Origin of the sequence: Paraprevotella xylaniphila YIT 11841 (assembly GCF_900683745.1) — a bacterium.
GTDB classification, from domain to species: domain Bacteria; phylum Bacteroidota; class Bacteroidia; order Bacteroidales; family Bacteroidaceae; genus Paraprevotella; species Paraprevotella xylaniphila.
This window is the reverse complement of sequence record NZ_LR215980.1, coordinates 2,779,729-2,837,399: the sequence shown is the minus strand read 5'-3', so window position 1 is coordinate 2,837,399 and position 57,671 is coordinate 2,779,729. Positions and strand designations below refer to the sequence as shown.

Here is a 57,671-nt window from a genome sequence, read left to right as displayed (position 1 = left end):
GAAGTGACAGGTGTGAAAACCTATTTCGACGTGACGATTCAGGCACGGTGCGTCATCCTGACGGCCGGCACATTCCTGAACGGCTTGATGCACATCGGACACACGCAATTGCCCGGAGGCCGTGTGGCCGAACCGGCGTCATACCATTTGACCGAATCCATCGCCTGCCATGGTATAAACTACGGGCGGATGAAAACAGGGACACCGGTACGCATCGACGGAAGAAGCGTACATTTCGAGGAAATGGAAATACAGGAGGGAGAACACGACTACCATAAATTTTCATTCATGGGGCGCGACCGCCAACTGAAACAACTTCCGTGTTGGACTTGTTTTACCAATCCGGAAGTCCACGAAGTACTGAGAAGCGGCTTACCGGATTCCCCCCTTTACAACGGACAAATCCAAAGCATAGGACCGCGCTACTGCCCGAGCATCGAGACCAAACTGGTCACCTTTCCCGAACGCGGCCAACACCAACTTTTCTTAGAGCCGGAAGGCGAAAGCACGCAAGAATATTATCTAAACGGATTTTCATCGAGCCTGCCGCTCCACACCCAAATCGAAGCCTTGAAAAAAATCCCGGCTTTCCGCGATTTGGCCATATACCGTCCGGGCTATGCCATAGAATACGATTATTTTGACCCCACCCAACTGTACCATACGTTGGAATCGAAAATACTGCCGGGCTTGTTCATGGCCGGACAAGTCAACGGGACCACAGGTTACGAAGAAGCAGGCGGGCAAGGCATCGTAGCCGGCATCAACGCCGCCTTGAAATGTTCCGGAGGAGAACCTTTCATCATGCATCGCGACGAATCCTATATCGGCGTACTCATCGACGATTTAGTCACTAAAGGAGTAGACGAGCCTTATCGCATGTTCACGTCGCGGGCAGAATATCGTATCTTGCTTCGCCAGGATGATGCAGACGCACGCCTCACGGAACGTTCTTACCAGATAGGACTGGCTACACGTGAACGCTATGACCATTGGCTTTCTAAAAAGGAAGCTGTCGAGCATATCGTAAGTTTCTGCAAAGACTTCTCGTTGAAACCGGCCCTGATCAATCCCGGACTGGAAGCTTTAGGCACGACACCGCTCAAATACGGATGCAAACTTTTCGAATTAATCAACCGTCCGCAAATCACGGTGAAAAACATTGCCGAACATATCACACCGTTAAAGGCCCTGCTCGACACATTGACCGACCGACGGGATGAAATCATCGAAGCCGCCGAAGTATTGATAAAGTATGATGGGTATATTGCCCGCGAAAGAATCATCGCCGACAAGATGCAGCGCTTGGAAAGCATTAAGATAAAAGGCCGCTTCGATTACAAAAGCATGAATTCCCTGTCTACTGAGGCCCGCCAGAAATTAGAGAAAATCAACCCGGAAACATTGGCACAAGCCGGACGCATCCCTGGCGTTTCTCCTAGCGACATCAACGTGCTGCTCGTGCTTTTGGGACGGTAGCCAAAAGCTCTACGTTTCACGTGAAACAAAACTTAAATTATCAACAGATAAAATACTGGTTATGAACAATCCAACATTACTGAAGAATCTGCGAAACATTCCGGACTTCCCTATACCCGGAGTTCAGTTCAAGGACGTAACGACACTCTTCAAAAACGCGAAGTGCATGAAGATCATGCTGAATGAATTGTATGAAATCTATAAGGACAAAGGCATCACAAAGGTGGTCGGCATAGAGTCGCGCGGCTTCGTCCTCGGTGCCGCCCTTGCGGTGAAACTGGGTGCCGGTTTCGTCATGTGCCGGAAACCCGGAAAGCTTCCGGCCGAAACCTTACAGGAAAGTTATATGAAAGAATACGGCAAGGATACGATAGAAATACATAAAGATGCCATTGACGAAAAAGACGTGGTGCTCATTCATGACGATTTGCTTGCCACAGGCGGTTCCATGAAAGCAGCCTACAACTTGGTGAAGAAGTTTAATCCGGCACACGTCTACATCAATTTCATTATCGAACTGACGGGCGAAGGATTGAACGGACGCGAGGTTTTCGACGAAGGCATTGAAATCAGCACCCTCCTACGTGTCTAAAAATTGCTTTTTCAACGGGGACATGCAGCACGCTGTATTGTCCCCTTTCCATATCCAATTCCAAACGCCATGACGACCGAAGAAAAAGAAAAGCTAGACGCTTATTTGAAAGGTATCGTCCTAAACCTGCCGGACAGCCCGGGATGCTACCAATATTTGAACGACGATGGGGAAATCATTTATGTGGGCAAAGCCAAAAACCTGAAACGGCGCGTCTATTCCTATTTCAGCAAAGACCACCAAAGCCGGAAAACAGCCATGTTGGTCAGTAAAATCAGGGATATCAAGTATATAGTAGTAAACAGCGAAGAAGACGCGCTTTTATTGGAAAACAACCTTATCAAACGCTATAAACCGCATTACAACGTGTTGCTGAAGGATGACAAGACCTATCCGTCCATTTGTGTGACCAACGAATACTTTCCCCGCATTTTCAAGACACGGCACATCGTACGCAACGGATCCACATACTTCGGCCCTTACAGCCACATCCCCACGCTGAATGCCTTACTCGAACTCATCAAGAACCTCTATCCGTTGCGCACGTGCCACCTCGCGCTCACACCTGAAAACATCCGTTGCGGAAAGTTCAACGTCTGTCTGGAATACCACATCAAGAACTGCAAAGGCCCCTGCATCGGAGCGCAAAGCCGCGAAGAATACCTCCAATCCATCCAAGAAGCCAAGGAAATCCTGAAAGGAAACACAGCCGAAATCAGCCGGAACATGCTCGCCGAAATGCAAGCGTTGGCGGCAGAAATGCGTTTCGAAGAGGCGCAGACCATCAAAAGGAAGTACAACCTTTTGGAAAGTTACCGGAGCAAGAGCGAAGTGGTGAGCAACGTCCTTCACAACATCGACGTTTTCTCCATTGAGGACGATGAAAACGCAGCTTACATCAACTACTTGCACGTGACGAACGGGAGTATCAACCAGGCCTTCACCTTTGAATATAAAAAACGGATGAACGAATCTCCCGAAGAACTGTTGACACTGGGCATCGCAGAAATGCGGGAACGCTACAAGAGCCGTTCCAAGGAAATCATCACCCCCTTTCCCATCGAAGTGGAAATGGAAGGCGTCACCTTCACTGTCCCGCAAAGGGGAGACAAGAAGAAACTGCTGGAACTCTCCGTACTCAACGTAAAACAATACAAACTGGACAGGCTCAAACAGGCCGAAAAGCTCAATCCGGAACAGAAAAGCGTACGGCTGATGAAAGAAATACAGCAAGCCATGCACCTTGAGAAACTCCCCATGCGCATCGAATGTTTCGACAATTCGAATATCTCGGGGACGGATGCCGTGGCAGCCTGCGTAGTCTTCAAAAAGTGCAAACCCAGCAAACAAGACTACCGCAAATACAACATCAAAACCGTGGTCGGGCCGGACGATTATGCCTCGATGAAAGAGGTGGTACGCCGCCGGTATTCACGCGCCATGGCTGAACAAGGCGAATTGCCCGACCTCATCATCACGGACGGCGGACGGGGACAGATGGAGGTGGTACGCGAAGTGGTAGAAGACGAACTCGGCCTGCGCATACCCATCGCCGGACTGGCTAAAGACGACCGCCACCGCACCAACGAACTGTTGTTCGGCTTCCCGCCGATCGTCATCGGCATGAAGACAGACAGCCCAGTGTTCCGACTCATGACCCAGATACAGGATGAAGTGCACCGCTTTGCCATCACTTTCCATCGCGACAAACGCAGTAAACACCAAACCGTTTCGGCACTGGACACCATCAAAGGCATCGGCGAGAAGACCAAAACCCAGTTGCTCAAACGGTTTAAAAGCGTGAAACGTATCCGGGAAGCTTCGTTCGACGAACTGGCCGCGGAAATCGGGCAGGCCAAAGCGAAAATAATACAAGAAAACCTGCCTGCTGAAGCATGAGATGCAGGCTTTTTCCGTATCTTTGCAAAGAACCAAACGCACGCTAAACACATGAGAACCGTGATACAACGCGTCAGCCATGCGTCGGTGAGCATCGGCTGTCACTGCAAATCGGCCATACAAGGCGGACTTTTAATCCTGTTAGGCATAGAAGAAGCTGACAATGAAGAGGATATAGATTGGTTGTGCCGTAAGATTACAGGACTTCGCATCTTCGACGACGAAAACGGCGTAATGAACCGGAGCATCCTCGAAACAGGAGGTGACATATTGGTTATCAGTCAATTCACCCTGATGGCTTCGTACAAGAAAGGCAACCGTCCCTCGTATATCCGTGCTGCCGGGCATGCCACGGCTATCCCCCTCTACGAAAGCTTCTGCCGGAAATTGGGCGAAGCGCTTGGCAAACCCGTGCAGACGGGAGAATTCGGAGCGGAAATGAAAGTGGACCTGTTGAACCACGGTCCCGTCACCATCTGCATGGACACTAAAAACAAAGAATAAAAAAGGAAAATATGACTATAGACGAAGCACAGAAACAGGTAGACGAATGGATTAAAACGGTCGGTGTACGTTACTTCAGCGAACTGACCAACATGGCTTGCCTGACCGAAGAAGTGGGCGAACTGGCCCGTGTCATGGCCCGCCGCTACGGCGACCAGTCTTTCAAGGAAGGAGAAAGCTGCAACCTGGAAGAAGAGATGGCCGACGTGCTCTGGGTACTGATTTGCCTGGCCAACCAGACGGGCGTGAACCTGACGGAAGCACTCCGCAAAAGCATCGAAAAGAAAACCCGAAGAGACAAAGAACGACATATTAACAATCCCAAATTACATTGAATCATGAGCGAGCACACACATCATCACGAGCCTGAAACCAGCAAGTACGAACAGGCATTGAAGAAGTACGACCTCAACCTCAGCGACGAGGCCGTGAAAGAAGCCGTGGCGAAAATCATCGCCGAAAAAGTGCCGGAAAACGACACTACGGAAGTCAAAAGATTCCTGATGGGCAGTGTGGAACTGACCTCATTGAGCACCACGGACAGCGAAGAAAGCATCCTCCGCTTCACGGAACGCGTGAACGCATTCGAGGACACCTACCCCGACCTGCCGCACGTGGCCACCATCTGTGTCTATCCCTGCTTCGCACAAATCGTCAGCCAATCGCTCGAAGTGGAGGGCGTGGAAGTGGCCTGCGTGTCGGGCAGTTTCCCCTCCTCGCAAGCCCTGATTGAAGTCAAAGTGGCCGAAACGGCCCTGGCCATCAAGGACGGCGCCACGGAGATAGACATCGTCATGCCCGTCGGCAAATTCCTGAGCGGCGACTACGAGACGCTCTGCGACGAAATCAGCGAACTGAAAGCGGCCTGCGGCGACCATAAGATGAAAGTCATCCTCGAAACGGGCTGCCTGAAGACTGCCGCGAACATCAAGAAAGCCTCCCTGTTGGCCATGTATGCCGGAGCGGACTACATCAAAACGTCCACCGGGAAACTCGAACCGGCCGCTACGCCGGAAGCAGCCTATGTCATGTGCCAGGCCATCAAGGAATACTATGACGAAACGGGCATACAGATAGGTTTTAAGCCCGCAGGAGGCATGCACACGGTACATGACGCCCTTGTGTACTACACCATCGTCAAAGAGGTCTTAGGCGAAAAATGGCTTACCAACCAGTGGCTGCGCCTCGGCACAAGCCGGTTGGCCAACCTGCTGTTGGGCGAAGTGACGGGAGAAGAGGTGAAATTCTTCTAACCCTCCCCTTTTGACAGTTTGACAAAACGACAAACATGTCCCCACGAGAACGGCGCATTTGCATACCGGTGAAGCACACGTCGGTTCTACGCGATTCTCGCGCATCGTGAAAATGACATTCTGACACCCATGCGGATGGTTTGCTGACACCCAAAAGGCAGCACAACGCCACCGTCAGTACAAAACCCAATGCCTGCCACAAAAAAGCCGGAAACGGTGACAAATGTGGCAGGTATTTTTGTATGCTTTTCCGTCCCAAATAAAAGAAAAACCTTTCATTTCCGGAGGCCTTATCCCCCACTCCATCCCGTTCTCACGCCATTTTTCGGAGATTCCCATCCCAATCTGCTGAGAAACATTTTCCGCTTTCAGCCAAACGATTTTTCGTTCGGCTGAAAGAAATCCGGATTTTGGCAGAGAAATGCGCGATAAGAGCAATAATCCTATCTTAAATATTAAAACAAGAACATCTTTTTCCTCTATTTTATCTATCCTTTACCATAGCCCAACATGAAAAAAATAGCAAAATGTCATTGTTTCCAACAAGCACAAAGATATTTATTAAAAAAAACAGCTTTTACCATAATGCAGTAAGAACAAGATAAAAAAATACTTTCTCATTGAATCATTTGACGAAAACTATCTTATGACAGTGAACGACAAAACATGCAACGTTTACAACACCTATCCCAACAGATCGGGTAAAGAAACAGAAAAGTATGCTGTCAAACCAACCTACACAGGCAAGAAACTAATGGGCCTGACGAACAAAGGGGACAGTATTTGCTATGCAGTAGCTTATGACGACAACTATTCGCTTCTGAAGATAGAACCGTTCAAATGATTCCACACGCATATCAAGAAGGAGGTTTAAAGCCTCCTTTTTTCTTTTAAAATGATTGCACGGAACCGAAGAAAACACTACCTTTGCTTTATCACCAAACAAGGAAAAACATGGAAAGAGACGAATATACAGACCGTTACGTAAACCCCTATACCGACTTTGGATTCAAAAAGCTTTTCGGCACAGAGATGAACAAGGAGCTGCTCATCAGCTTTATCAACAGTTTGCTGAGCGATAAGGAGCAAATACGCGACCTCACTTACCTCAACACCGAAAACCTCGGCATCAGCGAGGCAGACCGCAAGGCTGTGTTCGACGTCTACTGCGAGACCGACAGCGGGGAAAAGATATTAGTGGAAATGCAACGCGGACAGCAACTGTTCTTCAAGGAAAGGAGCTTGTATTACGCTTCCTTCCCCATACAGCAGCAGGGAAAGCGCGGCGATTGGGATTACCAACTCAAGGCCGTGTACGTCATCGCCATACTGAATTTCGTGTTCGACCACACCCACGACGGGTACTTCCACCACGAAGTGCAGTTGACCGACAGCAAGACCCGGGAGGTGTTCTACGACAAGCTGACGTTCATCTATTTGGAAATGCCCAAGTTCAACAAGAAAGAAGAAGAACTTGACAGTATGTTCGACAAATGGCTCTTCGTGCTACGCAACCTCACGCGGCTGATGGAAAAGCCCGCTACGCTACAGGAACGCGTCTTTACCCGGTTCTTCGAGGCAGCAGAAATCGCGAAGTTCACCGTAGAGGAATACCACCACTACGAAACGAGCCTGAAAGTATACCGCGACTGGAAAAACACCATTGACTTCGCCGTTCAAAAAGCCACAAAGGAAGGAGAACAAAAAGGGATGCAAATAGGGATGCAAAAAGGTATTGAAAAAGGAATGCAAGAAGAAAAGCTAAACATAGCCAGACAGATGAAAGCCAATGGCATACCAACCCATACGATAGCAGCCTGTACAGGATTGGATACGGAAGAAATCAATCGTCTATAATCGGACTGGAGGAAACAAATCATCCTCCCACCCTATTAAGACACTCGTTTCAATACGAAATCCAAGTACAAACGTAAGGCTTCACCTACGGCCTCGTTCCCGTCAGCACCTATCAAACCGACCGCTTGTTCACGAATTTCATCCATCTTACGACGGGCATACTCTATACCGCCCGACTGCTTGGTAAAGTTCACTAAAGCCGAAATTTCTTCTTCTGTGGCCCTGCCCGCACGTACTTTCAACGCCGTCTCATGCCACGTCTCTGCGCCAGGCTGAAGTACGGCATGCACCACCGGAAGAGTAAGCTTACCTTCTTTCATGTCATTTCCCGTAGGTTTACCTACTTCAGCATCATAATAGTCGAAGACATCGTCACGAATCTGAAAGCAGATACCTACGTAAGTGCCGAACTCACCCAAACGAAGGATTTCATTTTCCGATGCTCCTGACAACAAAGCACCGACTTCGGCACATACGGCAAACAAAGAAGCTGTTTTACGCCGAATCACTTCGAAATACTGATTTTCGCTGATTTCATCGGACTTCACGTTAGACAACTGCTGCAATTCCCCGTCGGAAAGCGTCTGCCCCAAACGAGCGACCAAATCTACTACCCTCAGGTCACCGGCCATGGCCGCATGCTTCAAAGCCGTAGACAAGAGATAATCGCCCACCAAGACGGCTGCCTTATTATCCAAAAGGGCATTCACAGAGGACTGTCCCCTGCGTACGCCACTCTCGTCTACCACATCATCATGCACCAGACTAGCCGTATGCAACATCTCCAAACTCACGGCGGCATGCAATACGGAATCATTGATTTCACCGTACTTTTTTGCAGCCAACAAAGTCAAAATCGGACGCATCAACTTCCCCTTACGGCTCAACACATGCCGCAAGGCTATCATGAGAAGAGGATTCTGGTGCTGCAGAGTAATACCGAAAAGCGACTCGAAATCTTTCATTTCACGCTCCACCGGTTTCCGGATTTGAGTTAATACGTCCATATAATCAGCTGATTTCGGAATACAAAATTACATAAAAATCAAAAGCCACTCATATTTTTTACGTAAATTTACGGAGAAAATCATCATAACGTATGGACAGACTTTTTTTACTCGATGCCTACGCGCTCATTTACAGGGCCTACTACGCATTCATCAAAAGCCCCCGCATCAATTCGAAAGGGCTTAATACATCAGCTATCTTAGGTTTTGTCAACACATTGGAGGAGGTGCTCAACAAAGAGCATCCTTCGCATATCGGTGTGGCTTTTGACCCTGCAGGTCTCACTTTCCGCCACGAAGCCTATCCCGAATATAAGGCACAACGGGAAGAAACACCGGAAGCCATCCGCACCGCCGTACCTATTATAAAAGATATCATACGGGCTTACCGTATCCCCATCCTCGAAGTCGCCGGATTTGAAGCTGACGACGTCATCGGCACTTTGGCCACACAGGCTGCCGCACACGGGAATTTGGAAACTTACATGATGACACCCGACAAAGACTACGGCCAATTAGTCAACGAGAGGGTCAAGATGTACCGTCCGAAATTCGGAGACAAGGATTTTGAAATCATGGGGGTAAAAGAGGTCACCGAAAAATTCGACATCTCTTCTCCGACCCAGGTCATTGATATTCTCGGACTGATGGGAGACTCGTCCGACAATATTCCGGGTTGTCCCGGTGTGGGCGGAAAAACCGCATCCAAACTCGTCAACCAATTCGGCAGCATCGAAAATCTGTTGGAACATACTGACGAACTAAAAGGCAGTATAAAAACCAAAGTGGAAACCCACCGCGACATGATTGCCTTCTCTAAGTTTCTAGCCACCATCAAGACGGACGTGCCCATTACGCTCGACTTGGAAGCACTCACCACAAAAGAGCCGGACGCAGAAGCCTTGCAACGTTTATTCGAAGATTTAGAGTTCCGGACTTTACTGGAACGAAAGTTCTCCAAAAAGCAACCTAGCGCAGAACCGGGCTTTTTCCAAGGCTCTCTCTTTGCAGAATTTGCAGACGAATCCCCGGAAGCAAGCAAATATTCAAATCTCAGCAAGTACAAAAAGGAGGATTTCGACTACCAACTCATTGAAACGAAAGAAGATAGGAGGCGAATCATTGACTTATTCGTTACAAAAGATTTTCTCAGTCTAGACACGGAGACCACCGGAACCGACCCCATCAGTGCCAAATTGGTGGGATTGAGCTTTAGTGTCAAGGAAAATCAGGCTTTTTACGTACCGATTCCGCAAGACCCTGAAGAAGCGCAAAAGATAGTTAATGAATTTAAATCAGTCTATGAAGACGAACGAATACTCAAAATCGGGCAAAACATCAAATATGATTTGATGGTATTACAAAACTACGGCATCACGTTGAAAGGCGAAATCTTCGACACGATGATTGCCCATTATCTTTTGCAACCGGAATTACGTCATGGCATGGACTATCTGGCCGAAGTCTATCTGAACTACCAGACCATCCATATCGAAGAACTTATCGGACCGAAAGGAAAGAACCAGAAGAACATGGCAGACCTTCCTCCGTCGCAAGTATATGAATACGCATGCGAAGATGCCGACATTACCTTGAAACTGAAAAACGTGTTTGAACCGAAGTTAAAGGAGGAAGGATGTTATGACCTGTTCCGCGAAGTAGAAATGCCGCTCATGCCGGTATTGGCTTGGATGGAACGCAACGGAGTGTGCATCGACACCGAAGCGTTGAAGGAAACTTCTACGCTCTACACCAAAGAAATGAACCGTTTGGAAGAAGAGATACACGCCCTGTCCGGTGAACCGTTCAACATAGCCTCTCCCAAACAGGTAGGCGAAGTCTTGTTTGAAAAACTGAAAATAAGCGAAAAGCCCAAGAAAACCAAAACAGGACAATATGTCACCTCGGAAGAAGTATTGGAAACATTACGCACACGCCATCCCATAGTGGAAAAAATCCTGGAACACCGAGGACTGAAAAAACTGTTAGGCACATACATCGATGCCTTGCCTAAGCTTATCAATCCCGAAACCGGACATATCCACACCTCCTTCAATCAAACCATTACCACAACCGGACGGTTGAGCAGCAGTAACCCGAACCTGCAAAACATCCCTGTACGCAACGAGGAAGGCAAAGAAATCCGTAAGGCTTTTATCCCGGAACCAGGTTGTGAATTCTTCTCGGCCGACTACTCCCAAATCGAACTGCGTATCATGGCTCACTTGAGTGGCGACCCACACATGATAGAGGCTTTCCGCGAAGGGCACGACATCCATGCCGCTACCGCCGCAAAGGTTTACAAAAAACCTTTGGAAGAAGTTACCCGCGAAGAACGAAGCAAGGCCAAAACAGCCAATTTCGGCATCATATACGGTATCACCGTATTCGGATTGGCCGAACGGATGAACGTAAGCCGTGCGGAAGCCAAAGAATTGATTGACGGCTATTTCACCACGTATCCCAAAGTGAAGGAATACATGCAGAAGAGCATTGAAACAGCACGTGAAAAGGGATATACCGAAACCATTTACCATCGTAAATGCTATCTGCGCGACATCAACAGCCACAACGCAGTGGTGCGCGGTTATGCCGAACGCAACGCCATCAATGCCCCGATACAGGGCAGCGCGGCAGACATCATCAAAATTGCCATGATAGCCATTTACCGCCGCTTCCAGAAAGAGCACATACGTTCTAAAATGATTTTACAAGTACACGACGAATTGAACTTCAGCGTCTATCCGGAAGAAAAAGAACGCGTGCAGCAAATCGTCATCGAAGAAATGGAACGCGCCTACACCATGCAAGTCCCGCTCGAAGCCGATTACGGTTGGGGAAAGAACTGGTTGGAAGCACATTGATACTCCGGAAAACGTTACCGGAAAGTTCCAAAACCGTCCGCTCCAAAACGGGAAACCACCGCGCAGAGAATGGAAAATCACTTGGCGCAGAACGAAAAAGATTTCCCACATACCGGATTTATTCTTAATTTTGCACCTAATTAAATAAGGTAATTGATAAAAACGAAATAAACTATGGCTTTAAAAGCAGGTATAGTAGGTTTGCCCAACGTGGGCAAGTCTACCCTTTTCAACTGTCTGTCGAGCGCCAAGGCACAGGCTGCAAACTTTCCGTTCTGCACCATCGACGCACAAATGGGACAAATCACCGTACCGGACGAACGTCTGAACAAACTGGCGGAATTGGTCCACCCCGGGCGCATCGTTCCGGCCACCTGTGACATCGTGGACATTGCCGGACTGGTAAAAGGAGCCAGTAAGGGAGAAGGCTTAGGCAACCAGTTCCTCGGTAATATCCGTGAGACCGATGCCATCATCCACGTATTGCGTTGTTTCGACAACGACAACATCGTGCACGTGGACGGGTCGGTAGATCCCGTACGCGACAAGGAAATCATCGACACGGAACTACAGCTCAAAGACTTGGAAACCATCGAAAACCGCATCAAACGCGTGGAAAAAGTGGCCAAAGTGGGCGGTGACAAACAAGCCAAAATAGAGTATGACGTGCTATTGCAATACAAAGAGGCTTTGGAACAAGGCAAATCGGCCCGTACCGTCACCTTTGAAAACGAGGACGAACAGCAGGCAGCCAAAAACCTCTTCCTGCTCACAGCCAAACCGGTGCTCTACGTCTGCAACGTGGACGACACCTCTGCCGCTCACGGTAATCCATACGTGGATGCCGTACGCGAAGCCATCAAGGACGAAAATGCCGAACTGCTCATCATCTCCGCCCAAACGGAGGCCGACATTGCCGAACTGGAAAGCTACGAGGAAAAACAGATGTTCCTGGAAGACATGGGGCTAAAGGAATCGGGATGCGACCGACTCATCAAAGCCATCTACCACTTGCTGAACTTGCAGACGTTCATCACAGCCGGAGAGATGGAAGTGAAAGCCTGGACCTTCCGCAAGGGATGGAAAGCCCCGCAGTGTGCCGGCGTCATCCACACGGACTTTGAAAAAGGCTTTATCCGCGCGGAAGTCATCAAATACGAAGACTACATCCGTTACGGTTCGGAAGCAGCCGTGCGCGAAGCCGGCAAGATGGGAGTGGAAGGAAAAGACTATGTGGTGCAGGACGGTGACATCATGCACTTCCGTTTCAACGTATGACCGCCATGGACAGCCTGTTATTTATCACGTGGAATCCCGACCTGTTCGCTTTCCACCTCGGTTCATTCGGTGTGCGTTGGTATTCGCTGTGTTGGTGCTTTGCCCTGTTGGCAGCCTACGTATTGGTGCAACGCCTGTACCGCAGGCAGCACATCGCCGACAAACTGTTCGACCCGTTGTTTTTCTATTGTTTCGTGGGCATCCTCGTAGGTGCCCGTCTGGGGCACTGCCTGTTCTACGAACCGGACTATTTCCTTGCCCACCCCTTGGAAATGATTCTACCTATGCGACAGACGGCCAACGGTTGGGTGTTCACCGGTTACGCAGGACTAGCCAGCCACGGCGGCACGATAGGACTGATGCTCGCCCTATGGCTTTACGTCAGGAAAACGAAACTGAACATCATGCGCGTGTTGGACAACATCGCCATCGCTACTCCGGCCAGTGCCATGTTTATCCGTTTGGGCAACCTGATGAACTCGGAAATCATCGGCAAGCCAACCGATGTGCCTTGGGCATTCGTTTTCGAGCGCGTCGACATGCTGCCACGCCATCCCGGCCAACTCTATGAAGCCATCTGCTATTTCGTATTTCTCATCGTCGGATACGTACTTTATCATAAATATCCGCAGAAAGTCGGCACGGGATTCTTTTTCGGTTTCTGCCTGACTACCATCTTCACGGCCCGTTTCTTCATCGAATATACCAAAGAAGTGCAGGAAGCCTGGGAAGCCTCCATGCTCATCAATATGGGCCAAATACTGAGTATACCCTTCATTCTTTTGGGAATCTATTGCATGGCGGGCGGCAAATTCTGTAAAAAGCTAGCCGAAAAGCATTAATCCGTCAGAACGAATGCCTACCCTTTCCTCAGGAATAAAAGTCGCTGCATTCTGCATGGCATATGGGCTGACAGCCTCATGTGGTCAGGAAACCAAGTCGTTCACCTACGAATGTAAGGACGGGCAAAAAGGAGTGATACGCATGGAGCGTATCCACGACAGCCTGTACATCCTGCATCACCTCATAGACGGGGTAGGGCAATCTTCATGGGAACTGCCCTACCCCGTCTACCGTTTCGATTGCGGTGACCTGACCGGTGACAGTTGTCCCGAAATAGCTGTAGGGGTCATCAAGGCCACGCGCTATAGCCCTACCCGGGACAAACGCCTGTTTCTTTTCAAACTCTACCGAAGACGGCTGATACGTCCGTTATGGTTAGGCTCCAGAATGCCCCACCCTCTTGAAGACTTCCGCCTCGTAGGCGATTCAGTCCCCATGCGGATATGTACTTCCGAACGCAAACCCGACGGCACGCCGTGCAGGGCGTTATACCGTTTGGGAAACTTCGGGCCAGTATTCGAACGTTACCTCCAAGAATAAAACCTTAAAAACGAAATATCATGAAACGCTTTATTTTCCCCATTATTAGCCTCTTTGGCCTCATGGCCTTCCTGTGCATCGCTTGCAAGTCCCCGGCTAAAAAGCCAACAAAAGAAAAAGATGTGCAATCCGAAGAAAATGTGGGCTTCGACATTCCGCCCGTTCATCTGTTGACGGACAGCCTGCTCCCACAATATGTAGATTACAAGCAAGACATCAGCCATTTGAGTTACGAGGAACTGCGCATCCTCAGAAGTTATCCCTACGCCCTCCATGGCTATTGGTTCATGGAAGCCGACCTGAACAGCTTTTTCATCAACAAGACGGATTGGTATTTCAAACTCTGCGACACCCTATACTATGAATACGAATATGCGGTAAATTCGCGCCCATACGCCGACACGTATGACAAGGTCAAGCTCACCCCTACCGAAAAGGCTTTCATCGAAAGAATAGACCGGCGAATGGAAGAACTCGCCACACAGAAATACGTCACCGTTGATGGCTACAAGTTGCTCAACCCGTCGCTTTGCATCAACCTGTTCCAGATAGACCGTCCGGAACCAAAATTTATGGAAATGTTGAGCCTGTATAATTTCGTCATCGCCCCGACGGATTACGAGCAACTTTTCAATGTCTACGAAAGCAACGATTATCACCAAATGCCCAATTTCATCACTACCGACCTTTACCTGCAAGCCTTCCACATGTACTTCAGTTACGTGCTCAAAAGCCTGGAGAAAAACCATTTTACACCAACCCTTCGACGTGTCCTGCATGCCCTATACACCGAAAGCCTGAACTTGAGCCGCCAAAAAGCCATACAGGACGAAGCGGAATACGCCGCCACGTTCTTCGCCATAGCATATCAACTGCTCACCGGCAGCCATCTGCCCGTACCCCACGCTTACCAAGAAGCCTACAAAGACGAACTGCGGCACATCGCAGCTTGCGAAGACGGCTCTTCGGCCTTCCTTGGTTATACAGACATCATATTCCCGTACAGCCTGTTCAAACCGCGAGGACACTACAACCGTGACGAATCTACCCAAAGGTATTTCTGCACCATGATGTGGTTGCAATCTGCCGCTTTCTGCCGGGAAAAAACAGAAGCTCTGTGGCGCACCATCATCATGGCCGCAGCTTTCAACCGAATGGCCGACAATACACGAAAAGCCTGCCTCGGCATGTACGATGCCCTCACGTTCCTGATGGGAGAACCGGACAACGCCTCCATCATCGAAATAGCCGACTTCTTGGACAAACACAACCTCACAGCATCCGTTGCGGAAAAGGACGAAAACGTGGCCGCCCACGTGAACAGCCTGCTCACGGAAGTTTTCAAGACCCGTAACCGTATCACGCCCAAGATACAACTGAGTTGCAACGAAAAAATCAACTTCATGCCCCAACGTTACATGGCCGACAACGAAATATTAGGAACCATGGCTGATGCCACTCCCGGAAGCAACCGGGCCTATCCCAAGGGACTCGACGTGTTTGCCGCCTTCGGCGTGGAAAGCGCAGCCGCCCTGCTCGATACATGCTACCATGAGGACAAGAACTGGAAAGACTTCCGGAAAACAGCCGATAAAATGAAAGAGAAATTCAACCAAAAGGTAGACTGGAACCGCACGATGTACGATAAATGGATAGAATCTCTCATTGTCCTGCAACGCCCCGGGAAAAACTACCCCGGTTTCATGTGTACACCGGCTTGGAAATGCAAGAACTTACAGACGGCACTGGCCTCTTGGAGCGAGTTGAAACACGATGCCTTGCTCTACGGAGAACACCCTTTGGCTGCTGAATGCGGAGGAGCCGGGCTCCCCAACCCCATCGTTGTAGGATATGTAGAACCTAACTTGCCGTTTTGGAGGAAGCTGAAAGAACTACTCGTTCTGAACCGGAAAATATTGGAGAAAACGGGATTTGCCGACCAAGATCTCATGGAAAAGACAAGCACGCTGGAAGAAAAAGTAGACTTTTGCATCCACACGGCCGAAAAGGAACTGCGTAGAGAAACACTCACAGAAGAAGAATACGAAACCATACGCGTGATGGGCAGTTCGATAGAATGGTTCACACTCAGTGTCATCGAGCCAGGAGAACCCTACGATTCTTGGAACAACTTGAAAGGTACGGAACGTTCCGTGGCACTCGTTTCGGACGTGTACACCCGCAACATATCCGGATGCCCGAAAAACGGTATCCTTTACGAAGCCACGGGAAACGCCAATGCCATCTATGTACTGCTCGACATCGGCGGACAAACTTATATCACCTGCGGAGCCATATTCGGTTACTATGAATTTACCCGCCCCTTGGGTGAGCGGCTCACCGACGAGGCTTGGCAACAGATGTTAAAAGAAGGCAAGACACCGCCTGCTCCAGAATGGATACGTCCTTACTTTCTGGACCGTCAACCCGAAGCCAACGAATGGATTTTTTATAGTACGGGATGTTAAGGTGGCTATCTGGCATATTATGTGTCTTGTGCCTCTTCCCGGCCTGCCGCCGCACACAGGAAGAAGCCTCACTGGCCATTCTGTTCACAGGAGACGTGCTGTTGGACCGCAGCATACGGCCTATGGCCGAACGGCGAGGTACGGCATGGCTTTTCAACAACGTAACCCCGGTTTTCCGCCAAGCCGATGCCGTGGTCATCAACCTGGAATGCCCACTGACCACCCGTACCACTCCTCTCAACAAACGGTTCATCTTCAGGGGAGAACCCGAATGGGCAAAAGACCTCCGGCAAGTCGGCATCACTCACGCCGCCATAGCCAACAACCATACCAATGACCAAGGGCGGCAAGGATTGGCTGACACCTACCAAGCCCTTCATACATCCGGCATTACCCCTTTGGGCTACGGATATTCCATGGAAGAGCAACTCACCCCCACCGTCATCCGGAAAAAGGGAATCAAGGTGGCCGTCTTCAATGCCGTACTCTTCCCTCTTGAAAACTGGCAGTACGCAGAGGGTCAGCCGGATGTATGCCGTCCCTCCATCGACCGACTTACAAGCCGAATCCGACAATACAAGGCAGAGCATCCTTCGTCGTTCATCGTGGCCGTACTGCACTGGGGCACAGAATTCCAACCCCATCCCCACGTACAGCAACGTCATTACGCCCATAAACTGATGCAAGCCGGGACGGATGCCATCATAGGACACCATCCACACGTCGTGCAACCCATGGAATACATCAACTCCCGCCCCGTATTCTACAGCCTCGGCAACTTCGTGTTCGACCAAAGCCACCCCGACTGCCGGAAAGCCGTGATGGCTCTCCTGCGCTTCAAGGCTTCCGGAGTGCAAGCAAAGGCCATTCCTATAGAAATCCGGCAATGCAAGCCTCAAATCATCCGGAAACAGCATGAAAACCGATAAAAAACACTATCTTTGTCCACAAAGAAAACCCATTAACCCTTTTCATCATGAAAAAGCTATTGACTTCTTTAGTGTGCCTGCTTGCCGTATGCAGCGGCATGTGCCAATCCCGTGCCAAAAACCATGTGCCCTTGGACTCCATCGTCCTGAGCGACCCTTGCATCCTGCCCGACCGTGCCACCATGACTTATTACATGACCGGCACAGGCGGTAAATTATGGAAAAGCAAAGACCTGCGGTATTGGGACGGCCCTTATACCGTGGCGGAAACCGACCCGGCTTCCTGGATGGGGCCGGAACCGATGATTTGGGCGGCCGAGCTGCATCCATACAAAGGCAAGTACTATTACTTTGCCACGTTCACCAACCCGGATGTGAAGATAGGCTCTTTCCGAGGCAACGAAATCGAACGCCGTGCCTGCCATGTGTTGGTAAGCGACAAGGCCGAAGGGCCTTACCGCCCCATGGAAGACAAGACTTACCTGCCTGCCGAAAAACCTACGCTCGACGGTACGCTATGGGTGGACACCGACGGTAAACCCTACATGGTCTACTGTTACGAATGGCTGCAAACATGGGACGGCACAATAGAAAAAATAGAACTGAAACCAGACTTAAGCGGCAGCATGGGCGAAGGCCAATTGCTGTTCCGCGCCAGCGACTCCCCCTGGAGCCGCGAAGTCATCGATGGTGATACGGTGGCCAGCAAAGTGACCGACGGTCCTTACCTTTTCCGCACGCAGACCGGACGGTTGGGCATGATATGGACCAGTTGGATTTACGACGTTTATACCCAAGGAGTAGCCTATTCGGAAAGCGGCACATTGGACGGCCCGTGGGTGCAGGAAGAACAGCCCATCACCCCGCCCAACTTCGGCCATGGCATGTTGTTCCGTACGTTCGACGGCCAGTTGCTCATGTCCGTCCACAGCCACAAGGACATCAACAGCCATTTCCATCGCGTGCCACACCTCTTCAAGGTGGACGATTCCGGCGACAAGATTGTCGTGAAGGAAGAATATCGGTAAACCTAAAACTTTCATTTTCTCAGACAAAAATCAATCTCCGCAGAACGGAAAATCAATCTCAGCCGAACGATTTTTCATTCTAAGCCAAATGATTTTTCATTCTGCGGAAGAATTTTTCATGTACACAAAACCTTGTAATACATTCATTTATGTATTATCTGAATAACATACAGCTATCAAAATACGGAAAAGTGACAGATATATCAATACTCAGATAATAAAAAAAACGCCGCATACCCCCAAAAAAGGAAGTATACGGCGATATCTTATATGATTGCGTCCGGAATGTACAAACCGAGAAAGGCTAACGAACGGTACTTTATCACCTTATTTCTTGCGGTAAGCTATCGTGCCCGTGGCCTGGTTGGTGGGCATGACCAACACTTCGGCTATCTGGATATGCTCGGGCAAGGAAGCGGCGAAGTAAACCACCTCGGCCACATCGTCGCCCGTGAGCGGACGAAGCCCTTCATACACGTTGTCGGCCGCAGCCTTATCGCCACGGAAACGCACCACGGAGAAGTTCGTCTCCACCAATCCGGGCTTGACGTTCGTCACACGTACGGGAGTATCCACCAAATCTATACGCAAACCGTCCGACAGGGCCTTCACCGCCGCCTTGCAGGCACAGTACACGCTCCCGCCGGGATAAGCATAGTCTCCGGCAATGGATCCCATGTTGATGACGTGTCCCCTGCCCCGCTCCACCATGCCGGGCACCACGAGGCGCGTCATGGCCAAGAGGGCTTTCACGTTCGTGTCTATCACCACGTCCCATTCGTCGAGGCTTCCTTCGTGCTCTTTGTCCACCCCGATGACCAGACCAGCGTTGTTCACCAACACGTCTATGGCCTTCCACTCTTCGGGAAGAGAATCCAAGGCAGCACGGGCAGCGGCACGGTCGCGCACATCGAACGGCAACAGCCATACTTCGGCCCCATACTTCTCCTCCAATTCCGCCTTCACGGCATTCAGTTTCTCCACGTTACGGCCGTTCAGAACCAACCGATGCCCGTTCATGGCGAACTTGCGGGCGCATCCCTCTCCTATTCCCGAGGAAGCGCCGGTTATCAATACTGTCTTCTTTTCCATTGTCCTATTTTCCTGTTACGATACGTTTAATGTCATTCAATTTGTTCAGAGCCTCCACAGGCGTCAGGTTATTGATGTCGAGATGCAATATCTCGTCCCGGATTTGGCACAGCACTGGGTCGTCCAGTTGGAAGAAGCTAAGCTGCACACCGTTGTCCGCCTGCATGACCTGCTTTGCCCCACGGCTGTTTTTCATCACATCCTTGCTGTTGGCAGATTCCAGTTCCTTCAATATGGTATTCGCCCGCGACACGATGCTCTTCGGCATGCCGGCCAACTTGGCCACGTGGATACCGAAGGAGTGCTCGCTTCCACCCCGTTCCAACTTACGCAGAAAGATGACTTTTTGCTCCACTTCTCGCACCGACACGTTGTAGTTCTTCACGCGGGGATACAGCTTCTCCATCTCGTTCAGCTCGTGGTAATGCGTGGCGAAGAGTGTCCTTGCCTTCCCTTTTTTATTTTCATGGATGTATTCCACGATAGCCCACGCGATGCTGATACCGTCGTACGTGGACGTGCCACGCCCCAATTCGTCGAAAAGCACCAAGCTACGCGAGGATATGTTATTCAGGATATTGGCCGCCTCGTTCATTTCCACCATGAACGTACTCTCGCCCATGGAAATATTGTCGCTTGCCCCCACGCGGGTGAATATCTTGTCCACCAATCCGATATGGGCAGATTCGGCCGGAACGAAGCAACCTATCTGGGCCATAAGCGTAATCAAGGCCGTCTGGCGCAACAGAGCTGACTTACCGGCCATATTCGGACCCGTAATGATAATGATTTGTTGTTTCTCCGTGTCCAGATAGACATCGTTGGCAATATATTGTTCCCCTACCGGCAACTCCTTTTCAATCACCGGATGACGCCCTTGCTTGATGTCCAACACATCGTCATCTTGAATCACCGGACGGATATAACGGTTGTCTTGTGCCACTTGGGCAAAAGACAGCAGGCAGTCCAACCGTGCCAACAAATTGGCATTAATCTGGATGGCCGGCGTGAATTCGGCCAAGGCCAACACCAGTTCATTATACAACTTCGTTTCGAGCACAAGGATTTTATCCTGTGCGCCCATAATCTTTTCTTCGTATTCCTTAAGTTCCTGGGTAATGTAACGCTCGGCATTCACCAGCGTCTGCTTGCGTATCCAGTCGGCAGGCACCTTGTCCTTATGGGTATTCCGCACTTCCAGATAATACCCGAAGACATTGTTATAAGAAATCTTCAGGCTCGGGATTCCGGTGAGTTCCGTTTCTCTTTGCTGTATCTTCAGCAGATAATCCTTACCTTCAAAGGCGATATGGCGAAGCTCGTCCAATTCACGGTCTACTCCTTCGGCTATCACTCCCCCCTTGTTGACCAACAAAGGCGGGTCGTTCTGTATTTCGCGGGCTATGCGGTCGCGGATGGAAGCACAGAGGTTCAACTGTTCCCCTATCCTCTTCAAAGTCTCGTCCGAAGCATGCTCGCAAGCTATCTTAATCGGTTCGATGGCTTGTAAGGCCACTTTCAGTTGCACCACATCGCGTGGCGACACCCGTCCTACGGAAACTTTGGAAATGATGCGTTCCAAATCGCCCATCAGATGCAACTGGTCGCTAACCAGTTCCTTAAACTCCGGTTCGCGGAAAAAGTAATCCACCACATCCAAACGCTCGTTGACCGGCTTCTCGTCTTTCAACGGAAACAATATCCAACGGCGCATCAAGCGGGCACCCATCGGGGTAATCGTACGGTCTATCACGCCCAACAGCGAATTACCACCGTCTACCATGGAATTCAACAATTCCAGATTGCGCACGGTGAATTTATCCAAACGGACGTAACGCTCCTCTTCGATGCGCGAAATGGACGTGATATGCCCGATCTGGCTGTGTTGGGTCATCTCTAAATATTGCAGGATAACACCCGATGCCACGATGCCGCATTTCAAATGGTCGATGCCGAAGCCTTTCAGATTTTTCACTTCGAAATGCTTCAGCAGCTTTTCCGTGGCCGAACGTTCGGAAAAGACCCAGTCATCCAACTCGAACGTAAAAAACTTTGTTCCGAAATTACCCTCAAACAGATTCCGTTTTCCCCGCTCGAAAAGCACTTCTTTCGGCGAAAAATTCCCCAAGAGTTTGTCTACATATTCAGCCGTACCCTCTGCCGTGAGAAACTCTCCCGTGCTGATATCCAAAAAGGCTACGCCACAAACATTCTTATTGAAATGCACAGCGGCAAGGAAATTGTTTTCCTTGTAACTCAATACATTGTCATTCATTGAAACTCCGGGAGTCACCAATTCCGTAATTCCACGCTTCACCAATGTCTTGGTCAGCTTAGGGTCTTCCAACTGGTCGCAAATGGCCACACGCCGCCCTGCCCGGATGAGTTTAGGCAAATACGTATCCAAAGCATGGTAAGGAAATCCGGCCATTTCCACAGGCTCTCCATTCCTTCCGCCATTACTACGTTTTGTCAAGGTAATACCCAATATTTCAGAAGCAACGACGGCATCTTCACAATAAGTTTCATAGAAATCCCCACAGCGGAACAACATAATCGCATCGGGGTGTTTTGCTTTCAAATCATAAAATTGCTTCATCATCGGGGTCAACCCTTCTTTTGCCATAATCGCTAACTTTTTAGAATGAACCACAAAAATACGATTATTTTTTTTGATTTGAAATGGATTATTCTGTTTTTCTACAAGATACGAAAAACGGGACAACCCTCAAATCACAAGAGGAAAGCCCCGACAAACAAATCTTTAATCTCTCAAAATTTTTCTCATAAACACTCAACGAACTATTCGTTTGCTTTTCCTATTAAACCACTGCCTCACGCAGTCCTATGCTCAACATTATACTGTAACAATCTTTTTTACCTCAATCTAATACCTAACCTATCTGCATCTCACGATGCTTTCAATATCGTCTCTTGTTTTAAGACAATGCAAAGTTACGCGATATTCCTGAAAGCCGCATGCTTTCGGACGTAATATTCCCATTATGCCTCTTTTTCTTGATTTACGTCAAGGAATATCCTGAAAAAATTCGCTGCGACATGTAAAATCCGTATATTTGTTTCCACGAAAATAGGAGGCGGCTCGGCAAAGACAAATCAGAAAACTGCGTTTTCATTTGTCTCTGCACTCGCCTTTCACTATCTTTGTACCTTATTATAAAAAGAAAAGAGATGAAAAAGGTAGAAGTCTCTGAACTTACGGAGAATTTTTTCGAAACGATCAGCAAAGAATGGATGTTGGTCTGTGCCGGCGATGCCAACCGATATAACATGATGACCGCATCATGGGGCGGAGTAGGGTGGTTATGGAACAAACCTGTAGCTTTCGTATTCATTCGTCCCGAACGCTATACTTTTGAGTTTACGGAAAACAACGACTTCATGACGCTCTCTTTCTTTGGGAAATCACCCAAGGCGCGTGAAGTATATAACTTGTGCGGTTCAAAATCCGGACGGGATATAGACAAGACACTCGAAAGCGGACTTACGCCATATCCCCTTGAAGAAGGCAAATGCGTAACTTTTGAACAGGCACGGCTTGCTTTGGCCGGCAGGAAGTTGTATGCCGGCAACTTGGCTCCCGAAGCTTTCCTCGACCCATCGCTCAACGGAAGATGGTACGGCAAACAAGGCGGTTACCATAAAATGTATATTGTGGAAATCACCGGCGCGTGGATAAACGACATCATTCTATAAACAGATTAAAATAAAAATATCAATATATAACATGGAATACAATTTTAGGGAAATAGAGCCGAAATGGCAGAAATATTGGGTGGAGCACCAGACTTACAAAGTTGTGGAAAACAATAGCAAAGAGAAGTTCTACGTGCTCAACATGTTTCCTTACCCCAGTGGTGCAGGGCTTCATGTAGGACATCCGTTAGGTTACATCGCTTCGGATATTTACGCACGTTACAAACGTCTGCAAGGATTCAACGTATTGAATCCCATGGGATACGATGCTTACGGACTTCCGGCCGAGCAATATGCCATACAGACCGGGCAACACCCGGCCGTTACCACGGCAGCCAATATCAACCGCTACCGTGAACAGTTGGACAAGATTGGTTTCTGCTTCGACTGGGATAGGGAAGTACGTACTTGTGACCCGGCCTATTACCACTGGACGCAATGGGCTTTCCAAAAGATGTTCGACAGTTATTATTGCAATGACAGGCAGCAAGCACGCCCTATTGAAGAACTGATAAAGGCATTTGATAAAAAGGGTACGGAAAGCTTGAACGTGGCTTGTAGCGAGGAACTGCGGTTCACTGCCGACGAATGGAAAGCCATGGACGAAAAGAAACGGCAGGAGACGCTCATGAATTACCGCATCGCCTATTTGGGCGAAACGATGGTGAACTGGTGTCCGAAACTCGGTACGGTGTTGGCCAACGACGAGGTAGTGGACGGCGTGAGCGAACGCGGAGGTTATCCCGTCGTTCAGAAAAAGATGCGCCAATGGTGCCTACGTGTCAGTGCATACGCCCAACGCTTATTGGATGGGTTGGATACGGTGGATTGGACGGATTCATTGAAAGAGACACAACGCAACTGGATAGGACGCTCTGAAGGCACGGAAGTGCAATTTAAAATAAAAGACAGCGATAAGGAATTCACAATCTTTACCACACGGGCCGACACCATGTTCGGTGTCACGTTTATGGTATTGGCTCCCGAAAGCGAATGGGTACCGGAAGTTACCACCGAAGGGCAGAAGACGGAAGTGGAAGCTTATCTTGATGCCACCAAAAAACGTACGGAACGTGAACGTATCGCCGACCGCCGCGTAACCGGTGTGTTCTCGGGTTCGTACGCCATCAACCCTTTCACGGGCGAAAACATCCCTATCTGGATAAGTGATTATGTGTTGGCCGGATACGGGACGGGAGCCATCATGGCCGTACCGGCGCACGACAGCCGTGACTATGCCTTTGCCAAACATTTCAACTTGCCTATCATCCCGTTGGTGGAAGGCTGTGACGTGAGTGAGGAAAGCTTCGATGCCAAAGAAGGAATCGTAACCAATTCGCCACGCACCGGAGTGACTCCCTATATTGATTTCTCGCTCAACGGATTGACCATCAAGGAAGCCATTGCAGCCACAAAAGAGTATGTCAAAACGCATGGATTGGGCAGGGTAAAGGTAAACTACCGCTTGCGCGATGCCATTTTCAGCCGCCAACGCTACTGGGGCGAACCCTTCCCGGTATATTACAAAGGCAACATGCCTTACATGATTCCCGAAGATTGCCTGCCGTTGGAATTACCGGAAGTCAGCAAATTCCTCCCCACGGAAAGCGGGGAACCGCCATTGGGACATGCCACGAAATGGGCATGGGATACCGTGAACCGTTGCGTGACGGAAAACTCACGCATCGACCACCAAACGGTTTTCCCGTTGGAATTGAACACCATGCCGGGATTTGCAGGCAGTTCTGCCTATTATCTCCGATACATGGACCCGAAAAACGACCATGCACTGGTAGACAAGGACGTGGATGCTTACTGGCAAAACGTAGACCTATACGTAGGCGGTACGGAACACGCTACCGGCCATCTGATTTACAGTCGTTTTTGGAACAAATTCCTGCATGACTTGGGTTACAGTTGCAAAGAAGAACCGTTCCAAAAGCTCATTAACCAAGGAATGATACAGGGACGGAGTAACTTTGTGTATCGTATCAAGGATACCAACACGTTCGTTTCGCTAAACCTGAAAGACCAATACGATACTACGCCCCTGCATGTGGATGTCAATATCGTATCGGGCGACGTGCTAGACATCGAAGCTTTCCGTAACTGGCGGCCGGAGTATCACGATGCGGAATTTATCCTGGAAGACGACAAATACATCTGCGGATGGGCCATTGAAAAAATGAGCAAGAGTATGTTCAATGTGGTCAATCCGGATATGATAGTAGAGAAGTTCGGAGCCGACACGCTCCGCCTGTATGAAATGTTCCTCGGGCCAGTGGAACAAAGCAAACCTTGGGATACCAACGGCATCGACGGTTGCCATCGTTTCCTGAAAAAGTTCTGGGCCTTGTTCTACGACCGGACAGGTAATTTCCTGCCCACGGAAGGAGAAGCCGACAAGGAGTCATTGAAATCGCTGCATAAGCTTATCAAAAAAGTCACGGCGGACATCGAAGCCTTCTCTTATAACACTTCTATCAGTGCATTCATGATTTGCGTGAATGAACTTTCCCAACAAAAATGCCATAACCTGGGCATTCTTCGCACGTTGGTCACCCTTATGGCTCCCTTTGCTCCGCATATCGCAGAAGAATTGTGGCACGCCTTGGGAGAGGCAAAGAGCGTATGCGATGCCCTATGGCCTGAATGGAAGGAAGAGTACCTGACAGAAGACAGCATGAAACTGAGCATTTCCTTCAACGGAAAAACTCGTTTCACATTGGATTTCCCTGCAGATGCAGACAATGCTTCCATTGAAAAGACGGTACTGAACGACGAACAAACCCAAAAATATACAGAAGGTAAGCAAATAGTCAAGGTCATTATCGTACCGAAACGTATCGTAAATATAGTATTAAAATAGTGTCAAACCTTTTAGGAGACTACTTGTTTGTCAAGTAGTCTCCTATATAAAAATCTTTGTATTCAATAAATATGAAATACTCAAAAGAAGATATTTGGCAAGAAACCAAAGATTACATTAGTCTTTTTATAGGACTTACTATTTACGCGTTAGGATTCACCGCTTTTATCTTACCTTACCAAATTACAACCGGTGGATTATCCGGTGTATCCGCTATCATATATTACGCCACAGGTTTTCCTGTACAATATACTTATTTCTTGGTTAACGCAGCCTTACTTATCGCTGCCATCAAAATATTAGGCTTCCGTTTCTGTTTAAAAACGATTGTAGGTACATTAGCCCTGACATTTGAATTTGACCTTTTCCAAAAACTTTTGTCTGACGAAAGCGGACAACTTCCTACGATTTTAGGCGACCAGACTTTTATGGCCTGTGTGCTTGGAGCATGCTGCGAAGGAGTAGGGCTTGCCATTGTCTTTTTAAGTAACGGTAGTACAGGAGGAACTGATATCATAGCTGCCATTGTCAACAAATACCGCGACATCAGTTTAGGACGCGCATTAATGTTTTGCGATATTGCCATCGTATCTTCCAGCTACTTTGTGTTTCACGAATCGCAAAAAGTCGTATTCGGATTTTGCGTACTCATCATTTCCATGATTATGTTGGATTATTATATGAACAGTGCACGGCAATCCGTACAGTTCCTTATTTTTTCCAATAAACATGAAGAAATAGCCGAAGCCATTTGTAAACAACTTGACCGAGGAGTCACCATTCTTAACGGCGAAGGATGGTACAGCAAAGAGCCGAGGAAGGTACTGGTCGTTATGGCCAAACGAAGGGAAGGCATAGAAATATTCCGTCTCATTCACCGTATCGACCCCAGAGCCTTCGTTTCGCAAAGCAATGTGGTAGGCGTTTATGGTGAAGGATTCGATAAAATAAAAGTAAGATAAAATGAAAAAGAAACTAGTTTTTGCTACAAACAACGCCCATAAATTGAAAGAAATAAGGGCCATCTTAGGTAATAGCATCGAAATATTAAGTCTCGCCGACATTCACTGCCATGCCGACATCCCTGAAACAGCTGACACTCTTGAAGGCAATGCCCGACAAAAGTCACGGTACGTATACGAACATTACGGGTTAGATTGTTTTGCCGACGATACCGGACTGGAAGTAGAAAGCCTTGGAGGAGCACCGGGTGTGTATTCCGCACGTTATGCCGACGGACAAGGACATGATTCGCAAGCCAACATGAACAAACTCCTGAAAGAAATGGAAGAAAAAAATAATAGAAAAGCACAATTTCGCACCATTATCTCGTTAATAGAAAAAGGAGAAGAAAGGCAGTTCGAGGGAATCGTGAAAGGACAAATTACCAAAGAGAAACGCGGAGAATCCGGATTCGGCTACGATCCTATCTTTCAACCCGACGGTTATGATACCACATTCGCCGAACTGGGTAGCGACATCAAGAACCGCATCAGCCACCGCGCACGTGCAGTAGCTGCCCTCTGTGATTATCTTACAAAAGAATCTTAAACTTAAAAATCGGATTTTATGAAGAAATATATTTTATGGCTTATCGTCTTTATAGGTTGTACGGCCATTTCGTTCGGACAGGCTATCGGTTCGTGGAAAGCTTATCCGGCATTGCAAATATCTACTTATAATATACCGGTAGGCCATAAAATATATTCTCTTTGTAATGGAAATCTTTTCAGTTACAACACCGAAGATACGGAAGTCTACGTGTTCGACAGACTTAACGGGTTGCACGACACCAAAATACAATTCATAAGATATAGCAGTGCAAGCCAAAAGCTTATTCTTGTATATGAAAACGGAAACATTGACCTAATCTATCCGGACAACGAGGTGGTCAACATGAAACAGTTAAAAGACAAAAACTATCCCAACCTCGTCATCAACAATGTTTCCGTAGTAAACGAAAAAGCATATATATGCACGAACTTCGGAATAGTCGTGGTGAATATGGATAAAGAAGAGTTCGAAGCTACATACGATTTAAAATTGAACGTACATAGTTGTACGGCAGATGCACATTACATCTACCTTTGTTGTTCAGAAAACGGTTTCCACATTGGCAATCTGAAACTCAATTTGTTGGACAAGAACAATTGGAAACATATCAGCGGTAATTTTTTCCACGAACTAACATTCTTCAAAGATGAGCTAATCGGATTCAACAAGACTACAGGGTTGTTCATCGTTGACCAACAACACTATACAACCACAGCTCTGACAAAAGGAGCAAACTCTTTTTTTTCTTGCTCTGAAGACGTCATGCTCACCGGAAACTCTTCCAGTATCTATCTGTTCAACAACATCACAGACAAACAGGAAGTCAGACAAGACAATTTATTCAATTATTTAGTTTATAGCAACGGTACATATTGGGCAAGCCAAGGCATAAAAGGCTTGCAGCCTTATGTCCTTTCAGGCAAGGCACTCTCTGCCACACAATCTGCCATCCAACCTAACAGCCCCATACGCGACTATTTTTGCAACATGCACTATAATGGCAATCGTTTGCTCATCGCAGGAGGGGACTTGAATTATAACGGCATAGACAGAGAAGGCACGGTTATGTATTACGAAAACGGAACATGGTATAACTTTAATGAAGACGGTATAATCAAACAAACCAATGTGAAATACACCAATACAAGCAGTATTGCACAAGATCCTTCCGACCCCACGCACCACTATGTAAGCTCGGCGGGACACGGATTGTATGAGTTCAAGGATTTCAAATTCATCAAGAGATATGATTATACCAACAGTCCACTGCAAACTATTTTGCCTGACAGCCCCCGCCCACAAGATTACGTACGCTGCGATGCCCTGCAATACGATACAGAAGGTAACCTTTGGATGGTAAACAGTGAGGTAGACACCATCTTGACCATATTGAAAAAAGACAATACTTGGACAAAACTGTATTATGAAGAGCTTAAAAAAGCCCCCAACCTTCCTGCTATGTTTTTCGATGACAAAGGAAGGCTATGGGTTCTCTCCAAAAGGAATTCCACCAATAAAGCTGGCGTTTTCGTATTGGATTACCACGGAACTTTGGAAGACACATCGGACGATATACATATAATAAGAAAAGATATCACCAACCAGGACGGAGTACAATATGATCCCTACTATTTCAACAGCTTTGCCCAAGACCTCAACAAGCAAATATGGGTGGGCACAAACGAGGGACTCTTCGTCATAGAAGACCCGGATGAATTTATCCAAAACGACGACTTCAGGTTCACTCAAATCAAAATAGCCCGTAACGACGGGACAGACTATGCCGACTACTTGCTCAATGGAGTTAATATCAGCAGCATAGCCATTGACGCAGCCAACAGGAAATGGATTGGAACGGGTGCAGACGGTGTTTACCTGATAAGCGAAGACGGGCAGAAAATATTACAACATTTCACTACGGAAAACTCTCCGCTCATATCTGATGAAATACAGAGCATAGCTGTCAATCCGCAAACAGGAGAAGTCATGATAGGTACCTTTTTAGGGCTTGTATCGTATATGAGTGATGCCAACACGCCTGCCGCAGAATTGGATAAAAGCAACGTGCGTGTGTATCCCAATCCCGTAAAACCGGACTACAACGGAGTCATCGCAGTAGACGGGCTGACCTTCAATGCTGAAGTCAAAATCACTACCGTCACAGGACAGTTGGTATATTCCGGCCATGCCAATGGCGGTCTGTTCACTTGGGACGGCCGGAACCAAAGCGGAAAGAGAGTCTCTTCAGGAGTCTATAACATCATCTCCACCAATGCAGAAGGGAAAAAAGCCATCGTAAACCGCGTCACTTTTATCCATTAAAAGTATTTACGGCGGTTACCACCGAATTGATTTCCTCGTCTGTCAATAAAGGGGACATCGGCAGGCTCAATTCCTCACGATGAATACGCTCCGTCACCGGCAATGACAGCGAAGCGTACGCTGACAATGCACCTTGCCGATGGGGGGGGATAGGGTAGTGTACCAGAGACTGCACGCCACAATGCTCCAAATGCTCACGTAGTCTGTCACGTCCAGGAGTGAATATCGTAAAAATATGGAATACATGCGCATCCGCATCGGTTGACATTTGTGGCAAGACCACTTTCGGATTCGTGATTTCCTTCATGTACCTGCAAGCCACTTTGCGACGGTGTTCATTATCTTCGTCCAACCGTCCGAGCTTCACATTCAAAACCGCCGCCTGCAACTCGTCCAGACGGCTGTTGATACCCACGTATGGATGCACATATTTGGCTGAAGAACCGTAATTGGCCAACATGCGTACCCGCTCAGCCAAATCCTTATCACCGGTCGTGACAGCTCCGGCATCTCCTAAAGCTCCCAGATTCTTGCCAGGATAGAAACTGAATCCTGCGGCATCCCCCAAAGCACCGGCTTTCACACCTCGATACACCGCTCCATGAGCCTGCGCACAGTCCTCTACCACCAACAAACCGTTTTTACGGGCCGTACGGCTTATCTCATCCATCCGGCACACCCTGCCATAGAGATGCACCACCATGACCGCTTTTGTGCGCTCAGAAATCAAATTTTCCACTTTCCCGGGGTCTATGTTGCAAGTATCCCATTCAGGTTCGCAAAGTACGGGTCTCAAACCGGCACGCATGACCGCCAATATGGAAGCTATGTAGGTATTTGCCGGCACGATGACTTCGTCTCCCGCCTTCATCCGCCCCATGCTGACGTAAGCCATGAAGATAAGCGTAAGGGCATCCAGTCCGTTCCCTGCCCCCACGCAATACCCGACCCCGCAATAACGGGCAAACCGCTGCTCGAAAGTCTCCACCTCTTTCCCGAACAGATACCATCCGGAACGCACTACCCGTGCTACAGCTTCCGACAATTCCGGTTCGAAAGAATCATTGATTTTCTTTAAATCCAAATATTTTACCATTACTTTACTTCAAACTTTTCAGGAAGCTAAATTACAACTATTTTTCTTTCAGGGAAATTTTTCAAGCTTTTTATTTCCCTACTTACAAACCTCTACCACTTCTGGAACCACAAGGATTTTATCATTCACGAAACCTTCATACTCCCTATATGACAAACAGTATGAATGGGTGAAGCCTTTTTCAAGCAAAAAACCTATTAGGAGAGGAGTTCATAAAGCCCTCGGCACATCGTAAAATCATTCTCAGCAGATCTGAAAATCATTCACAGGAGATTGAAAAATCGTTTGCCGCACAAAATTACACGACTTTTCATACCTCCATCTCGTACGTATCATACACGACAGCCCGGCCGCCGAAACCCTCTTTTTGGAATATCAGCCCCTCATTCAACACACGGCCGCCTTCCTCTACGGAAGTCCCCATGTCAAAGTAAGGAACATCCTTGTATGTCTCGTGAATCAAATGGTGGAACAACAAATCCACGGCTCCGTACGCCCTTCCTTCGGGAGTGGAACCAATATATTGTACATGAACCACCCTTTCCGTCACGTACAACACGCAACCGGCCACTGTACGCTCCGCCGCACGGCAAACCCTGTACAGCAATATCTGTTGCGGAAACCGACGATGCAACAACATGATTTCTTCCAAGGTATGCACGGGACGCGACTGGTGGCGTTCCATCAGATTCCCTTCCAATACCGTCCAAAAGGACGTAAAATCGTCATCCTGCCTGATGGACAATCCTTCACGCAAAGCACACCTCACTTTACGTTTCCGAAGCGTACTGAATCCCCACGCTGCGGCAGAGGGAATGACCGTGGAAACTTTACGGCCTGACAGGCGTGCCCCAAAGCGGTACAATGCATACAAATCCTCTTCACTGGGATAACGGGCATATATATAAGGTACGGGCGAATAAATCCACTTGACTACCGATGTATACGTCCGTAAATAGCGAAAGATTTCCCCAAACAACCCCAACATGAGCGCAGCCGTCATCTTTTCATCCGTCACCACTCCGCCATACGTCAGTCCACGATGACTGCAAAACTCCGTCGCCGTACAGTGTGCGGGTAGCAAAGCATGCAGCCGTCCGTCCCTGTAAGCCATAAGGGAGAAGTCCGCGAAACGGTCGGCATGATAATCCATATAACCGCGCATGAAAAGGAAAGTCCCGTTGCGGGACTCCCGTACGAAACCGTCCCATTCTTCCTTACAGTCATCGCTATACCGCTTTATTTCCCATCCGGTTTCCATCTCCACACCACCTATTCTATTCATGAATGATACGCAGGAACTCTTCGTAAGAGTTTATATACATTTCAGGCCGGTAAGGTTGGGAAGACAAGACCAACAACACGGCGTCTTCTGAGAAATGCAGCAACTCGTTCCACGTGAGCGGCGGGATGAGAAGCCCCTTGTCCGGTGCGTCGAGCACATACGTCCGCCGTCCGTCCTTGTCTTCCAAGGCGATTGTCACGCACCCTTTCACGGCCACTAAGTACTGGTAGGTAATACGGTTGGCATGCTTGCCACGTTCATGTCCTTCGGGTACACCATAAATCCAGTATGCCCGCTTCACTTCAAAAGGCAAATCCTTTCCGGTCTCAGCCACGGTAAGGCTACCACGTTCATCGGTAAAAGTCTTCAAACGCTTCATTACAATCCTAACTTCTCGGAGATTTCCAACATTCTGTGAATCGGTTTGACAGCCTTTTCCGCCACCTCCGCATCCACTACGATTTCCGGCCACTCATATTTCAAGGTATTATAGAGCTTTTCCAACGTAATCAACCTCATGTAATTGCATTCATTGCAGGCACACGTACTGTCGTCCGGAGGAGCCGGAATGAACGTTTTCTCCGGACAAGCCTTCTGCATTTCGTGCAGTATGCCGCTTTCCGTGGCCACGATGAATTCCTTTCCTTCATGGCGGATGGCATATTTCAGCAATGCTGCGGTAGAACCTACCACATCCGCCAGTTTCAACACAGCTCCCTTACATTCCGGATGAGCCAACACCTTGGCCTCGGGATGGGACTCTTTCAATTCCAATATCTTCTCCACGGAGAATTTCTCATGTACGTGGCAAGCTCCGTCCCAAAGTAACATATTACGTCCGGTAACGGAATTGATATAGTTGCCGAGGTTACGGTCCGGACCGAAAATGATCTTTTCGTCCGAAGGGAAACTTTCCACAATCTGACGGGCGTTGCTCGAAGTGACCACCACATCCGTCACCGCCTTGGTGGCAGCCGTGGTATTGACGTACGATATGACCGTATGGCCGGGATGTGCCGAGACAAACCGCGAGAATTCATCTGCCGGACAACTTTCGGCTAGCGAACAGGTGGCATTCAAATCCGGAACCAAGACCTTTTTGCCGGGACAGAGAATCTTATTGGTCTCTCCCATGAAATGCACACCGCACATGACGATGATATCCGCTTCGGTCTTGGCAGCCTTTTGAGCCAGTGCCAAACTGTCTCCCACGAAGTCAGCCAAATCCTGGATGATTCCTTCCGTATAGTAATGCGCCATGATGACGGCATTCTTCTTCCGGCAAAGTTCCCTGATTTCACTTTTCAAATCAAACTCCTTTGCTATGGGTTCATCCACGAACCCCTTGTCTATCCATTCTTTCTTAACCATATATATATTATTAATTCTTATTTCTATTTTTTGAAAAAATCTAATGTAAATGATAATAGGCTGTTGATAGTGTCGATAAAAAAGAAGCCTGAAACTTGTTTTTTAAGTTATCAAAGCGGAGTATCGAGTAATGTGTCACTTTTCAACACGTGCCTTGGGACTCTTATTCTTTAAACTGAATGCATTATCGTATGTTCTTTATCGTTTTTAACGAGTTGTTCATAACCTACAAAGTTAAAAACTTTAATGGAAAAAGGCTGCATAAATCTGATGAAAATACGGTTTAAAGTTCATTTCTATCTTTTACTAATTTATTTGGTGGTTTGAAATATTCCTGTAACACGGTTGATTTTCTAAATCCAAAGTTTCTTTTCAATAATCTGTTTACGATTTGTGAACGAGTTATCAAGTAGTTTTTATGGGTTTTATTATCTTTGTGAACAAATATGTTGAAAGCAATGAGAAAACTTAAAATAACGGAACTGAATAGAATCTCTGCCGAAGAATTCAAGACGGCTGAAAAACTTCCTTTGATTGTGGTACTGGACCATGTAAGAAGCTTATATAATGTAGGTTCCGTATTCCGTTCGTCCGATGCTTTTAGGGTAGAATCCGTGTATCTGTGCGGAATCACGGCCACTCCGCCACAGGTGGAAATCCATAAGACGGCATTGGGGGCAGAAGATTCCGTGGATTGGGTATATTATGAGCGTACGCAAGATGCCGTGGAACATCTTAAGGCAGAAGGCTACGAAGTTTGGGCTGTGGAACAAGTGGAAGGCAGTGTCATGTTGCAGGATTTCCGGCCGGATAAGGCAAAAAAGTATGCTATCATATTAGGAAATGAAGTGAAAGGCGTGCAACAAGAAGTTGTTGACCAATGCGACGGGTGTATAGAAATACCCCAGTTCGGGACGAAACATTCTTTGAATGTTTCCGTTACAGCCGGAATACTGGTATGGGAGTTTGCCCGTAAGATGAAGTTGTGAACATATAAAGGTATGATGTCATAACGTACCGGCTTCTACCATCCTAACCACCCGTTCCGTCAGCCGGTCATCAGCTTCAGGGTCATAGTCTTTTTTCAGGCTAGCTCCGAATATGCTAGCAAACGCCTGATAAAATCCGGCTTTGAAAGGACCGAAAAAGGCTTTCACTATTTCGAAGGAACTTTGGTTGCATTCGCGGTCCACTAACTTGATGAGCAGTTTCCCCTGTGAATAAGTCAGCTTCTTCATTTGTGGGGTATATTGCTTTTTTATGCCTTTCTCTACGGCTCGAATGTGAGCATCTTTTTCTTTTTTAGTAGGTAGTTTTTCCAGATATTCGTATGTCTCGGAGATGGTCTGGTTAACCATTTTGGCAATGGGAAGTGTTTTTTTCACGTTATAAACCAATTTGTTATATCGTATGATTTCCCTTTTGTTCTTAAACTTCAGTGGGGGATATACCGGAAGTTCGGGCATGATGATCACGGTGATGGAGTCGCCTTGATAAAATTCCTTTTGTGCTTTCTTGTAAAACACTACTTTTATTCTCGGTTCCCCATCTACAGGAATAAATTCTTCTTGCGCTTTCACTTGTAAAGTAAAGGCACCTAATAAGATTAATATGATAAGCCTGTATATTCCCATATCCGTTGCAAAAATATAAATTAAATACTTTCATCGCGTGTATTTTACAAAGAATAGTTCATTTTTTGTAGTATTTGCAATAGTTGTATGACATGATATAAAGTATCTGTAACATTGTGTGGATTTTCAAATACTGTTTTTCCATACCTTTGCCTTCATCTTACCAATAAACTTATTAAAGATGAAAAAAACTGTTTTTTACATCCTTTTGATGGTATTTTTAGGTAGTTTTAGAGGTTATTCCGCTGATTTGCGGGCGACAGGGAACGTAAGTATCCAATATAAGGAGAATGGATTGGAGGGAGACAAGGGGCAAGCCGTGGATTCCACTTTCCATATTTATTTGTGTTTCGGGCAATCTAATATGGAGGGGAATGCGGATATAGAAAGTGTCGACACGGAAAATGTGGACAAACGTTTCCGGGTCATGAGTGTCTGTGACGAGGATCTTAAAATGGGACGTACGCCAGGAGATTGGTACACGGCTGTTCCTCCGTTGTGCCGTTATGGGGCCAAATTGAGTGTGGCGGATTATTTCGGCCGCACTATGGTGGATAATTTGCCGGAATCTTGTAAGGTAGGTGTCGTGATGGTGGCCATAGGAGGAGCCGGTATAGATTGTTTTGACAAGGCTAGTTATGAAAAATATTATGAACAGGCCGATGAATGGCAGAAATATTTGATGGGGTTATATGGTGGGAATCCTTATGCGAAATTAGTGGAATTCGGCAAGAAAGCCAAGGAGCACGGCATTATCAAAGGCATTTTGTTGCATCAGGGGGAAAGCAACAATGGGCAAGCGGACTGGCCGGAGAAAGTGGAGAAAATCTACAGGGATTTGCTTTGTGATTTGGACCTTAAAGAAGAAGAGGTGCCTCTGTTTGCGGGGGAAATGCTGAGTGGGGCAGAAGGAGGAGTTTGCGCGGGGCACAATGAATATGTTGGCATGCTGCCGTGGTTGGTAAACGCGCACGTCGTTTCATCGGAAGGCTGTGAAGGGGCGAGTGACGGGCTTCATTTTACCTCTGAAGGTTACCGTGAAATGGGACGGCATTATGCCAGGGTGGTCTTAAATAAAGTGTATGGCATTCCGTTGGACATGCCGGACATGCCCGTGACAAATATAGATATGCCGGACAAGGACTTGGAAGTACAAATAGGGAAAGGGCAGAAATTGGAATTGATGGCTGCTTTTGAAGACGGGCATACGGAGGATGTGTCTTATATGGCCGAGTATGAAATAGAAAATACTGAAGTGGCAGACATCAAGGACGGGGAGGTACGTGGCTTTTCGCAAGGACGTACGGGAGTGAAGGCAACCTATACAGACGCGGCGGGAAAAATGTCCAGTCTGTCATTCACCCTCAATTCCACCTGTTTTCCTTTCGGTGAAGAATTCATTGAAACTGCATTGTTCGGGAACGGCACGTACCGCGAGGCCGTAAGGGCGTTTTTTCCGGGCGAGAATGGGCAGATGGGATGGAAGTATACCTATGGATTGGATATGAGCGGTTACAAGTACTTGGTATTGAAATTGGATAAAGTCCAAAAAGTAGGGGCTTGCATTATGCTTTATACAGAGAACAATATCTGGTCTGATTGTTGCCAATACCCTGTGGGAGGGGAGGTTTTGGTGGCCGTTCCCCTTCATGACATCACTTATACGAGTGGAGCACTTCAAGGCGAACCGGTGGACGTTTCCCGTGTCATGATTGTCGCCCTGTATGCCGGACAAAGTGGAGTTATTGATGTGGCCGACATGTATTTGACCAACAATGACGATTATTCGCCCGATGCAGTTCCTGTGTTTTCTATGGACTCCAAAGCCTCAAAGGCAGATGGAATAGTGTATGGCTTATCCGGCATCCGGATAAATGGAACGGATAATTTACCTAAAGGCATATATATAAGAGATGGAAAGAAGTTTGTAGTGAGGTAAAGCCTTTGTCACGTGGTGAATGCGGATTCTAATGCAGTGATTATTTGTAGGGGATAATTTGTCATACCGGAAATAGTTGCTTATATTTGAAGCATGGCAGAAAAACACTCTACTTGCATTTATCTACAACGCTTGTGGATAAACATGTTAATGTATTGTGTACTACAAATATATCCTGTGGATAAAGTCATTGCACAGCATTATTCCTGGGAAGAATTTGTAGAGAAGATTTCTGTGGATGAGTATGACGACGGGGAAGACATGAGTCCGCTTTTGGAAGAGTTGGCGGGATTGCATGAGCATCCTTTCAACCTGAACACGGCTACGAAAGACGATTTGGAACAGTTGCCTTTTCTGGATGCGGACGAGATAGAGGAAATCTTGGCATACGTGTACCGTTACGGCCCGATGCAATCGTTGGGAGAATTGATGTTGATAGAGGAACTGGACTACCAGACCCGTCAGTTCCTTGCTTTGTTCGTCTACGTGGAAAATCCTGTGGAGGAAAAAGAAAAGTTACGGTTGAAAACCTTGTTGAAAGGAGGGCGGCATGAGGTGACGAGCCGGTTGGATGTGCCTCTGTATAAACGTGATGGATATCAAATACCGGAAGATGAAGTATTGTTGAAAAACCCCAATAAGGTATATCTTGGTAATTCGTTGTACCATAACATACGCTACACTTATCAGTACAGGAACAGGCTGTTTTGGGGATTCACGGCGGAGAAGGACGCAGGAGAACCGTTCGGCAGTTATGGCAATATGGCTTATGATGCCTATTCGTTCCATTTCCTGTTGAAAGATTGTGGAAAACTCAAGGCATTGGCATTGGGAGACTACCGGGTGGGGTTCGGTGAAGGTTTGGTGGTGAACAGTGATTTTTCTTTAGGGAAATCCACTTTGTTTAATATGGGCGACACGAGACCGTCCATCAAGAAATTCTCTTCTACGTCCGAAACTTCCTTTTTCAGGGGAATGGCCGTTACTTTCCGTTTCGGGAAAGTGGACGTGTCGGCTTTCTATTCCTATTTGCCTACAGATGCCACTTTAAGGAAGGACGGGACGGTTTCTTCGTTGAAGACCGATGGTTTGCACCGTACTTTGTTGGAACTGTCCAAAAAGCATAATGTCATGGAGCAGTCTGCCGGGGCAGACGTGACTTGGAATACGAAATATTTTTCTTTGGGTGCGACTGCGTTTTACCAACATTTCAGTCGTTCTTTCTCAAAAGGCACGGAACTTTACCGGCAATATTATCCGGAGGGTAAGGATTTCCTGAATGCCAGTCTGCACTACCGTTGGCATCGTGACAGGTTTTCGTTTTCCGGCGAGACGGCGTTCAGCAACGTATATGGCGGTTGGGCCACGCTGAACAAAGCCATTTACCGTTTCAACCACCGGTACAGTGTGGTAGCTTTGCAGCGGTTGTTCGCTTACCAGTATGTGGGATTGCGTGCCAACAGCTTTTCCGAAGGTGGGGCGGTCAGGAACGAAAGCGGATTTTATATGGGAGTGGAGGCAGCCCCGCTGAACGAGTTGAAGTTGTCCGCTTATGTGGATTATTTTTATTTTCCGTGGGTGAAGTTTGGGATACCTCATGCTTCCGAAGGGGTGGAAGGGACGTTTCAGGCCGATTGGGTCGTATCGCGGAAGTGGGAATTGTCCGGACATTACCAACTGAAGCGGAAAGAACGCTATGGGCAGCCTTACCTGTATCATAAATTGAAGGTGCAGGCGCAGTGTATGCCTTCAAAAGTCTGGGAATGGCGCGGGGTGGCACGATATACAAGGGTGAGGGACGTGTATGGACGGCATGTCGGAGGATACATGGGAGGGAGCATCCTGAAATGGAAGGACCGGAAAAACCGCTTGAATGTGGCCGGGTCGTGCGTGTATTTCGACAGCGAGGACTACAAGGCGCCGATGTCTTTCTATGAGCCTTCGTTGTTGTATGCCTTTTCTTTCATGACGATGTACGGACAAGGAATGAGGGCGGCGGTGAATGCCCGGTGGAACGTGGCAAAACATTGGATGCTGATGTGTAAATACGGGGCTACCGGATATTTCGACCGGGACGAGATAGGGGAGGGGTTGCAACGGATAGGCGGCCGATGGAAAAACGATCTTTCTTTCTTGTTGCGTTACAAGTTTTGAAAAAAGATTGTGTTACCTTTGCAGGTAGTTTTTTTAGAATATAGCCATGTCTACAGTCATTTATCCTTCTCCCATATTCGGGCCGGTGCACAGCCGTCGGTTGGGGGTTTCTTTGGGCATTAACCTGCTTCCGGAAGACGGGAAGTGGTGTACGTTCGATTGTGTGTATTGCGAATGCGGGTTCAACAAGGATTTCCGTCCCAGGAAGCCGTTGCCCACGCGTGAGGAAGTACATGTGGCCTTGGAAGAAAGGCTGAAGGACATGTCCGCGAACGGCCCTGTACCGGATGTGCTGACGTTTGCCGGAAACGGGGAACCCACCCTGCATCCGCATTTTCCGGAAATCATAGAAGACACCCGTGCCTTGCGTGACCGGTATTTCCCGAAAGCTAAAATCAGCGTGTTGAGCAATGCCACCCAAATATTCAGGCCGGAGGTTTTCGAGGCTTTGGGGAAGGTGGACAACAACATCCTGAAACTGGATACGGTGGACGGGGATTACATTAGCCGGGTAGACCGTCCTACGGGGCGTTATGAAGTGGGTCGGGTGGTGGAACGCCTGAAAGATTTCCGAGGCAAAGTCATCATACAGACGATGTTCATGAAAGGCATGTCGGACGGTGTGGACGTGGACAATACTTCCGACCGTTTCGTGGAACCGTGGTTGCGTGCCGTGAAGAAAATAGCTCCATCGCAGGTCATGATTTACACCATCGACCGCGAAACGCCCGACCATGAGTTACGTAAGGCCACGCATGAAGAGTTGGACCGCATTGCCGGACGCATCCGGCAAGAGGGATTGGAAGTTTCCGTGTCTTATTGAGAAGTGTTGCGGTCGGTCTACGAACCGTATGGCCGTATTTTCCATGATATCATCAGCAGGAAAGGCTTTATGAAGATGAATATCTGTAAGGATATTTGTTGTTTTTATATATTTGATATTCAAATGTTTGTAGTTTATAAATCAATCTGCGCCAAACGGAAAATCATTTGGCGCAGATTGAAAAATCGTTTGGCTGAGAACGGAATTCCGTTCTCAGCCAAACGATTTTTGTATGTAACTTTCCTTTAAATTTCAGGAGGCTTGCACGTAACATCTCTTCCGGGACAGGCGTTTGTGCACGTAAAGGTAAGCCGGGATGAGGAAGAGGTCTGCAGCAAACCAAGCCGAAGGGTCGCCGTAACAAACTCCCGTATATCCTAAAATAGGGACCAGGAACAGGCTGACGGCCGTGCGGTCTACCATTTCGAATACACCGGACATCATGGCCAGTTTACTGTATCCTAATCCTTGGATGCTGTACCTGAGCAGGCACAGCAGTCCTAACGGGATGAAATAGGTGCAGGAGGTGACGATGAACTGGTTGGCCTTTTCTATGATTTCATATTCATGGACATCCACAAACAGGTAGATGATGTGGCGGGCGAAAAGATGCAACGCGATGAAACAGAAGATGCAGTAGAGGCAGACCATGAAAAAGCTGGCGCGCAGCCCCATGTTGATACGTTCTGTTTTTCCCGCCCCATAGTTCTGTCCGCAATACGTGGCCATGGCGATGCCCATGCTCTCCAACGGGCACATGAAGAACATCTTGATGCGCATGCCGGCAGTAAAGGCTGCCACGCACGAAGTACCCAGGGCGTTGTTCGCGCTTTGGAGCATGATGCTCCCTATGGCCGTGATGGAAAACTGTAGTCCCATCGGTACGCCCATATCCAACAGCCCTTTTATGTAGTGTCTGTCCAAGGCGGTTTCTCCCTTTTCCATTTTCAGTATGCCGAATTTCCTGAACATGTAATACAGGCAAAGCAGGGCAGAGACGGCTTGTGAGAAGACCGTGGCGATGGCGGCTCCGGCCACGCCCCAATGCAACACGAGGATGCAGAACAGGTCGAGGGCGATGTTCAGGACGGAGGACAGCAGCAGGAAGTAGAACGGGGTCTTGCTGTCGCCCAATGCTCGGATGAGACTGGAGAGCAGGTTATAAAGGAAAGTGAAAGGAATGCCGATGAAGATGACCAGAAGATAGAGGTAGGCACTATGCAGGATGTCGTGCGGTGTCTGCATCATGAACAGGATTCTCTCGCAAAGCAGGGAAGTGACGACGGCCAACACAATGGAAATGATGAGGGAAACCCAAAGACTGTTGGCCACGTAACGCCGCAAGTCGCTGTATGAACGTGCGCCGAACGCCTGCGCCACGGGAATGCCGAAACCGCAACAGCAGCCGGTGCAGAATCCGATGATGAGGAACACGACGGATGTACTGGCCCCCACGGCTGCCAAATCGTTGATGCCTAAATATTTTCCTACGATGGCTGCGTCTATCAGACTATAAGTCTGTTGGAGCAAGCTTCCCAAAATGAGCGGGAGCGAAAAGTTGAATATCAACCGCAGGGGTGAACCCTCCGTCATCTCTTTCGTCATGGCGAATCTCTTTTTCCTGAAAAACACATTCTTTTACGGGTGCAAAATTACGGAATTTACCGGAATTGTTTTATTAAATCCGTCAAATTAAGCGGATTTTTAGAAATAATAAAACTCCTTTCTCAATATGTTTTTATTAGAGAAAGGAGTTTTTACGAGGCCATTGTAAATGGTTACCTTATTTTTGGTCGTAAGCGTGTTTGGGATAGTCTATCGTATAGTGCAATCCGCAGCTTTCCTTGCGTTCGATGGCCTGCCGCGTGATAAGGTAACCCACGTTAATCATGTTGCGCAGTTCGCAAATGTCTTTGGTCGCCTTGACACGCTTGAAAAGCTCTTCGGTCTCTTCGTATAGCAGGTCCAAGCGTGTCCATGCCCGTTTCAGGCGCAGGTCGCTCCGCACGATGCCCACGTAGTTGCTCATGATTTGTCCCACTTCCTTCATGTCCTGCGCGATGAGTACTTTTTCTTCGTTGCTCATCGTACCCTCATCGTTCCATTCGGGTATCTTTTCATTGAAAGCATATTGGTCTATGACCTCCAAGCTGTGGCGGGCTGCCGCGTCGGCATACACCACGGCTTCGATGAGCGAATTGCTGGCCAAGCGGTTACCGCCGTGCAGTCCGGTACAAGAACATTCGCCCACGGCATAGAGCCGCCGGATGCTAGAACAGGCGTTGAGGTCTACCTTGATGCCGCCGCACATGTAGTGGGCGCAAGGCACGACGGGAATGTATTGCTTGGTAATGTCGATGCCGATGGAGAGGCATTTGGCATAAATGTTCGGGAAATGGTGTTTGGTTTCTTCCGCATCCTTGTGCGTCACGTCCAGGCACACGTGGTCCAAGCCATGTATTTTCATTTCCTTGTCGATGGCACGGGCCACGATGTCGCGTGGGGCGAGGCTAAGCCGCTTGTCGTATTTCTGCATGAACTCTTCGCCATTGGGCAACCGCAAGATGCCGCCGTATCCCCGCATGGCCTCTGTGATGAGGTAAGCCGGGTGCGTCTCGCCCGGATGGAAGAGGGCCGTGGGGTGGAACTGCACGAACTCCATGCCTTCCACCGTACCTTTGGCACGGTAGACCATGGCGATGCCGTCGCCCGTGGCAATGTTGGGGTTGGTCGTAGTGGCGTAGACGGCTCCCGTACCACCGGTGGCCATCAGGGTGACTTTGGAGAGGAAGGTATCTATCTTTTGCGTGTCGGGGTCTAAGACGTAAGCACCGTAACATTCGATGTCCGGCGTGCGGCGTGTCACTTCGATGCCCAAATGGTGTTGGGTGATGATTTCCACGGCAAAGTGGTTTTCCAGAATCGTGATGTTCGGATGGCGGCGTACGGCCTCCATCAGTCCGCGCTGGATTTCAAAACCCGTGTCGTCGGCGTGGTGCAGGATGCGGAATTCCGAATGTCCGCCTTCACGGTGCAGGTCGAAATCCCCCTTTTCGTTTTTGTCGAAGTTCACGCCCCATTTCACGAGGTCGCGTATGCCTTGCGGTGCGTTTTTCACTACTTGTTCCACGGCTGCAGGGTTGCTGATGAAATCCCCTGCAACCATGGTGTCCTTGATATGTTTCTCGAAGTTGTCCACTTTCAGGTTGGTCACTGAGGCTATTCCCCCTTGTGCCTTGGCCGTGTTGGCCTCTTCCAATGTGGTTTTACATACGATGGCCACCTTGCCTTTGCCCGCATCGGCCACTTTCAGGGCGTAACTCATTCCGGCCACTCCCGAACCTATCACTAAAAAATCAAATTTGCGTATCATGCCGTCAGTTCATGCTGTTGATGTTAGACGTTGCAAAACTACTTAAAAACTCGGTTGGTTGTGCGTTTGCCGCAGGATTTCTTTTAAAAATAAAAGTGCAGTCCTCCGTTGATAAAGATACGGTAGAACTCTACGGATTGGTCCATGGAGCCGGGAATCACCCCATCTTCGTCATATACGTTTCCGTAAATGATTCCGGCATTTACTCCTATGCCTACGTGTTTGTTCAGCAGGTAGTCCGCACTGAGTTGGTAATGCAATCCCATCCCTTTTACAGTTTTTCCCATACTGAAATCCATCTCTTCCTCGACATTCAAGATGAAGGCACCTGCTCCGATGCCGTACCGTAGGGACCAATGTTTGTTGGCTGCCCTCATGACAAATTCCGGGCCTATGTAATCCAAGTGCATCCGGCTTTTGGGATTGGCGGTTTGTTCCTTGGGGTAATCGGGATTGCGTACGAAGTTGGTATGGTATGCTCCAGAGCGGTAGCCGGAATAGAGAATGCCTACACCCATGAACTTTTTACCCACCCAGTCGATTCCTCCCTGGAAATCCACCCCGTTTTTGAACGTGCCGCTGAGACCGCCCGGAATGTCATGGTAAGCTTTGCTGAACACATGACCGAAACCTCCGTTCCCGTAGATATGGATAGGGAGTGGGGGCGGGAGCTTACGTGGCTTTATGCTTTTCCGGCTAGCCAGTTCCAAACTGTCGGCTTTCCTTATCTGTTCCCTTTGTTGGGTTTTCATGCGTAGCATTTCTCCTTTTATCTGATGGCAGGAAACGAGGATGGTAGGTTCTTTATGTTCGGTGATAGCCAAGGCGTTTCCTCCCACTTTGGCCGTTTCAGCCTTGGCCAGTGCTACGACCTGGTCATAACTGAAATGTGCGGTATATCCGTTTCCTTTTACAGCCACTTTGCCCAGGAGTTCGGCAGAGTAAGGCCGGTTCGTTCCGGTCTTGAATACTTGTACGTCGTCAGCTTGCGTAGCGGGGTAAGAATGATAGATTTCCGTGACCACTTTCGGACTACAGCTTGTCACGAGCAAGGCCACAGCCCATGCAAACCATTTGCCTATTGCGTAGCAACTATTCTCTTTTTTATTTTCTGTTCTCTTTGACATACGCTTGTCTATATAATAAGATGGGATTCTTTCAGTTTGGCAATTCTTTTGTCCATGGAATTGATTCGAATCCGTTCCATGATTTCTTCTCGTTGGTCTATTAGTTGATAGAACTTATCTTTCCATACAGGAAGTTTCCCTAAGAAAAGTTCAAAACGCTCTATGTCATCCCAAGAATTGGTTTGTTCTTCCATGTCCATACAAACTTGTTGTATCAATGCGTCATTATCCAGATAAAGAGCAGTGATTAGCTTGTATTTGAGAAATTCTGTCAGGCTGCAATAATTGTGGCAAACCAACATGTCATATTTTTGCTTGTGTTTTAATAAATCAAACAAGTCTTTTACATTCACTGTTTCTCCGAGGAGGTTGCCGTGTTGGGACTGTACATCATCCACTGCATCTTGAAACATCTGTTGGTGCTTCTCGAATGGTATATCTAACGTGAGATGCTTTTTATTGTAGAACATTTCTATAATAATGTCGTCATTTATCCTCTCATCATATAAAGAATAACCTACCAATAGTGGTCGATAACTTCCATATATTCGTTGAAACTTAAATCCGATTAATCCAACTCCTAATTTCATTAATAATGTATTAGAAGAATACCTTGATAACATTGGAAATGCTTTTTTCCAATCGGTCAGAGGCAGACTTTTCACAGGAGAGCCTGATATAGGTTCAGTTCCTTTATCTTCCATATTACGATGTGATATAGATGAAATCCATTTATATATTTTGTTTTTTTATTCTTGGCATTTACCGAATAGTTTATAGTGTCTCCTTTTATTCTATAATGGGTACGTTCTTTCCGTTTTCTATTTTCCAGCTCGGTAATTTGTATTTGAAATAACCGAATTTTAACCGGTTGATAATGTCTACGTATGGAATAACTCCACCTCTCTCTATGAATTGAGCATATTTTTTATCTAACTTACCTTGAATAAAAGGTTGTTTATTAAATTGCCATACATTCCAGTGTATTTTGGGATCTTCATTTAGTTCTGCTAAGTTATCTGCAAATAATGCTTCTTTGTGTCCCTTTCCGATGTTTTTGGATGTTTCCACTTTGTACCACGCATTAAACACAATACCGAACTTCAAAATAGTGTGTGCATAAAACTCGACCTCATCTTTTACAATCTCTTCAATATTCGGTTTGTAGTCCATGGGATATTTGGTTTTAAATACACGTATGACACTACTATTCAGTTCTTCCAAGTCATTGGCTACGTATTGGAAAAACCGTTTGCATTCGTTGTCTATTTCTGCACAGAACACATTCCCGATTCTTGTTACGATTCTTTTCTTTTTAATTGTTTCCATTTTTATTGTTCTTTGATAGCTATATAAGCTTTGTTCATCTCTTAGATAGAATCCGATTTATGTGATATGCGGATATTAAACCTTTGTCGCTATAAGCAAAGGCAAATTGGAGTACATGTCGTTTTCCGTTATGATTCAACCAGTTATCAGTGCAGTCATACACGATGTCCATATATTGTGAAAAGTCCTCTTTATTCAATATAGACATGTTTTTATGCCTGATCACAATATTCCGGTTTCTTATCTCCGGCAATCGGACAAATACATTTTTTAAATATTCCCAATCTGTTATTTGAAGAGATAGTAAACCAGACCATTGTTCCAATAACTCTTTGGCATATCCTCTGTTTGGAAAATCCATCATATCGGCGTGCTCCACTTCATAATGTTCTATATCATAACACCAGACGAATGGTCTGAGTCGCAACAAAGGCTCTATCCTTTTTTGTTCGTGCAGATTGAATACAAAAGTATAATGATGTTCAGGATCATCAATCCATTCACTTGTTACAATTTGGACCACATCAATGTAGTTTTCAAAATCTTGTTGTGGTAGACCCGACAAATCTTCGTGCAATAGAATGATATTCCTTTTGTTTATCATACCCTCATCTGGACTACGGAAACAATCTATCAGTGCATCCCAATTATCTTGGACATAATATGGATAATTTAATCCTGTAACAATGCAATTACATAGTTCCAGTCTGTTGGTAACTGGACCTATATGAATTATCTTCGCGTCTTTTTCATAAAGCTTTGAAGGGTTTAAAGTAAATATGATATCTTTCATGTAAAATTAATATTTCCAGTTTATAGGTATAAAAGTGTTATGATGATCTGGTGTAAACCATATACTACCATTATTTCCCATTATAATTCTTCTTGGTCCAGGGCGGTGAATATTAAGTTCCCGTGGTGGTGGACATATATATTCTGTATAGTTTATACCTGTTGGCAAATCATTATATTTATTCCAATAACGTTCATTGTCATGTCTAAAAGTATAAGTTTTACCTTCTCCTATTCTTTTAAGTTCCGGTCCTAAATCATGTATGGTTCCATCTGGTTCAGCAACAAAATAATGTGGATTTTCGTTGTTTACGTTACCTTGTATTTTTGAACTTTGTTGTGGTTCAGAATAATACTCAATGGCTCTTTGGGAAGATGGTAATATATTAGGCTTTCCTTTCCCCGTCCAAAAGTTCTTTCCTTGGCTTGCAGCTATTCCACCGTTCACGACCCCTCCGATAACACCAGCTCCGATGGCACTCAAAACATATCCTTTCCAACCCATTTGGGGATCGCCGAAAGCTTGGGAATTTCCTACACTGAGGATGGAGCTTGACACTACACCGGAGAATGCACTTTCCACAAATCCACCTAAGAAGCCCGCACCCACCATTGTAGCGGCCACAAACCCTGCTGCCGCACCGAATCCCCCGGCTGCCGCACCTATTCCGAATGCAGAGACGGCATCACCAAAATCATCTATTTGTCCGTTAATGGCTTTCCAGCTAAGGTTGGCCGTTCCTCCAACTATCATGGCGATACCAATGATAAAGAGTGGGTTCTCTCCGTTTTCATCCACGTAGGCAAGCGGATTATTCATGCAATAGGCATATCGGTTAAATCCCTGCGAAAAATCAGGAATCTGCATATAGGGGTCGGGCGAGAGGAAACGTCCAAGTATGGGGTCGTAAAGCCGGGCGTTCATGTCGACAAGTCCGAATACGTCCAAATATTCATGACCGCAGAACCCACGTGAAAATGTCGAAGCCGACAATGTGGTAGGCCGTACTTCCGGGCTATATGAAACGGGGTTTCTCCGCATGCCCCAGGCATCGTGGTTTAGCTCTTTTATAAGGTATCCGTCGAAACGTACCACATGGGTAATGCTACCCAAATAGTCGCGGAGCAGGCTATAGCATTGTGTGAGAGGGCCTGTTTTTTCCAACATTACGGGTGCATCATAATAGTTTCCACCCACATATACTCTTTCTCTTGCCGGGCCGGAAGAAGACTCTTCCAGTTCATAACACCCCCCGAGATAATATTTCCGGAGATAGGAGCGTCCCTTGTCCTGTGTGACTGTCATTTTCACTTTGTCCAAGTTGCCATTGTAGACGAACTTCGCATCAAAAGCCCCTTCGTGTATGGAGTCAGGCCGCAAGGCTTTGGTATAGAATATTTCCTGCGTACCCATTCCGGACGTGAGGTTGCCTTCAGGGGCAATGCCTGTTACGGCATGAGGTTTTCCGGGCATTTCGTAAGTGTAGCTTCCTACACCCGATTTCTTTATGATATTCCCGTTGGGGGCATATTCCAAAACGGATGTTCCATCTCCTGTAAGACGGTTCATCCCGTCATAGTTGAAAGTTTCCGTCTTTCCCGACCTTTGGTCGGTACGTGTCCGAAGGTTTTGCCGGGAAGTGTCGAACGTATATGTGAAGTTTTGGTAAGTGAGCTGGTCAGTCTTCCCAGTCCGGTGCAGGGGATAACCGTATGCATCGTATTCGTAGAGTCTTGTGATGTTCCCTGTTTGTGCTCTGGTAGGCATTCCCATGTCGTTTTCATCCTCTATTTTAAGGACGGAGGTGCCATCATTAAGTTTTATTTCTGTCAGGTGTCCGTTCTGATACACGTAATTTTCAGTGGTCAACCTGCCGTTCTGCGAGGTGTAAGTGACGGAAGCCGTATTTCCATCTTTGTATGTATAATCTTTCAGCAGCCACTTTCCGTCCGGGGCATCCTCCCGGTATGATGCCAAACGCCCGAACTCATCATAGGTATAGGTGATGAATGTGTTGTTGAACCCCTTGATGGTGGCTATTTCACCATGTGGCGTATAAGTATATGCCACGTTGGGACTTCCCCATCCTATGTTGGTCAGCCGGTTGTATGAATCATAGAGCCTGTTGATATTTTCCCCTCGGGCGTTCTTTTCCCATGCGATGTCCCCGAAAGCCTCATATCCATAAGTGCTTTCTCCGAATCCGGGGTCTGTCCTTTTGCGGCATTTCCTCATGTCGTTGTATTCGAACTTGGTCTGGGTTCCATCCGGGGCTGTAATGATAAGGGGTTGGCCGTCCGCATCCAGTTCGTAACGCGTGGTGCCTCCCGGGTCGTCCACCCTGACAAGACGATCACGAAGGTCGTAAGCCCTTGTGGTTTCCACCCCGTCCTGCGTGGTGGTTATAGTGTATCCGTCATTGTCATCGCTGTAAGTGTACGTGGTGGTATGGCCGGGACGGTCCGTGACGGAAACCAACCGGTCGAAATCATCGTACGTGTAAACCGTATAATGGGAAGGGGAGGACTGTGTATAAGGCAGTGACTTGCGTGCAACACGTCCGTAAACGTCATATTCTATGTCAGTACTTCTCCATATTCCGTCAAAAGTCATTTCGCTTTGGCGAACCACCCGTCCTAATGCGTCATAGACGGTCTTCATGTCCGGTTTTCCCGTTTCCCGGATTATGATTGCATATACTCCTCCCGTAGCTTCATTGCACCATGCATATTCATTGGTCACGGTGGTGCCGTCTGCACGTTCCGTTTCGACTTGTCTTCCAAAGCCGTCATAGGTATAGGCTGTAGTATTTCCCCGGCTGTCGGTGTGCGACTTCAGCCTGCCGTCTGTCCCGTATGCGTACTTTTCCGTTGTCCCTATTTCTGAAGTATGCGAGGATATCCTCCCGTAATTGTCATATTCCCATGATTCGGAAATCCTTGCTTTACCGGTCCACTCCGTTACTGCTTTTATGAGATTTCCTTTTGTATCATATTGGTTGTCATAACGTGTCTCTCCTCCGAGGTAATCCCTTCGGACTGTGGGCATGTCATATTGCCACGAAGGAATGGTGGTTTTTTGTGACACGCTTTTTCCTCCGGCTGTGGTATTTGTGACGGTTTGTTCGTGGATGCGTCCGAAAAGGTATTCTTGTCCGGAAGGTATATAAGCCAGCATGTAGCACACGTCCATGCTGTCAGGTGACGTACCTCCTATCTTGTTTTCAGCCCATCCGGTGTAGACCGGTTTGAAAACAGTGTTCGTTTTTGTTTTATGTCCGTCCCAATATTCTATTTCTTCCGTGGAAGGGTATCCTAACTTGTGTCCATCATAATAATATAGATTGTCCGCGTTTTTTAAATAATCACTTTCATCCTTCATATATAGGTTGACTTCAACCATACGGTTAGGATGCTCCACGATTTCATATTCATAAAAGTTTTCGTAGGCCAAATCATATGCCTCATGGGTCAGTATCCCATACCTTTCAGGGTCAAAGTCACGGATAAGTTCCTTTCCCTTGAAATCCACGGTACGGGTTTGCTGGAAGCCGCAAAATCCCTTTCCGGTAAGATGTTTTATTCCACCTTTATAGTAATAATGCCATCCATCCATTTGCTTGCCATCCACATATTTTTCTGAAATGGCAAGTAAAGGAAGATTGTCAAAGGCTTCTACATAAGGATAGTGGATATTGTAACCTGGCTGATATATGGATGAAAATGTGGCATCTCCGTTGGTGATAGCATAATCGTTCTTTTCTATGGCACCAAGACTATTCACCATTCCTGTAATAAGGTTCTCTTTTTTGTCGTTGCGTGAAAAAGAATACAGATGAATCTCATTCCCATCAAAACAGGCAAGTTGGGAAAAATCCTTTCCCGTCTTTAGGCGTGAAGGCAACAGTTGTCCGCCGGAAGAAGGATATGGAGTAAAGAAAGGATCCTCGAACCGTCCGGCATTATTATATAAATAGGTATAAAACCCTTTGTCGGTATAGTCTATCAAATCCGAACGTCCGTCCCCGTTGACATCTTGAAGTAAGAAATTATATCTGCGTTCTTGTCCTAAACTTTCGCCATCACGCAAAGGTAAATTGAAATTGCTTAAGTCAAAGACCCCATTGCCTTGGGATATAAACAATTCACAATATTGTCGGTTGGAAGTCTTGGTGACATATCTAAGCATGTCTGTCAGTCCGTCCCCGTTAAAGTCACCTATGAGGAATTTTGTATTGTCAGTAAAAACCAGGGGGATTCCGTCTGCTATTTTGCGAGGTGTCCAGACCGAACCTTTTATGTCGAATTTATAAATGTGTGCTCCATTACGATCTTGGTGAACGATTTCGCTACACCCGTCACCGTCATAGTCCAACACGAAAATTTTGTCCGTCCGATTATATATAAATTCCGGAGTAGGGGAATTATGAGTGGTTTGGAATTCTACATGGAAAGGGAATATATGGCCTTGGTAAGGAAGCGTGCCTTTGTTCAGGTCGAAGATGTAACATTGGGAAGGCAAGCCGGTATCTCCGAAAGGTTGGTGGGCGGATACGCCTAAAATTTCGGTTTTCCCGTCTCCGTTGAAATCTCCAGGGTAATAATATTTGGGTTGGATACTGAGTGCTTCTATATTATCGTGTATACAGGAATGTAGGGTGGAAAAATAATATATATGTTGCAAGGGTTGCTTATTCATTAAAAGACTTTCACTATCGTGAATCCTGAAAGTGACTTGATCTGTTTGCTTATTTGCTATGGTGTTGTTTATTTGTACAACGCAGTCACGTCCGCACCCGGTGATGTCTGCGGCCACAATGTCGATAAATCCGTCGCCACTGTAGGTCAACTGGTGCCGACCACCTTGCATGACTCCTAAAAAAGAAAAGTAATCAATATAGTCGTTGTTAGGATAGCCGTTTTCAATCCAGGAATAACCCTCGAAACCGTTTACCACTTCCAGTTCATTCTGGATGATATAAGGATTGTAATCGGGTATTGCTACAATTAAGTCAGCTTTACCGTGGTCAGCATTCCGCGCTACGACAAAACGTTTTGGAGAAGGTGTCCCTACATAACCTTTGCAGACGAAAGAATGGGTGTCATAACCTGTTGCCTTATTTCCCTTACCATAGTAGAAATGCAAGGGAGGAAAGCTTTTCACACCACTCAGATACTCAATTTCTTCCAATAGGGATTGTTTAAGCGTCGTTTGATTCTCATTCCTATAATTGAGTTTATAAGTTCCCAATATGGTATTACCAAACTTACAGGTTATGGTTTTCAGCAAAGAGTTTTCTGTTACTTTCTGTCCTGAAAGATAAAAGGATACTGGGTCTGTCCGTGAACCGACAAACGAGAATTCTATGGAAGCTCCGTTGTATGTAATTTTGTTTATCCGGTAATGGTCCCTTTGTGAAGTATAATGGTATGTAATGGTATTGCCCCACAAATCACTCAGTTCCGTGAGAGGGTAATATAGGTTATTGTTGGTATTGGTTTTATAACCGAATATGGCCGTTCGGCCATTGGGGAAAGCCACGTCAAAATACTGTAAGGAATTACCTGCATAGTTCGCTTTGACACGTATATAGCCGCGCTCGCTCAAATAAGTGACGGAATCCACCTTGACCAACCGCATACCATCGAGCATAAAAACATCTTCACGGTTGAAAGCTATGGGAGCGATTTTCCCATCATAATAAGGTGTTTGTACTGTGCGGCAAATGACGGACAATCCGGAAAGAGACCATCCTATTCCTAATAAACCGTTGCCTTGTTGGCTATTATAAACAAAGGATAATTCCGGATTAAATCCCCGTATTCCTTTATAAGCAGATATAGGGACAGTATAGGTACGTGCACCGGTGGGAGATACTCCTGAAGTGATATCTATTTGTCCCACTTCATTTCTTGTGTCTATCTTGTAAGTGATAGGCACATAATCGTTGTCAATAGCCGGATACCCCTCTTGTCCGAGGGCAGAAAGGAGGCAGCACGCGCAAAGGAAGAAAAGAAGCGGAAACCGTTTCATAAGCGTTATTTTTTGATGATTTTCCAAGTGGTTTCTTGTCCGCCCGTTGCGATATGTAGCAGGTAAATTCCATTTGTGCAATGGCTCAGGTCGAGTTCGGAAACGGGGGAGGTTGTTTCTTTTACGTCCACGACCGCTTCGCTCATCGAAGTAATGCGCAAACTGGCTTTTTCTTCGGGGGCGAGTCCTTGGATTTCCACTTTCAGGTGCCCTTCCGTTGGGTTGGGCCAGATACGGATCTGTTTTTCAGAGAACATGTCGGAATAGAAATTATCCTCTTTTTTTTCTTCCGATGACAGGTTTCGTTTGGCAACATCTGAGTTTTGCAGCACGATTTCCCGCTTCACCCGGTTGCCTAACGCATCGTATGCAAACCTTATCGCATTCTGAGAGAAAGCGGAAAAGTAAAACAATAAGCCGGAAAAAACAAATAATGCTCTCATAATATATAGGTTTTAGTTTGTTTTTCTGCTATCGTCCCAAAGGTATATGTCTTTTTTTAAATAAACAAAAAATAAAGGATATTTTTGGGCTTTCTGTGGATTTAATCCGTAAAAAGTGTAACTTGCATCAAATTTTAGTTTTATGATACGGACATTTCATGCAAAAATTAATAAGAAGATAATGTTTTTCAGCTTGTTGCCTGCTACAGTGTTGGCCATATATTTCTTTTGGGTAAAATTGCCTTTGGCTGCATTGTGTTGTATGGTCTTTTTGGTTTTCGTGGTGGAACGTTTGATTCATACGTATTATGTTTTTACCGATGAAGGTTGCTTGTTCATTCATCAAGGGCGGTTTTCCAAGGTCAGCAGGCATTCTTTGTCCGACATCGAAAAGGTGGATATCGTACGGCCGTCTTCTTTGTCTTTTTTAAGGAATAAGGATACTGTCATGTTGACGTTTTGCGACGGTTCGATAAAGTTCATCACGCCTTTTCCGGCTGAAGAGTTTTGCCGGTATTTCAAACGAAAACAAGAAGATTTTCTTGAAAAGACAGGTGGCTTATGAATATGAGGCTTTTTAGAGTACTTTTGGGAGTCTTCTGGTTTGTTGGGGGAGTTGGTAATCCCTTGTTGGCTTCCGGGAGATTTTCTTGTGAACCGCTTGGGGAAGAGGCTTCGTGGCCGGTGTGTTTGCGGGACGGACTGGATAGCTTGTTGCAAGATGAGCTATTCCTTACTTCACAAGTAGGTTTGTGTGTATATGATTTGACCGACGATACTTTACTGTATGCTTATCAGGCCAAACAGCGTATGCGGCCGGCTTCCACTGAAAAATTGGTAACGGCTGTCACCGCGCTTTCCGAATTGGGGAGTGATTATCGTTTTGCAACCCGCTTGTTCTACACAGGCGAAATCCGAGGGCGTGTTTTGTATGGAGACTTATATGTCGTGGGAGGTTTCGACCCTTGTTTCGGGAAAGAAGATTTGCTTTCTTTCGGCAAGGCTTTGAAAGAATCGGATGTGGATTCTATAGTTGGGAAACTGTATGCAGACGTGTCGATGAAAGATACCTTGCAATGGGGATGGGGGTGGTGTTGGGATGATGACATGCCGGTGCTGACTCCTTTATTATATGGGAAGAAGAATATTTTCATAAGGGCATTCAGCGAGATGTTGCATGGCTTAGGTATTCATCATGTTTTTGGAGGACAAGCCCGTTGTCCCCAAAATGGCGTATTGTTAGCCGGACGGACACGTCAGTTGGCAGACGTTTTGCATCCGATGATGAAAGAGAGTGATAATTTATGTGCCGAAGCCTTGTTTTACCAGTTGGCAGCCCGTACAGGAAAACCATACGCTTCAAGAAAAGAAGCTATGTACTACATTGAGCGGTTGATAGGGCGGTTAGGCTATGATCCCGGAAAATATATAGTGGCCGATGGGAGCGGGGTTTCTTTATATAATTACTTGACACCGGAACTTGAAATTGCTTTCCTGAGATACGCTTATCGTGATGAGGCTATTTTTTCACCTCTTTATATTGCTTTGCCTATAGCCGGAGTTGACGGTACGCTGGAAAAACGTATGAGGAAGGGAAGAGCTTACGGAAACGTAAGGGCTAAGACCGGGACTTTGGAAGGAGTATCCACGTTGGCCGGTTATGTACGGTCGGCGAATAACCATTTGTTGGCCTTTTGTATTATGAATCAAGGTGTGGAACGTGTGGCGGCTGCACAAGACTTTCAAGACAAAGTTTGTGAATGGTTATGCCGGTAGTTTTTTTAAGTAGTACTTAAATCGTTCTAATTTAGATATTTTAATCTTCCATAAAAGAAGCTTTAAAATAATATATGTACCTTTGCGCCCGTTAAAGAGACGAGGAAATGAAGCTTAAACTCTGTATGTGGCTACTGTTTTCCATGTCTTTCTTAATGGCTTTTGCCACGATGGAAAAACATGGTTCATCGGCGTTTTGTGCTGAGGCAAGTTTTCTGTCGGTGGAAAGTTTCGGACAGGAAGCTACATATTGGACATCTGATACTCCTTATTTCTTTTTTACTTCTGATTACATAGCCCCGTTGTCTTTTGCCTTGGATGAAGGGGCTGAAACGTCGTGTCCGGGGTACATGGCGGCCTCGGAAAGATTATCCGGTTTTCTTTATGCTTCCGTAAACTGTTTTTTATCTCCTTGCAGGTCTTTATACTATTCTTATGATTCCGGACCTAGCAGGGATTATTATATCTTTACCTTGAGACGGATCAGGGTGTGACCCCTACGGGGCCTATATTATATAAATAGGTATCATTTCAGAGTGCCATATCTTATGGTCCTTTTCCCCTCGGAAAAGAAAATAAAAGATATGTCTTTCACTACAATAATCTTTGGTTGTTAAATTAAATATAACTTCAAGAATGACGGATTTCACATTGTTAACGGTCGTGGTGCTTACGGCAATCGCTTTAGTGACGGCTGCCTTGCTGATAGCACGCCTTGCGGCCCCCCGTACGTTCAACCCCCAAAAAGGCGAGCCATACGAGTGCGGCGTGCCCACGAGGGGGGAAGCTTGGTTCCAGTTCCATGCCGGTTATTACCTGTATGCCATCCTGTTCCTGATATTCGACATCGAGACGGTGTTCCTCTTCCCGTGGGCGGCGGTGGTAGGCCGTATCGGCATGCAAGGGCTGTTGAGCATCGTGTTTTTCATTGTGGTATTGATTCTGGGCCTGGCTTACGCCTGGAGGAAAGGAGCGTTGGAATGGAAATGAAACACGGGTTGCCCAAGATAAAGGACATGGGGTCGGGCGATTTCAAGAACAACGATTACCTGCTGCGCATGGCCGAGAAACTGAACCGCGACGGGGCTGGCATCGTGTTGGGCACGTTGGACGACCTGATCAACTGGGGCCGCAGCAATTCGCTCTGGTCCCTTACTTTCGGCACGAGCTGTTGCGCCATAGAGTTCATGGCCTTAGGGGCGGCGCGTTATGACATGGCGCGTTTCGGTTTCGAGGTGACGCGCAACTCGCCTCGCCAGGCGGACATGATCATGGTGTTGGGCACGATTACTTACCGCATGGCTCCGGTACTGAAGCGGTTGTACGACCAGATGGCCGAGCCGAAATACGTGGTGGCCGTGGGAGGATGCACCATCAGCGGGGGGCCGTTCCGCAAGAGTTACCACGTGGTGAACGGTATCGACGAGATTATCCCGGTGGACGTGTACATCCCGGGATGCCCCCCGCGGCCGGAGGCTTTCTTTTATGGCATGATGCAGTTGCAACGTAAAATCAAGGCGGAGCGTTTCCTTGGGGGACGCAACCGCAAGGAGAAGCCGGAAGAGGCAGAGGAAAGAAAGGAGGCCGGAATATGATTGAAGAAAAGATAAGGCAGTGGTGCGCGGCCGCCACGGTGGAAGAGGCCGGCGAGAGAGTGGTAGTGGTCCCGAAGGGGGACGTGGCGGAGGTATGCCGCCGGTTGCACGACGACGCGGAAGAACCGATGGATTACATGCGCGACCTTGTGGCGGCGGACGGGGACGGGCGCCTGAGCGTGTTCTACCTGTTGGAGTCGACCCGGACGGGCGGTCGCGTGACGTTGCGCACGGACACGGACGGGCGCGAGAAGCCTTTCCTGCCCTCGGTGTGCCGGATATGGAAGACGGCGGAAATCAAGGAACGCGAAGCATACGATTTCTTCGGCATACGCTTCACGGGGCATCCTGACATGCGCCGCCTCTACTTGCGTGAGGATTGGGCCGGTTACCCGCTCCTTAAGGATTACGACATGGGCAGCAACCCGCTCAACATGGAGAATGAGGTGAATGCCGACGTGACGGAGGAATATGACTTGCGTGCGGACGGGACCATCGAACGGCGCGAGAACGTGGTGTTCAACCCTGATGACTTCATCGTGAACATCGGCCCGCAACATCCTTCCACGCATGGCGTGTTGCGCATGCGTACGTCGTTGGACGGCGAGACGGTCAAGAAGATAGACCCCATATTGGGATATATCCACCGGGGCATCGAGAAGATGAACGAGAGCCTGACTTATCCGCAGACATTGGCGTTGACCGACCGTCTGGACTACCTGAGCGCCCACCAGAGCCGCCATGCCCTGTGTATATGCATCGAGCAAGCTGCGGGCATCGAGGTTTCCCAACGTGCACAATATAT

General features: G+C 47.3%; 46 protein-coding genes (2 of these 46 only partly in view). 30 read left to right on the top strand and 16 right to left on the bottom strand.

Going from position 1 to position 57,671, the window contains the following annotated elements; genetic code table 11:
• The 8 genes from mnmG to E0E47_RS11965 form a co-directional block, all read left to right on the top strand.
• Positions 1-1,479 carry the 3' portion of a tRNA uridine-5-carboxymethylaminomethyl(34) synthesis enzyme MnmG gene (gene mnmG, locus E0E47_RS12005; protein ID WP_130893812.1) on the top strand. It extends 393 nt beyond the left edge of the window, so only the last 1,479 of its 1,872 coding nucleotides appear in the window; its start codon lies off the left edge, out of view; it ends in the stop codon at positions 1,477-1,479.
• A gap of 61 nt (positions 1,480-1,540) precedes the next feature.
• Positions 1,541-2,071 carry an adenine phosphoribosyltransferase gene (locus E0E47_RS12000; RefSeq protein ID WP_008619069.1) on the top strand — a complete coding sequence of 177 codons (531 nt, stop codon included), beginning with the start codon at positions 1,541-1,543 and terminating at the stop codon, positions 2,069-2,071.
• 69 nt (positions 2,072-2,140) lie between these two features.
• A complete protein-coding gene (uvrC, locus tag E0E47_RS11995; protein WP_130893811.1) occupies positions 2,141-3,970 on the top strand; it encodes an excinuclease ABC subunit UvrC in 1,830 nt (609 codons plus the stop codon).
• Positions 3,971-4,021: 51 nt separating this feature from the next.
• Positions 4,022-4,474: a D-aminoacyl-tRNA deacylase gene (gene dtd / locus E0E47_RS11990; RefSeq protein ID WP_008628081.1), complete on the top strand. Its 453-nt coding sequence runs from the start codon at positions 4,022-4,024 to the stop codon at positions 4,472-4,474.
• Between the two features lie 11 nt (positions 4,475-4,485).
• Positions 4,486-4,809 (top strand): nucleotide pyrophosphohydrolase, encoded by a 324-nt coding sequence (locus E0E47_RS11985; protein ID WP_008628079.1) that lies wholly within the window; start codon positions 4,486-4,488, stop codon positions 4,807-4,809.
• Between the two features lie 3 nt (positions 4,810-4,812).
• Positions 4,813-5,727, top strand: coding sequence for a deoxyribose-phosphate aldolase (gene deoC, locus E0E47_RS11980; protein WP_130893810.1), 915 nt, complete (start codon positions 4,813-4,815; stop codon positions 5,725-5,727).
• Between the two features lie 646 nt (positions 5,728-6,373).
• Positions 6,374-6,571: a hypothetical protein gene (locus tag E0E47_RS11970; RefSeq protein WP_130893809.1), complete on the top strand. Its 198-nt coding sequence runs from the start codon at positions 6,374-6,376 to the stop codon at positions 6,569-6,571.
• Positions 6,572-6,681: 110 nt separating this feature from the next.
• Positions 6,682-7,584, top strand: a complete 903-nt coding sequence (locus E0E47_RS11965; RefSeq protein ID WP_130893808.1) for an Rpn family recombination-promoting nuclease/putative transposase — start codon at positions 6,682-6,684, stop codon at positions 7,582-7,584.
• Positions 7,585-7,619: 35 nt separating this feature from the next.
• Here E0E47_RS11965 and E0E47_RS11960 read toward each other — a convergent pair whose 3' ends face one another.
• Entirely contained in the window at positions 7,620-8,591 is a 972-nt protein-coding gene (locus E0E47_RS11960) for a polyprenyl synthetase family protein (RefSeq protein WP_008628075.1), read from the bottom strand.
• Between the two features lie 92 nt (positions 8,592-8,683).
• Here E0E47_RS11960 and polA point away from each other — a divergent pair, with 92 nt between their 5' ends.
• The 7 genes from polA to E0E47_RS11925 all read left to right on the top strand — a co-directional run bounded on the left by polA (position 8,684) and on the right by E0E47_RS11925 (position 18,541).
• Positions 8,684-11,455 carry a DNA polymerase I gene (gene polA / locus E0E47_RS11955; RefSeq protein WP_130893807.1) on the top strand — a complete coding sequence of 924 codons (2,772 nt, stop codon included), beginning with the start codon at positions 8,684-8,686 and terminating at the stop codon, positions 11,453-11,455.
• Between the two features lie 174 nt (positions 11,456-11,629).
• The gene (ychF, locus tag E0E47_RS11950) at positions 11,630-12,733 is read left to right on the top strand and encodes a redox-regulated ATPase YchF (RefSeq protein WP_008628072.1); all 1,104 of its coding nucleotides are present in this window, start codon (positions 11,630-11,632) and stop codon (positions 12,731-12,733) included.
• The gene (lgt, locus tag E0E47_RS11945; RefSeq protein ID WP_008628070.1) at positions 12,730-13,575 is read left to right on the top strand and encodes a prolipoprotein diacylglyceryl transferase; all 846 of its coding nucleotides are present in this window, start codon (positions 12,730-12,732) and stop codon (positions 13,573-13,575) included. The genes ychF and lgt overlap by 4 nt, the downstream gene beginning before the upstream one ends.
• A 55-nt stretch (positions 13,576-13,630) precedes the next feature.
• A complete protein-coding gene (locus E0E47_RS11940) occupies positions 13,631-14,116 on the top strand; it encodes a nuclear receptor-binding factor 2 (protein WP_130893806.1) in 486 nt (161 codons plus the stop codon).
• A 20-nt stretch (positions 14,117-14,136) separates the two neighbouring features.
• On the top strand, positions 14,137-16,584 hold the full coding sequence (locus tag E0E47_RS11935; RefSeq protein ID WP_130893805.1) for a DUF3160 domain-containing protein: 2,448 nt from the start codon (positions 14,137-14,139) through the stop codon (positions 16,582-16,584).
• Positions 16,578-17,513: a CapA family protein gene (locus tag E0E47_RS11930; protein ID WP_040602901.1), complete on the top strand. Its 936-nt coding sequence runs from the start codon at positions 16,578-16,580 to the stop codon at positions 17,511-17,513. The genes E0E47_RS11935 and E0E47_RS11930 overlap by 7 nt, the downstream gene beginning before the upstream one ends.
• 47 nt (positions 17,514-17,560) lie before the next feature.
• Positions 17,561-18,541: a glycoside hydrolase family 43 protein gene (locus tag E0E47_RS11925; protein ID WP_130893804.1), complete on the top strand. Its 981-nt coding sequence runs from the start codon at positions 17,561-17,563 to the stop codon at positions 18,539-18,541.
• Positions 18,542-18,868: 327 nt separating this feature from the next.
• Here the strand turns inward: E0E47_RS11925 and E0E47_RS11920 are convergent, their stop codons facing one another.
• Positions 18,869-19,633, bottom strand: a complete 765-nt coding sequence (locus tag E0E47_RS11920) for an SDR family oxidoreductase (RefSeq protein WP_130893803.1) — start codon at positions 19,631-19,633, stop codon at positions 18,869-18,871.
• 4 nt (positions 19,634-19,637) lie between these two features.
• Positions 19,638-22,259 carry a DNA mismatch repair protein MutS gene (gene mutS, locus E0E47_RS11915; protein ID WP_172604698.1) on the bottom strand — a complete coding sequence of 874 codons (2,622 nt, stop codon included), beginning with the start codon at positions 22,257-22,259 and terminating at the stop codon, positions 19,638-19,640.
• 566 nt (positions 22,260-22,825) lie between these two features.
• Here mutS and E0E47_RS11910 point away from each other — a divergent pair.
• From E0E47_RS11910 to porZ, 5 genes are all read left to right on the top strand, one after another.
• Complete coding sequence (locus tag E0E47_RS11910; protein ID WP_008628054.1) at positions 22,826-23,350, top strand: flavin reductase family protein; 525 nt, start codon at positions 22,826-22,828, stop codon at positions 23,348-23,350.
• Positions 23,351-23,381: 31 nt separating this feature from the next.
• Complete coding sequence (leuS, locus tag E0E47_RS11905; protein ID WP_130893801.1) at positions 23,382-26,219, top strand: leucine--tRNA ligase; 2,838 nt, start codon at positions 23,382-23,384, stop codon at positions 26,217-26,219.
• Positions 26,220-26,290: 71 nt separating this feature from the next.
• A complete protein-coding gene (locus E0E47_RS11900; protein ID WP_008628050.1) occupies positions 26,291-27,181 on the top strand; it encodes a YitT family protein in 891 nt (296 codons plus the stop codon).
• Between the two features lies 1 nt (position 27,182).
• The gene (locus tag E0E47_RS11895; protein WP_130893800.1) at positions 27,183-27,770 is read left to right on the top strand and encodes a non-canonical purine NTP diphosphatase; all 588 of its coding nucleotides are present in this window, start codon (positions 27,183-27,185) and stop codon (positions 27,768-27,770) included.
• Positions 27,771-27,788: 18 nt separating this feature from the next.
• On the top strand, positions 27,789-30,095 hold the full coding sequence (gene porZ / locus E0E47_RS11890) for a type IX secretion system anionic LPS delivery protein PorZ (protein WP_130893799.1): 2,307 nt from the start codon (positions 27,789-27,791) through the stop codon (positions 30,093-30,095).
• Here porZ and E0E47_RS11885 read toward each other — a convergent pair.
• From E0E47_RS11885 to nadA, 4 genes are all read right to left on the bottom strand, one after another.
• Positions 30,085-31,191: a DegT/DnrJ/EryC1/StrS family aminotransferase gene (locus E0E47_RS11885; protein WP_130893798.1), complete on the bottom strand. Its 1,107-nt coding sequence runs from the start codon at positions 31,189-31,191 to the stop codon at positions 30,085-30,087. The genes porZ and E0E47_RS11885 overlap by 11 nt on opposite strands.
• Before the next feature lie 310 nt (positions 31,192-31,501).
• On the bottom strand, positions 31,502-32,476 hold the full coding sequence (locus E0E47_RS11880; protein ID WP_232038426.1) for a GNAT family N-acetyltransferase: 975 nt from the start codon (positions 32,474-32,476) through the stop codon (positions 31,502-31,504).
• Positions 32,469-32,855 carry a sugar 3,4-ketoisomerase gene (locus tag E0E47_RS11875; protein WP_008628039.1) on the bottom strand — a complete coding sequence of 129 codons (387 nt, stop codon included), beginning with the start codon at positions 32,853-32,855 and terminating at the stop codon, positions 32,469-32,471. The genes E0E47_RS11880 and E0E47_RS11875 overlap by 8 nt, the downstream gene beginning before the upstream one ends.
• The gene (gene nadA, locus E0E47_RS11870) at positions 32,855-33,847 is read right to left on the bottom strand and encodes a quinolinate synthase NadA (RefSeq protein ID WP_130893797.1); all 993 of its coding nucleotides are present in this window, start codon (positions 33,845-33,847) and stop codon (positions 32,855-32,857) included. The genes E0E47_RS11875 and nadA overlap by 1 nt, the downstream gene beginning before the upstream one ends.
• A 458-nt stretch (positions 33,848-34,305) precedes the next feature.
• On the opposite strand from nadA, the gene E0E47_RS11865 reads away from it, so the two are divergent.
• Positions 34,306-34,836, top strand: coding sequence for an RNA methyltransferase (locus E0E47_RS11865; protein ID WP_040602922.1), 531 nt, complete (start codon positions 34,306-34,308; stop codon positions 34,834-34,836).
• Positions 34,837-34,854: 18 nt separating this feature from the next.
• Here the strand turns inward: E0E47_RS11865 and E0E47_RS11860 are convergent, their stop codons facing one another.
• Positions 34,855-35,481, bottom strand: coding sequence for a DUF4294 domain-containing protein (locus E0E47_RS11860; protein ID WP_008628035.1), 627 nt, complete (start codon positions 35,479-35,481; stop codon positions 34,855-34,857).
• A gap of 181 nt (positions 35,482-35,662) precedes the next feature.
• Between E0E47_RS11860 and E0E47_RS11855 the strand changes: the two genes are divergently transcribed.
• From E0E47_RS11855 to E0E47_RS11845, 3 genes are all read left to right on the top strand, one after another.
• Positions 35,663-37,420, top strand: a complete 1,758-nt coding sequence (locus E0E47_RS11855; RefSeq protein WP_130893796.1) for a sialate O-acetylesterase — start codon at positions 35,663-35,665, stop codon at positions 37,418-37,420.
• A 177-nt stretch (positions 37,421-37,597) separates the two neighbouring features.
• Positions 37,598-39,574: a helix-hairpin-helix domain-containing protein gene (locus E0E47_RS11850; RefSeq protein ID WP_232038425.1), complete on the top strand. Its 1,977-nt coding sequence runs from the start codon at positions 37,598-37,600 to the stop codon at positions 39,572-39,574.
• A gap of 46 nt (positions 39,575-39,620) precedes the next feature.
• Positions 39,621-40,397: a radical SAM protein gene (locus E0E47_RS11845; RefSeq protein WP_130893794.1), complete on the top strand. Its 777-nt coding sequence runs from the start codon at positions 39,621-39,623 to the stop codon at positions 40,395-40,397.
• 252 nt (positions 40,398-40,649) lie between these two features.
• On the opposite strand, the gene E0E47_RS11835 is transcribed toward E0E47_RS11845, so the two are convergent.
• The 8 genes from E0E47_RS11835 to E0E47_RS11800 all read right to left on the bottom strand — a co-directional run bounded on the left by E0E47_RS11835 (position 40,650) and on the right by E0E47_RS11800 (position 53,495).
• The gene (locus E0E47_RS11835) at positions 40,650-42,002 is read right to left on the bottom strand and encodes an MATE family efflux transporter (RefSeq protein ID WP_130893792.1); all 1,353 of its coding nucleotides are present in this window, start codon (positions 42,000-42,002) and stop codon (positions 40,650-40,652) included.
• A gap of 178 nt (positions 42,003-42,180) precedes the next feature.
• A complete protein-coding gene (gene nadB / locus E0E47_RS11830) occupies positions 42,181-43,770 on the bottom strand; it encodes an L-aspartate oxidase (protein WP_130893791.1) in 1,590 nt (529 codons plus the stop codon).
• An 83-nt stretch (positions 43,771-43,853) separates the two neighbouring features.
• Complete coding sequence (locus E0E47_RS11825) at positions 43,854-44,897, bottom strand: hypothetical protein (protein WP_130893790.1); 1,044 nt, start codon at positions 44,895-44,897, stop codon at positions 43,854-43,856.
• Between the two features lie 8 nt (positions 44,898-44,905).
• Positions 44,906-45,601: a hypothetical protein gene (locus E0E47_RS11820; RefSeq protein ID WP_197730274.1), complete on the bottom strand. Its 696-nt coding sequence runs from the start codon at positions 45,599-45,601 to the stop codon at positions 44,906-44,908.
• 85 nt (positions 45,602-45,686) lie between these two features.
• The gene (locus E0E47_RS11815; protein ID WP_130893788.1) at positions 45,687-46,226 is read right to left on the bottom strand and encodes a hypothetical protein; all 540 of its coding nucleotides are present in this window, start codon (positions 46,224-46,226) and stop codon (positions 45,687-45,689) included.
• Between the two features lie 34 nt (positions 46,227-46,260).
• Complete coding sequence (locus E0E47_RS11810) at positions 46,261-47,019, bottom strand: barstar family protein (protein ID WP_130893787.1); 759 nt, start codon at positions 47,017-47,019, stop codon at positions 46,261-46,263.
• A 6-nt stretch (positions 47,020-47,025) separates the two neighbouring features.
• Entirely contained in the window at positions 47,026-53,052 is a 6,027-nt protein-coding gene (locus E0E47_RS11805) for an RHS repeat-associated core domain-containing protein (RefSeq protein ID WP_130893786.1), read from the bottom strand.
• A gap of 5 nt (positions 53,053-53,057) precedes the next feature.
• A complete protein-coding gene (locus E0E47_RS11800) occupies positions 53,058-53,495 on the bottom strand; it encodes a T9SS type A sorting domain-containing protein (protein ID WP_130893785.1) in 438 nt (145 codons plus the stop codon).
• Positions 53,496-53,676: 181 nt separating this feature from the next.
• Here E0E47_RS11800 and E0E47_RS11795 point away from each other — a divergent pair, with 181 nt between their 5' ends.
• The 6 genes from E0E47_RS11795 to E0E47_RS11770 form a co-directional block, all read left to right on the top strand.
• On the top strand, positions 53,677-54,060 hold the full coding sequence (locus E0E47_RS11795; RefSeq protein WP_232038424.1) for a hypothetical protein: 384 nt from the start codon (positions 53,677-53,679) through the stop codon (positions 54,058-54,060).
• On the top strand, positions 54,057-55,271 hold the full coding sequence (locus tag E0E47_RS11790) for a D-alanyl-D-alanine carboxypeptidase/D-alanyl-D-alanine-endopeptidase (protein WP_130893783.1): 1,215 nt from the start codon (positions 54,057-54,059) through the stop codon (positions 55,269-55,271). The genes E0E47_RS11795 and E0E47_RS11790 overlap by 4 nt, the downstream gene beginning before the upstream one ends.
• Positions 55,272-55,378: 107 nt before the next feature.
• Complete coding sequence (locus tag E0E47_RS11785; protein ID WP_130893782.1) at positions 55,379-55,765, top strand: hypothetical protein; 387 nt, start codon at positions 55,379-55,381, stop codon at positions 55,763-55,765.
• Positions 55,766-55,907: 142 nt separating this feature from the next.
• Positions 55,908-56,261, top strand: coding sequence for an NADH-quinone oxidoreductase subunit A (locus E0E47_RS11780; protein WP_008628010.1), 354 nt, complete (start codon positions 55,908-55,910; stop codon positions 56,259-56,261).
• Positions 56,252-56,866 carry an NADH-quinone oxidoreductase subunit B gene (locus tag E0E47_RS11775; RefSeq protein ID WP_130893781.1) on the top strand — a complete coding sequence of 205 codons (615 nt, stop codon included), beginning with the start codon at positions 56,252-56,254 and terminating at the stop codon, positions 56,864-56,866. The genes E0E47_RS11780 and E0E47_RS11775 overlap by 10 nt, the downstream gene beginning before the upstream one ends.
• Positions 56,863-57,671 carry the 5' portion of an NADH-quinone oxidoreductase subunit D-related protein gene (locus E0E47_RS11770; protein WP_130893780.1) on the top strand. The gene runs 808 nt beyond the window's last position, so the window shows 809 of its 1,617 coding nt (coding positions 1-809); its start codon is at positions 56,863-56,865; its stop codon lies off the right edge, out of view. The genes E0E47_RS11775 and E0E47_RS11770 overlap by 4 nt, the downstream gene beginning before the upstream one ends.

What these genes read in the sequence shown, in the direction of transcription:
- polA (WP_130893807.1), top strand. Translation starts at nt 8,684, where the DNA reads ATGGACAGACTTTTTTTACTCGATGCCTACGCGCTCATTTACAGGGCC.
- E0E47_RS11885 (WP_130893798.1), bottom strand. Translation starts at nt 31,191, where the DNA reads ATGGTAAAATATTTGGATTTAAAGAAAATCAATGATTCTTTCGAACCG.
- mutS (WP_172604698.1), bottom strand. Translation starts at nt 22,259, where the DNA reads ATGGCAAAAGAAGGGTTGACCCCGATGATGAAGCAATTTTATGATTTG.
- E0E47_RS11800 (WP_130893785.1), bottom strand. Translation starts at nt 53,495, where the DNA reads ATGAGAGCATTATTTGTTTTTTCCGGCTTATTGTTTTACTTTTCCGCT.
- porZ (WP_130893799.1), top strand. Translation starts at nt 27,789, where the DNA reads ATGAAGAAATATATTTTATGGCTTATCGTCTTTATAGGTTGTACGGCC.
- E0E47_RS11935 (WP_130893805.1), top strand. Translation starts at nt 14,137, where the DNA reads ATGAAACGCTTTATTTTCCCCATTATTAGCCTCTTTGGCCTCATGGCC.
- leuS (WP_130893801.1), top strand. Translation starts at nt 23,382, where the DNA reads ATGGAATACAATTTTAGGGAAATAGAGCCGAAATGGCAGAAATATTGG.
- lgt (WP_008628070.1), top strand. Translation starts at nt 12,730, where the DNA reads ATGACCGCCATGGACAGCCTGTTATTTATCACGTGGAATCCCGACCTG.
- E0E47_RS11940 (WP_130893806.1), top strand. Translation starts at nt 13,631, where the DNA reads ATGGCATATGGGCTGACAGCCTCATGTGGTCAGGAAACCAAGTCGTTC.
- E0E47_RS11845 (WP_130893794.1), top strand. Translation starts at nt 39,621, where the DNA reads ATGTCTACAGTCATTTATCCTTCTCCCATATTCGGGCCGGTGCACAGC.
- E0E47_RS11880 (WP_232038426.1), bottom strand. Translation starts at nt 32,476, where the DNA reads ATGAATAGAATAGGTGGTGTGGAGATGGAAACCGGATGGGAAATAAAG.
- E0E47_RS11835 (WP_130893792.1), bottom strand. Translation starts at nt 42,002, where the DNA reads ATGACGAAAGAGATGACGGAGGGTTCACCCCTGCGGTTGATATTCAAC.
- E0E47_RS11790 (WP_130893783.1), top strand. Translation starts at nt 54,057, where the DNA reads ATGAATATGAGGCTTTTTAGAGTACTTTTGGGAGTCTTCTGGTTTGTT.
- E0E47_RS11965 (WP_130893808.1), top strand. Translation starts at nt 6,682, where the DNA reads ATGGAAAGAGACGAATATACAGACCGTTACGTAAACCCCTATACCGAC.
- E0E47_RS11985 (WP_008628079.1), top strand. Translation starts at nt 4,486, where the DNA reads ATGACTATAGACGAAGCACAGAAACAGGTAGACGAATGGATTAAAACG.
- E0E47_RS11930 (WP_040602901.1), top strand. Translation starts at nt 16,578, where the DNA reads ATGTTAAGGTGGCTATCTGGCATATTATGTGTCTTGTGCCTCTTCCCG.
- E0E47_RS11865 (WP_040602922.1), top strand. Translation starts at nt 34,306, where the DNA reads ATGAGAAAACTTAAAATAACGGAACTGAATAGAATCTCTGCCGAAGAA.
- E0E47_RS11910 (WP_008628054.1), top strand. Translation starts at nt 22,826, where the DNA reads ATGAAAAAGGTAGAAGTCTCTGAACTTACGGAGAATTTTTTCGAAACG.
- uvrC (WP_130893811.1), top strand. Translation starts at nt 2,141, where the DNA reads ATGACGACCGAAGAAAAAGAAAAGCTAGACGCTTATTTGAAAGGTATC.
- E0E47_RS11895 (WP_130893800.1), top strand. Translation starts at nt 27,183, where the DNA reads ATGAAAAAGAAACTAGTTTTTGCTACAAACAACGCCCATAAATTGAAA.
- E0E47_RS11795 (WP_232038424.1), top strand. Translation starts at nt 53,677, where the DNA reads ATGTTTTTCAGCTTGTTGCCTGCTACAGTGTTGGCCATATATTTCTTT.
- E0E47_RS11860 (WP_008628035.1), bottom strand. Translation starts at nt 35,481, where the DNA reads ATGGGAATATACAGGCTTATCATATTAATCTTATTAGGTGCCTTTACT.
- E0E47_RS11925 (WP_130893804.1), top strand. Translation starts at nt 17,561, where the DNA reads ATGAAAAAGCTATTGACTTCTTTAGTGTGCCTGCTTGCCGTATGCAGC.
- ychF (WP_008628072.1), top strand. Translation starts at nt 11,630, where the DNA reads ATGGCTTTAAAAGCAGGTATAGTAGGTTTGCCCAACGTGGGCAAGTCT.
- E0E47_RS12000 (WP_008619069.1), top strand. Translation starts at nt 1,541, where the DNA reads ATGAACAATCCAACATTACTGAAGAATCTGCGAAACATTCCGGACTTC.
- E0E47_RS11775 (WP_130893781.1), top strand. Translation starts at nt 56,252, where the DNA reads ATGGAAATGAAACACGGGTTGCCCAAGATAAAGGACATGGGGTCGGGC.
- E0E47_RS11805 (WP_130893786.1), bottom strand. Translation starts at nt 53,052, where the DNA reads ATGAAACGGTTTCCGCTTCTTTTCTTCCTTTGCGCGTGCTGCCTCCTT.
- dtd (WP_008628081.1), top strand. Translation starts at nt 4,022, where the DNA reads ATGAGAACCGTGATACAACGCGTCAGCCATGCGTCGGTGAGCATCGGC.
- E0E47_RS11820 (WP_197730274.1), bottom strand. Translation starts at nt 45,601, where the DNA reads ATGGAAGATAAAGGAACTGAACCTATATCAGGCTCTCCTGTGAAAAGT.
- E0E47_RS11810 (WP_130893787.1), bottom strand. Translation starts at nt 47,019, where the DNA reads ATGAAAGATATCATATTTACTTTAAACCCTTCAAAGCTTTATGAAAAA.
- deoC (WP_130893810.1), top strand. Translation starts at nt 4,813, where the DNA reads ATGAGCGAGCACACACATCATCACGAGCCTGAAACCAGCAAGTACGAA.
- E0E47_RS11825 (WP_130893790.1), bottom strand. Translation starts at nt 44,897, where the DNA reads ATGTCAAAGAGAACAGAAAATAAAAAAGAGAATAGTTGCTACGCAATA.
- E0E47_RS11920 (WP_130893803.1), bottom strand. Translation starts at nt 19,633, where the DNA reads ATGGAAAAGAAGACAGTATTGATAACCGGCGCTTCCTCGGGAATAGGA.
- nadA (WP_130893797.1), bottom strand. Translation starts at nt 33,847, where the DNA reads ATGGTTAAGAAAGAATGGATAGACAAGGGGTTCGTGGATGAACCCATA.
- E0E47_RS11855 (WP_130893796.1), top strand. Translation starts at nt 35,663, where the DNA reads ATGAAAAAAACTGTTTTTTACATCCTTTTGATGGTATTTTTAGGTAGT.
- E0E47_RS11815 (WP_130893788.1), bottom strand. Translation starts at nt 46,226, where the DNA reads ATGGAAACAATTAAAAAGAAAAGAATCGTAACAAGAATCGGGAATGTG.
- E0E47_RS11875 (WP_008628039.1), bottom strand. Translation starts at nt 32,855, where the DNA reads ATGAAGCGTTTGAAGACTTTTACCGATGAACGTGGTAGCCTTACCGTG.
- E0E47_RS11780 (WP_008628010.1), top strand. Translation starts at nt 55,908, where the DNA reads ATGACGGATTTCACATTGTTAACGGTCGTGGTGCTTACGGCAATCGCT.
- E0E47_RS11970 (WP_130893809.1), top strand. Translation starts at nt 6,374, where the DNA reads ATGACAGTGAACGACAAAACATGCAACGTTTACAACACCTATCCCAAC.
- E0E47_RS11785 (WP_130893782.1), top strand. Translation starts at nt 55,379, where the DNA reads ATGAAGCTTAAACTCTGTATGTGGCTACTGTTTTCCATGTCTTTCTTA.
- E0E47_RS11900 (WP_008628050.1), top strand. Translation starts at nt 26,291, where the DNA reads ATGAAATACTCAAAAGAAGATATTTGGCAAGAAACCAAAGATTACATT.
- E0E47_RS11960 (WP_008628075.1), bottom strand. Translation starts at nt 8,591, where the DNA reads ATGGACGTATTAACTCAAATCCGGAAACCGGTGGAGCGTGAAATGAAA.
- nadB (WP_130893791.1), bottom strand. Translation starts at nt 43,770, where the DNA reads ATGATACGCAAATTTGATTTTTTAGTGATAGGTTCGGGAGTGGCCGGA.